54 protein-coding genes and 1 tRNA gene (1 of these 55 cut by a window edge) are annotated in these 55,678 nt (G+C 64.3%); 31 read left to right on the top strand and 24 right to left on the bottom strand.

Features of this window, described 5'->3' with window-relative positions; all coding sequences use genetic code 11:
* A protein-coding gene (locus tag ACTHNZ_RS23355; RefSeq protein WP_440544960.1) for a lytic transglycosylase domain-containing protein crosses the window boundary here: on the bottom strand, positions 1–155 show its start. 535 nt of this gene lie to the left of the window's left edge; only the first 155 of its 690 coding nucleotides appear in the window; it begins with the start codon at positions 153–155; its stop codon lies beyond the left edge, outside the window.
* A 234-nt stretch (positions 156–389) separates the two neighbouring features.
* Between ACTHNZ_RS23355 and ACTHNZ_RS23350 the strand changes: the two genes are divergently transcribed.
* From ACTHNZ_RS23350 to ACTHNZ_RS23335, 4 genes are all read left to right on the top strand, one after another.
* A complete protein-coding gene (locus ACTHNZ_RS23350; protein WP_440544959.1) occupies positions 390–998 on the top strand; it encodes a phosphatase PAP2 family protein in 609 nt (202 codons plus the stop codon).
* A gap of 395 nt (positions 999–1,393) precedes the next feature.
* On the top strand, positions 1,394–2,467 hold the full coding sequence (locus ACTHNZ_RS23345; protein ID WP_440544958.1) for an ATP-grasp fold amidoligase family protein: 1,074 nt from the start codon (positions 1,394–1,396) through the stop codon (positions 2,465–2,467).
* Positions 2,468–2,492: 25 nt separating this feature from the next.
* Positions 2,493–3,263: a DUF6875 domain-containing protein gene (locus ACTHNZ_RS23340; RefSeq protein WP_440544957.1), complete on the top strand. Its 771-nt coding sequence runs from the start codon at positions 2,493–2,495 to the stop codon at positions 3,261–3,263.
* Positions 3,264–3,364: 101 nt separating this feature from the next.
* Positions 3,365–4,390 carry a methyltransferase gene (locus ACTHNZ_RS23335; RefSeq protein WP_440544956.1) on the top strand — a complete coding sequence of 342 codons (1,026 nt, stop codon included), beginning with the start codon at positions 3,365–3,367 and terminating at the stop codon, positions 4,388–4,390.
* An 82-nt stretch (positions 4,391–4,472) separates the two neighbouring features.
* Here ACTHNZ_RS23335 and ACTHNZ_RS23330 read toward each other — a convergent pair whose 3' ends face one another.
* The 5 genes from ACTHNZ_RS23330 to ACTHNZ_RS23310 form a co-directional block, all read right to left on the bottom strand.
* A complete protein-coding gene (locus ACTHNZ_RS23330; protein ID WP_440544955.1) occupies positions 4,473–5,744 on the bottom strand; it encodes a DUF3734 domain-containing protein in 1,272 nt (423 codons plus the stop codon).
* Positions 5,745–5,792: 48 nt separating this feature from the next.
* A complete protein-coding gene (locus ACTHNZ_RS23325) occupies positions 5,793–6,575 on the bottom strand; it encodes a 3-hydroxybutyrate dehydrogenase (protein ID WP_440544954.1) in 783 nt (260 codons plus the stop codon).
* A 50-nt stretch (positions 6,576–6,625) separates the two neighbouring features.
* Positions 6,626–7,405: an acetoacetate decarboxylase gene (locus tag ACTHNZ_RS23320; protein ID WP_440544953.1), complete on the bottom strand. Its 780-nt coding sequence runs from the start codon at positions 7,403–7,405 to the stop codon at positions 6,626–6,628.
* Between the two features lie 416 nt (positions 7,406–7,821).
* Positions 7,822–8,748: a DMT family transporter gene (locus ACTHNZ_RS23315; RefSeq protein ID WP_440544952.1), complete on the bottom strand. Its 927-nt coding sequence runs from the start codon at positions 8,746–8,748 to the stop codon at positions 7,822–7,824.
* Complete coding sequence (locus ACTHNZ_RS23310; protein ID WP_440544951.1) at positions 8,745–9,209, bottom strand: GNAT family N-acetyltransferase; 465 nt, start codon at positions 9,207–9,209, stop codon at positions 8,745–8,747. Before ACTHNZ_RS23310 ends, ACTHNZ_RS23315 begins: the two co-directional genes overlap by 4 nt.
* 143 nt (positions 9,210–9,352) lie before the next feature.
* On the opposite strand from ACTHNZ_RS23310, the gene ACTHNZ_RS23305 reads away from it, so the two are divergent.
* From ACTHNZ_RS23305 to ACTHNZ_RS23295, 3 genes are all read left to right on the top strand, one after another.
* Positions 9,353–9,910, top strand: a complete 558-nt coding sequence (locus ACTHNZ_RS23305) for a cysteine hydrolase family protein (RefSeq protein ID WP_440544950.1) — start codon at positions 9,353–9,355, stop codon at positions 9,908–9,910.
* A 127-nt stretch (positions 9,911–10,037) separates the two neighbouring features.
* Positions 10,038–10,559, top strand: a complete 522-nt coding sequence (locus ACTHNZ_RS23300) for a helix-turn-helix domain-containing protein (RefSeq protein ID WP_440544949.1) — start codon at positions 10,038–10,040, stop codon at positions 10,557–10,559.
* A complete protein-coding gene (locus tag ACTHNZ_RS23295) occupies positions 10,534–11,271 on the top strand; it encodes a nucleotidyl transferase AbiEii/AbiGii toxin family protein (RefSeq protein WP_440544948.1) in 738 nt (245 codons plus the stop codon). Before ACTHNZ_RS23300 ends, ACTHNZ_RS23295 begins: the two co-directional genes overlap by 26 nt.
* A gap of 102 nt (positions 11,272–11,373) precedes the next feature.
* Here ACTHNZ_RS23295 and ACTHNZ_RS23290 read toward each other — a convergent pair whose 3' ends face one another.
* Together ACTHNZ_RS23290 and ACTHNZ_RS23285 are read right to left on the bottom strand one after the other, a co-directional pair.
* On the bottom strand, positions 11,374–11,913 hold the full coding sequence (locus tag ACTHNZ_RS23290) for a single-stranded DNA-binding protein (RefSeq protein WP_440545058.1): 540 nt from the start codon (positions 11,911–11,913) through the stop codon (positions 11,374–11,376).
* A gap of 77 nt (positions 11,914–11,990) precedes the next feature.
* On the bottom strand, positions 11,991–13,145 hold the full coding sequence (locus ACTHNZ_RS23285; protein ID WP_440545057.1) for an MFS transporter: 1,155 nt from the start codon (positions 13,143–13,145) through the stop codon (positions 11,991–11,993).
* 226 nt (positions 13,146–13,371) lie between these two features.
* Here ACTHNZ_RS23285 and uvrA point away from each other — a divergent pair, with 226 nt between their 5' ends.
* Positions 13,372–16,233 carry an excinuclease ABC subunit UvrA gene (gene uvrA, locus ACTHNZ_RS23280; RefSeq protein ID WP_440544947.1) on the top strand — a complete coding sequence of 954 codons (2,862 nt, stop codon included), beginning with the start codon at positions 13,372–13,374 and terminating at the stop codon, positions 16,231–16,233.
* An 81-nt stretch (positions 16,234–16,314) separates the two neighbouring features.
* Complete coding sequence (locus tag ACTHNZ_RS23275) at positions 16,315–17,400, top strand: AI-2E family transporter (protein WP_440544946.1); 1,086 nt, start codon at positions 16,315–16,317, stop codon at positions 17,398–17,400.
* 27 nt (positions 17,401–17,427) lie between these two features.
* Here ACTHNZ_RS23275 and purU read toward each other — a convergent pair whose 3' ends face one another.
* The 5 genes from purU to ACTHNZ_RS23250 all read right to left on the bottom strand — a co-directional run bounded on the left by purU (position 17,428) and on the right by ACTHNZ_RS23250 (position 22,578).
* Entirely contained in the window at positions 17,428–18,297 is an 870-nt protein-coding gene (purU, locus tag ACTHNZ_RS23270; protein WP_440544945.1) for a formyltetrahydrofolate deformylase, read from the bottom strand.
* Positions 18,298–18,363: 66 nt separating this feature from the next.
* A complete protein-coding gene (locus ACTHNZ_RS23265; protein WP_440544944.1) occupies positions 18,364–19,218 on the bottom strand; it encodes a DUF4743 domain-containing protein in 855 nt (284 codons plus the stop codon).
* 70 nt (positions 19,219–19,288) lie between these two features.
* Positions 19,289–19,903 (bottom strand): LysE family translocator, encoded by a 615-nt coding sequence (locus tag ACTHNZ_RS23260; protein ID WP_440544943.1) that lies wholly within the window; start codon positions 19,901–19,903, stop codon positions 19,289–19,291.
* An 18-nt stretch (positions 19,904–19,921) separates the two neighbouring features.
* Positions 19,922–20,488, bottom strand: coding sequence for an adenine phosphoribosyltransferase (locus tag ACTHNZ_RS23255; protein WP_440544942.1), 567 nt, complete (start codon positions 20,486–20,488; stop codon positions 19,922–19,924).
* Positions 20,489–20,574: 86 nt separating this feature from the next.
* A complete protein-coding gene (locus ACTHNZ_RS23250; RefSeq protein ID WP_440544941.1) occupies positions 20,575–22,578 on the bottom strand; it encodes a cation:proton antiporter domain-containing protein in 2,004 nt (667 codons plus the stop codon).
* A gap of 139 nt (positions 22,579–22,717) precedes the next feature.
* Here ACTHNZ_RS23250 and kdsD point away from each other — a divergent pair, with 139 nt between their 5' ends.
* The 11 genes from kdsD (at position 22,718) to ACTHNZ_RS23195 (ending at position 32,012) form a co-directional block, all read left to right on the top strand.
* On the top strand, positions 22,718–23,701 hold the full coding sequence (gene kdsD, locus ACTHNZ_RS23245) for an arabinose 5-phosphate isomerase KdsD (protein ID WP_440544940.1): 984 nt from the start codon (positions 22,718–22,720) through the stop codon (positions 23,699–23,701).
* Positions 23,701–24,249 carry a KdsC family phosphatase gene (locus ACTHNZ_RS23240; RefSeq protein ID WP_440544939.1) on the top strand — a complete coding sequence of 183 codons (549 nt, stop codon included), beginning with the start codon at positions 23,701–23,703 and terminating at the stop codon, positions 24,247–24,249. Before kdsD ends, ACTHNZ_RS23240 begins: the two co-directional genes overlap by 1 nt.
* Complete coding sequence (lptC, locus tag ACTHNZ_RS23235; protein ID WP_440544938.1) at positions 24,246–24,860, top strand: LPS export ABC transporter periplasmic protein LptC; 615 nt, start codon at positions 24,246–24,248, stop codon at positions 24,858–24,860. Before ACTHNZ_RS23240 ends, lptC begins: the two co-directional genes overlap by 4 nt.
* Positions 24,861–24,938: 78 nt before the next feature.
* Positions 24,939–25,556, top strand: a complete 618-nt coding sequence (gene lptA / locus ACTHNZ_RS23230) for a lipopolysaccharide transport periplasmic protein LptA (RefSeq protein WP_440545056.1) — start codon at positions 24,939–24,941, stop codon at positions 25,554–25,556.
* Between the two features lie 2 nt (positions 25,557–25,558).
* Positions 25,559–26,359 (top strand): LPS export ABC transporter ATP-binding protein, encoded by an 801-nt coding sequence (gene lptB / locus ACTHNZ_RS23225; RefSeq protein WP_440544937.1) that lies wholly within the window; start codon positions 25,559–25,561, stop codon positions 26,357–26,359.
* A 141-nt stretch (positions 26,360–26,500) separates the two neighbouring features.
* On the top strand, positions 26,501–28,000 hold the full coding sequence (locus ACTHNZ_RS23220) for an RNA polymerase factor sigma-54 (protein WP_440544936.1): 1,500 nt from the start codon (positions 26,501–26,503) through the stop codon (positions 27,998–28,000).
* Positions 28,001–28,172: 172 nt separating this feature from the next.
* The gene (gene hpf / locus ACTHNZ_RS23215) at positions 28,173–28,526 is read left to right on the top strand and encodes a ribosome hibernation-promoting factor, HPF/YfiA family (protein ID WP_440544935.1); all 354 of its coding nucleotides are present in this window, start codon (positions 28,173–28,175) and stop codon (positions 28,524–28,526) included.
* Between the two features lie 293 nt (positions 28,527–28,819).
* Entirely contained in the window at positions 28,820–29,275 is a 456-nt protein-coding gene (locus ACTHNZ_RS23210; protein WP_440544934.1) for a PTS sugar transporter subunit IIA, read from the top strand.
* A gap of 132 nt (positions 29,276–29,407) precedes the next feature.
* A complete protein-coding gene (gene hprK / locus ACTHNZ_RS23205) occupies positions 29,408–30,376 on the top strand; it encodes an HPr(Ser) kinase/phosphatase (protein ID WP_440544933.1) in 969 nt (322 codons plus the stop codon).
* A gap of 63 nt (positions 30,377–30,439) precedes the next feature.
* The gene (gene rapZ / locus ACTHNZ_RS23200) at positions 30,440–31,339 is read left to right on the top strand and encodes an RNase adapter RapZ (protein ID WP_440544932.1); all 900 of its coding nucleotides are present in this window, start codon (positions 30,440–30,442) and stop codon (positions 31,337–31,339) included.
* A 37-nt stretch (positions 31,340–31,376) separates the two neighbouring features.
* Positions 31,377–32,012 (top strand): LON peptidase substrate-binding domain-containing protein, encoded by a 636-nt coding sequence (locus tag ACTHNZ_RS23195; RefSeq protein WP_440544931.1) that lies wholly within the window; start codon positions 31,377–31,379, stop codon positions 32,010–32,012.
* Positions 32,013–32,053: 41 nt separating this feature from the next.
* Here the strand turns inward: ACTHNZ_RS23195 and mutY are convergent, their stop codons facing one another.
* Together mutY and mutM are read right to left on the bottom strand one after the other, a co-directional pair.
* On the bottom strand, positions 32,054–33,175 hold the full coding sequence (gene mutY, locus ACTHNZ_RS23190; RefSeq protein ID WP_440544930.1) for an A/G-specific adenine glycosylase: 1,122 nt from the start codon (positions 33,173–33,175) through the stop codon (positions 32,054–32,056).
* A gap of 13 nt (positions 33,176–33,188) precedes the next feature.
* Positions 33,189–34,016 (bottom strand): bifunctional DNA-formamidopyrimidine glycosylase/DNA-(apurinic or apyrimidinic site) lyase, encoded by an 828-nt coding sequence (mutM, locus tag ACTHNZ_RS23185; RefSeq protein ID WP_440544929.1) that lies wholly within the window; start codon positions 34,014–34,016, stop codon positions 33,189–33,191.
* 92 nt (positions 34,017–34,108) lie between these two features.
* On the opposite strand from mutM, the gene ACTHNZ_RS23180 reads away from it, so the two are divergent.
* The 7 genes from ACTHNZ_RS23180 (at position 34,109) to pth (ending at position 40,244) form a co-directional block, all read left to right on the top strand.
* Positions 34,109–35,947, top strand: a complete 1,839-nt coding sequence (locus tag ACTHNZ_RS23180; protein WP_440544928.1) for a tetratricopeptide repeat protein — start codon at positions 34,109–34,111, stop codon at positions 35,945–35,947.
* Positions 35,947–36,582 carry a lipoprotein insertase outer membrane protein LolB gene (lolB, locus tag ACTHNZ_RS23175; RefSeq protein WP_440544927.1) on the top strand — a complete coding sequence of 212 codons (636 nt, stop codon included), beginning with the start codon at positions 35,947–35,949 and terminating at the stop codon, positions 36,580–36,582. Before ACTHNZ_RS23180 ends, lolB begins: the two co-directional genes overlap by 1 nt.
* Before the next feature lie 46 nt (positions 36,583–36,628).
* Positions 36,629–37,510: a 4-(cytidine 5'-diphospho)-2-C-methyl-D-erythritol kinase gene (gene ispE / locus ACTHNZ_RS23170; protein ID WP_440544926.1), complete on the top strand. Its 882-nt coding sequence runs from the start codon at positions 36,629–36,631 to the stop codon at positions 37,508–37,510.
* A 53-nt stretch (positions 37,511–37,563) separates the two neighbouring features.
* Positions 37,564–37,640 (top strand) — tRNA-Gln (locus ACTHNZ_RS23165).
* Positions 37,641–37,681: 41 nt separating this feature from the next.
* Positions 37,682–38,638: a ribose-phosphate pyrophosphokinase gene (locus tag ACTHNZ_RS23160; RefSeq protein ID WP_440544925.1), complete on the top strand. Its 957-nt coding sequence runs from the start codon at positions 37,682–37,684 to the stop codon at positions 38,636–38,638.
* A gap of 266 nt (positions 38,639–38,904) precedes the next feature.
* Positions 38,905–39,513: a 50S ribosomal protein L25/general stress protein Ctc gene (locus ACTHNZ_RS23155; RefSeq protein WP_440544924.1), complete on the top strand. Its 609-nt coding sequence runs from the start codon at positions 38,905–38,907 to the stop codon at positions 39,511–39,513.
* A gap of 131 nt (positions 39,514–39,644) precedes the next feature.
* Positions 39,645–40,244, top strand: a complete 600-nt coding sequence (pth, locus tag ACTHNZ_RS23150) for an aminoacyl-tRNA hydrolase (RefSeq protein ID WP_440544923.1) — start codon at positions 39,645–39,647, stop codon at positions 40,242–40,244.
* 65 nt (positions 40,245–40,309) lie between these two features.
* On the opposite strand, the gene ACTHNZ_RS23145 is transcribed toward pth, so the two are convergent.
* The 3 genes from ACTHNZ_RS23145 to rsmD all read right to left on the bottom strand — a co-directional run bounded on the left by ACTHNZ_RS23145 (position 40,310) and on the right by rsmD (position 41,960).
* Positions 40,310–40,597 carry a YfhL family 4Fe-4S dicluster ferredoxin gene (locus ACTHNZ_RS23145; RefSeq protein WP_440544922.1) on the bottom strand — a complete coding sequence of 96 codons (288 nt, stop codon included), beginning with the start codon at positions 40,595–40,597 and terminating at the stop codon, positions 40,310–40,312.
* 124 nt (positions 40,598–40,721) lie between these two features.
* Positions 40,722–41,228, bottom strand: coding sequence for a pantetheine-phosphate adenylyltransferase (coaD, locus tag ACTHNZ_RS23140; protein WP_440544921.1), 507 nt, complete (start codon positions 41,226–41,228; stop codon positions 40,722–40,724).
* A gap of 111 nt (positions 41,229–41,339) precedes the next feature.
* Positions 41,340–41,960 carry a 16S rRNA (guanine(966)-N(2))-methyltransferase RsmD gene (rsmD, locus tag ACTHNZ_RS23135; protein WP_440544920.1) on the bottom strand — a complete coding sequence of 207 codons (621 nt, stop codon included), beginning with the start codon at positions 41,958–41,960 and terminating at the stop codon, positions 41,340–41,342.
* A 262-nt stretch (positions 41,961–42,222) separates the two neighbouring features.
* On the opposite strand from rsmD, the gene ftsY reads away from it, so the two are divergent.
* A complete protein-coding gene (ftsY, locus tag ACTHNZ_RS23130; RefSeq protein WP_440544919.1) occupies positions 42,223–43,599 on the top strand; it encodes a signal recognition particle-docking protein FtsY in 1,377 nt (458 codons plus the stop codon).
* A gap of 81 nt (positions 43,600–43,680) precedes the next feature.
* On the opposite strand, the gene maiA is transcribed toward ftsY, so the two are convergent.
* Together maiA and ACTHNZ_RS23120 are read right to left on the bottom strand one after the other, a co-directional pair.
* Positions 43,681–44,325: a maleylacetoacetate isomerase gene (gene maiA, locus ACTHNZ_RS23125; RefSeq protein ID WP_440544918.1), complete on the bottom strand. Its 645-nt coding sequence runs from the start codon at positions 44,323–44,325 to the stop codon at positions 43,681–43,683.
* Positions 44,326–44,365: 40 nt separating this feature from the next.
* Positions 44,366–45,082: a fumarylacetoacetate hydrolase family protein gene (locus ACTHNZ_RS23120; protein WP_440544917.1), complete on the bottom strand. Its 717-nt coding sequence runs from the start codon at positions 45,080–45,082 to the stop codon at positions 44,366–44,368.
* A 259-nt stretch (positions 45,083–45,341) separates the two neighbouring features.
* On the opposite strand from ACTHNZ_RS23120, the gene ybiB reads away from it, so the two are divergent.
* Complete coding sequence (ybiB, locus tag ACTHNZ_RS23115) at positions 45,342–46,304, top strand: DNA-binding protein YbiB (protein ID WP_440544916.1); 963 nt, start codon at positions 45,342–45,344, stop codon at positions 46,302–46,304.
* Between the two features lie 460 nt (positions 46,305–46,764).
* Entirely contained in the window at positions 46,765–48,441 is a 1,677-nt protein-coding gene (leuA, locus tag ACTHNZ_RS23110) for a 2-isopropylmalate synthase (RefSeq protein WP_440544915.1), read from the top strand.
* Positions 48,442–48,575: 134 nt separating this feature from the next.
* On the opposite strand, the gene ACTHNZ_RS23105 is transcribed toward leuA, so the two are convergent.
* Together ACTHNZ_RS23105 and ACTHNZ_RS23100 are read right to left on the bottom strand one after the other, a co-directional pair.
* Positions 48,576–48,959, bottom strand: coding sequence for a nuclear transport factor 2 family protein (locus ACTHNZ_RS23105; protein WP_440544914.1), 384 nt, complete (start codon positions 48,957–48,959; stop codon positions 48,576–48,578).
* Positions 48,960–48,995: 36 nt separating this feature from the next.
* Entirely contained in the window at positions 48,996–49,592 is a 597-nt protein-coding gene (locus ACTHNZ_RS23100; protein ID WP_440544913.1) for an acyloxyacyl hydrolase, read from the bottom strand.
* A gap of 381 nt (positions 49,593–49,973) precedes the next feature.
* On the opposite strand from ACTHNZ_RS23100, the gene rpoH reads away from it, so the two are divergent.
* Positions 49,974–50,906 carry an RNA polymerase sigma factor RpoH gene (gene rpoH, locus ACTHNZ_RS23095; RefSeq protein ID WP_440544912.1) on the top strand — a complete coding sequence of 311 codons (933 nt, stop codon included), beginning with the start codon at positions 49,974–49,976 and terminating at the stop codon, positions 50,904–50,906.
* Between the two features lie 133 nt (positions 50,907–51,039).
* Here the strand turns inward: rpoH and nagE are convergent, their stop codons facing one another.
* Both nagE and ptsP read right to left on the bottom strand, forming a co-directional pair.
* Positions 51,040–52,788, bottom strand: coding sequence for an N-acetylglucosamine-specific PTS transporter subunit IIBC (gene nagE, locus ACTHNZ_RS23090; protein WP_440544911.1), 1,749 nt, complete (start codon positions 52,786–52,788; stop codon positions 51,040–51,042).
* 126 nt (positions 52,789–52,914) lie between these two features.
* Positions 52,915–55,503, bottom strand: coding sequence for a phosphoenolpyruvate--protein phosphotransferase (gene ptsP, locus ACTHNZ_RS23085; protein ID WP_440544910.1), 2,589 nt, complete (start codon positions 55,501–55,503; stop codon positions 52,915–52,917).
* Positions 55,504–55,678 lie beyond the last annotated feature (175 nt).

Below are 55,678 nucleotides of genomic sequence, written 5' to 3'. Positions count from 1 at the left end.
AGCGCGACCGTCGCACCTTCGGGCGCGGAGGGGGAAGCATGCGATGCGCCCCCAGCCGGCGCCCCTGCGAGCGCGCGCGACGCTTCGGCCTCCTGCGCCACTGCGGGCGCGGCCAGACCGAGCGAGAGCAACAGCGCGCAGAAAAGTCGACTCATCGGGGGAAAGGAAGTGACGGTGCGCCGCATTATAGCGGCTGCTCCAGAGCCGCTTCGGAGACAGAATGGATTCGTCAGTCGATTGGAGCCCGGACGTTCGGCCATCCGAAAAGGAAAACGAGCGCCTCCGTCGCGATCGGCCATCCATGCGATGTTTTTCGCCAACCCCATTTAAGCCCGTCTTAAGCCTGCGCGGCGGACAATCGCTCCCTTCCGCGATCAAGACGACGAACCATGGCCTTACAAGAACTCGAAACGCTGAACCGCGCGCTTTTTCTGACGATCAACGCCACGCCCGCGACGCCGGCTTGGCTGCTTGCGGCGGCGCGGGCCATCGCGAACGATCTGATCATGTCGATCCCGCTCATCCTAGTCGGGCTTTGGCTGTCAGGCGACGCGCACCGGCGCGAGACGGCGCTCAAGGCGTGCGCCGTCGCCTTCATCGCCCTCGGCGCCAATCAATTGATCGGTTTGGTCTGGCAACATCCGAGGCCGTTCGTGATAGGCCTCGGTCATACGTATCTCGCGCACGCCCCTGATTCGTCTTTTCCGAGCGATCACGCGACGATCTTTACCGCCGTCTTCCTCTCGCTGTTCGCGCGCGGCAGGAAACGCCTCGCCGCGTTCGTGCTGGCGAGCGGCGCCGCGGTCATGTGGGCCCGAGTCTTTCTCGGCGTTCATTTCCCGCTCGACATGATCGGTGCCGTCTGCGTCGCCTCAGCGACGTACGCGCTCGTCGCGCCGCTTTGGCGCCACGCCGGTTCGCCATTGACCCGAGTGGCCGTGACCGTTCACCGCCGCGTGCTCGCGGCACCGATTCGGCTCGGCTGGCTGCGCCCCTAGCTCGTTGTCTCTTTACCCGTGGCCGAACTTGCCCGAAGCGCTCGGCTAGGCGACCGACGGCCGACAGCGCCACCGGCACCGGGAGCGCCTGTCCTTTCACGCCAACCTTCAATGAAAACTTGCTTTCAACGCAAACATTACTTAGCTTCGCATGTATTCTTCCGATTTAATTCTTTAAAGCCGTTCGCGCCGGCTTATGAGTAACAACACTAAACAAATATCGTAATTCTGTAAGAAAAGATTGCGAAACAACAGCGCACGGAATAATCACGTCATAAAACGCCAAAGATTCTCGACTTCCGGCTCGGTTTATTGCCCGCCCCAGGGCGGAATGGTTCTATCACGGGTACAGCTCACCGACCTCGAACCGCGCGCTCAGACCGCGCGGATGGACCATGCCGAAATTCGCCGAATCCGATCATCAAAAGGCCAATGCGATCGAGCCGAACGGCTGCGAAGGCGCCGCGCTTTTGCTGCCGCAAGCCGCGTTGCCGGGGCCTTCTTTGCGCGTAGGAACGCCGCGGACAGTTGGCGTCGACGCGAGCGCAGGCCATGCGAGCGCAGATCCGTCTTGGCTGACGGCGGGGGCGCGGGCGGGATGGCACTGCGCTAAGCGTTTGCTGTCCGACGAGCTCTTTCTGAAGCTTTCGCATCGGCGTCACGTGGGGCGTTTTCCCAATCTCGCCGCGCCGGCGACGTTCAACGAATACATCCTTCATCGGTGCCTGCATCCCGACCCGCGCTGGAGCGAGTTGGCCGATAAGCTCGCCGTTCGCGAGTTCGTGAAAGCGCGTATCGGGGAAGAGCATTTGATTCCGCTCGTCGCCGTACCCGACGTTTTTACCGAAGACGTCTTCGATTCATTGCCGGACGCTTTCGTCATGAAAGCGAACCATGGCTGCGGTTACGTCGAAATCGTCGAGGACAAGCGCCGCACTTCATTCGCGCACTTGAGCGGACTCGCGCAAAAGTGGCTCGCCGAAGATTTTTATCGCGCTTCGCGCGAACGACACTATCGGCCGATCGAGCCGAAGCTGTACTTCGAGCAATTGCTCGTGGACCAAGCCGGCAATGTACCGCCCGACCTCAAGATGAACATGTTCGGCCGCGACGAGAACGGTCCGATCATCTACGCCGGCGTCGTCTCGGACCGGTTCGGCACGCCGCACGGCGACGTATTCGACGTGCACTGGAACCGGTTGGACCTCTCCGTCGGCCACTACGCCCGCAGCCAGGTGCCGCCGCCGCCTCCACCCCATTGGGACGAAATCGTACGTCTCGCCATGCGCCTCGCCGACGGGCTCGGCTACGTGCGCGTCGACCTCTACGTTCCGGACGGCAAGGTGTATTTCGGCGAGTTGACCTTCACGCCAGGTGCTGGCGTCTTCCCTTTCCATCCCGACCGCTACGACTACGAGTGGGGGCAGCTCTTCAAGAACATGATCGAAGACGATCGGAAAACCGCTTGATACTTATTCCAATAGGGCTACAAGAATGAATAACGTGCAAACGATCACGGCGTTCGACGCCGATCCCATCGTTCGAGCGCTCGCGCAAATCGAGCGAACGCTGAGCCCCTCGACCGATATCGCCATAGAGCCCGATCCGCGGTTGCGCGATATTTATGCGGCCGGTCTCGCCTGGATGCAGCGCTTCATCATGCGCCCGCATGCCGAGCTCGGACGCAAGGGCGCCGTCTGCCCTTTCGCGAAACCGTCGCACGACGAAGGTGCGTTGCTGTTCAGCGCCTTCGATGCGGCGGACATGGCGTTCGATACGTACATCGCCACGTTGATGCGCTTGCCCTATCTGTTCGATCGGGTTGCTCAAACGCGGCCCGAGCCGTCCGAACTGCTTTCGCTCGCGGTGTTCCCGGTCGGCTTGCAGCGCGAGGCCTACTACAAGTTCATCGACTGCGCGCATCTCGTGTTGAAGCCGTTCTACATGGAGTGCGGCCTCATGCTGGGCGAATTCCACCCCGACAGCACCGTGCGCGGCGCGCACTCGGCGTCGTTTCGGCCGATGCGTGCCGATATGCCGCTGTTCGTCATTCGGGCGATGGCGCTGCACGACATGCTCTTCATCGACGGCGAGTCGACCCCGGTAGGAATGCGCGTGCACGAGCTGGAATGCTTCTTGCGCTGGAATGCCGAGCGTTTGTCCGACCCTGAAAAGGAGCGTCTGCTCGCGCGTCTTGTGCAGCGCAAGGCGCAGTTGGCGGCGGACGACACCGTGGCCGCGGCAGCACACGCGGACAGCGTTTGACGCGACGCCAAACAAACGAAAAGCAGTCCAGCGAGGTGCTGGAAGACGGCCGCACCGGCGGCGAGAAACAATTGCAAGTCGATCGACGAGGGGGAGAGGGTATGGACGAGTTGTCGTGGGAAGAGTGGCAAGCGCTTTGCGAAATGATGAACGGATACATCAAGACCCAGGTACTGTCGACCGCATGCGACCTTGGGGTATTCGACGTGATCGAGCGCGGTGCGACCGCAGCGTCTCTGGCCAAGCAGTTGGAAATCGACGAGCACGGCTGCCGGGTGCTGCTGCTGGGCCTCAAGCAGTTGAAACTCGTGAAAGTCGACGAGACCGGCGCCCTCGCCAATGCGCCGCTCACGCGCCGCTGTTTGCTGCGCACCGCCGAGCAGTCGATGGTGCCGTTCGTGCGCCTGAACGATCAGATCCAGCATCGCGCCTGTTTGCATTTCACGCAGGCTTTGCGCGAAGGCCGCAACGCCGGGCTGGACGAATTTCCCGGCGATGCGCCGACGCTCTATGGGCGCATGGCGGCGGATCACGCGCTCGAGCGGCTCTTTCACGAAGGCATGGGCGCATATACGCGGCTCTCGCCGCGCATGATGGCGGTCAAGGAGTTCAGCGAAGTATCGATGCTGCTCGACGTCGGCGGCGGCGACGGCACGAACGCCATTCGACTCTGCGAGCGCTATCCGTCGTTGAAGGTGACGCTCATCGATCTGCCTTCCGTCATCGAGAAAGCGCGTGCGAACATCGAAGCGCATGGCCTTGCGGACCGAGTGACCTGCGAAGCGGTCGACATGTTCACGGAGAACTGGCCGAGCGGCTGCGATGGCGTGATCTTCTCGCACGTCCTAGAAATCTTTTCACCTGAGAAAATCCAACTCCTCTATCGCAAGGCGCGCGCGTACCTGGAACGCGGCCAGCTTTTCGTTTGGTCGCTCATGTGCGATGCGGACGAAGCAGGCAGCCTGCAGTCGGTCAAGTCGTCGCTGTATTTCGTGACCGTCGCGAGCGGCGAGGGCATGGCCTATCCGGTTCACGATCACGTGCAATGGTTGAGCGATGCCGGCTTTGGCGTGACGGCGATCTACGACGCGCGGGCGATCGATCACTGCGCGCTCGTGGCGCGTTGATCGCCGGCAGGGCGCGTGCGATCGGCAGATCGTTGGCACCCCGCTCCTCGATGCAACGCCTGCGACGGCATCCGATGAAGCATTACTGCTCGTCCGACAGCGCTTCCTTCCGTAGCATGCCGGCCTTCGACAATGCCCGCTCTATCGGCGCGCTCGCCTCGTGCGCCTCGGGCCGATTGCGATGCACATCCCGCGTCACGAAGCCGATTTCATGGCTGGGAACGTCGAACCACTCGGGATGGCCGAACGAGCGGCGAATATCGTCGAGACCGCTCGCCCAATGCTCGAGCATCGTGCCGTTGCTGAACTCGTAGTCCTTGTAGTGCCCCTCGAACGACTTGTTCTTGTAGATCAAGTGCACGACGTTCACCGCCCCGCCGTTCGCCGCCTGCTGCGCCTCGAGCAGCAGCGGATGAGTGCGCCGCACTTCCTCCGGGACATGCTCGAGCAGCGCCTTGATCATCCGCGCATGCTTTTGACTCTGCGACATGAACGCCGTGATCGCTCTCGTCCTGCTCGAATACTGAATGTCCTTGGTGCGCTCGCTGACATCGAGCAGATTGCCCGGGAGCGTCCCACGCGCGCTCCATAGATCGACTTGAAACACGAGCGTATCTCGATGCTGACACTCTCTGACGATCTCGGTCAGCGGCGTATTCGATACGAGCCCGCCGTCCCAGTAGAATTCGCCGTCGATCTCGACCGCCGGGAAACCGGGCGGCAACGCGCCGGACGCCATGAAGTGCTCGGGTGCCAGGCGCATCAGCAAATTGTCGAAATAGACCAGATTGCCGGTCCGCACGTTCACGGCTCCCACGGAAACGCGGATGTTACCGTTGTTGATGCGATCGAAGTTCGCATAGCGCAGGAGCGTTTCGCGCAAGGCCGTGGTGTCGTAATAGCTGACCTGGTCGGGACGTTTCCGGGCGAAACCCGCGAAAGCTGCGTCCACGCGCGGCGAGAAAAACCCTCGCTGCCCTTCGAACAGCGTACGCGTCGCGGCCCACGCGCCCGTCCACGTGCGCCGCGCGTCTTCGAACCCAGGCCATGCCGACAGGTGAGACCCCAAGTGCGAGAAGTAATCGGCGCTTTGGCTGATCGTGCTCCAAAATCCGCGCAGCGCATCGACGCGATCCGCCGGCGCGTTGCCGGCGATGATCGCCGTGTTCAGTGCGCCGATGGAGATGCCCGATATACGAGTCGGCTCGACGCCGACTTCGGCGAGCCCCTCATAGACGCCCGCCTGATAGGCCCCCAACGCCCCGCCGCCCTGCAGCACCAGCGCGATCTCATCGTAGGGTGGCAGCGTCACCGGGTTCGGTCGTTCGAGCTTGTTGCGCCGACTCGCTTGCATGATCATCTCCTCATCGCGGGGATTGCACGGATTGCACTGCGCTACAGCTTATTGCATGAACCAACCATGGCTGACCACGATGGACTGCCCGGTCAGCGCGCTCGATTCGAAGCCCGCGAGGAACGCGACGGTATCGGCGACATCGGCGAGCGACGTGAATGCGCCATCCACGGTGTCCTTCAACATGACGTTCTTCACGACCTCCTGCGGCGAGATTCCAAGCGCCTGTGCCTGCTCGGGGATCTGCTTGTCGACGAGCGGCGTTCGAACGAAGCCCGGGCACACGACGTTGGCTCGCACGCCGCGCGGCCCGCCTTCCTTCGCGACGACTCGCGCGAGCCCGAGCAACCCGTGCTTCGCGGTCACATAGGCCGATTTGAGCGGCGATGCCTCATGCGAGTGGACCGAGCCCATGTAGATGATCGCGCCGCCTTTGCCGGACGCGTACATGTGCCTGATCGCGGCTTTGGTCGTGAGGAACGCGCCGTCGAGATGAATCGCCAACATTTTTTTCCAATCGGCGAATGCATAGTCTTCGATCCGATTGACGATCTGAATGCCCGCATTCGACACGAGCACGTCGAGACCGCCCAACCGGCTCAGCGTCTCGGTAACGCCCGCTTCGACGGCCTCCTCGCTCGTTACGTCCATCGCGACTGCGATAGCTTTTCCGTCGCCGCGCACGATGTCTTCGGCAACGCGCTGCGCGTTGGCGAGATTCAAGTCGGCAATGACGACCGTTGCGCCGTCTGCCGCGAGCTTGCGCGCGCACTGTTCGCCGATCCCGCTTGCCGCGCCCGTTACGAGTGCGACCTTGTTTTTCAGTGACATGTTGATGCTCCTTCGTCAGCTACTACGTTCGATGGCGGCTTGTCAGCTACTTACTGATTGACCACGAGCTTCACGGGCTCATCCGGTGCGAGATAGTCAAAGGCCACTTCACCGACGTCGAGCGTCAAATTGGCAATGACGTGGCGTGCGCCGACGATCTTGCGCACGGGCAGATCAGCGACGGATGCGAGCGCGTGCGGATGCAGTTCGAGGGCCGCGGGGCCCTCCCATGCGCCCGTCACTTCGACGTCGCGCAAGAAGAAGCGCACGAGTTCGCACACGCGCGTGGACCCGTCGACGTGCGGAATCACCTTGAGCAGATAGTTGGGTGTTTCCGCGAGCTTGCGGCGTTCGGCTTCGGTGTCGATCTCGCGATACTTGTAGCCCATCGTGCCCGTTGCGATGCGCTGCGTCCCGTAGTCGAGCGTGCCGAGCAGCGTGTCCTTGCCGTCGATGGAAAGCCGAGGCGACGCGAGCTTTTTCGGAAAGCCCCAGATTTCGCGGCCGCCCGCGATGGGGCCTTCATCGTCCAGATACATGGCATGTGTGTAGTTCCCACGGTTGCCCTCCTCGTCGATGACCGAGATCACTTGACCGCTTTCGGTGTAGTCGCCGAACCCCGACGAGTCCGGCATCCGGATGAATTCGTAATGAACGACGGGCTTATCGACCGTCAAGGGAGCCGGAACGACGGCCGCGAGCGCGTCCAGGTCCGTTTCGTAAGAAATGATGAAGTATTCGCGATTGATGAAGCGAAAAGGCGGGCGCGGATATGCCGGATTCAGCACAGGCATCGCAAACGCGTTGTTGCGGATATCGTCCTCTGTCACGGGTCGTCCCTCGGTGGGTGAATGCTGCATATCGCGGATCGCAACGGCGTTGCGGCCGCGGCCGATGAAATGCGCGGGCGTCGCGCAATGAACCTCTCCACGCGCGTTCGTTCGAACGCGGCGTTTTGGTATTGCCTCAACGGATGCTTCCGATGGCTGGCTTCCGATGGCTTACCGAACCATTGTCAGAGCGGATCGTACGCGCGGCGATCGGACGGCGGTAGCCTCATGAACGCGCTCAATATGTTGCATCCGCGACAACAATCGGCGGCGCCGTCACAGTGTGGGATTGCATTGCGGTTGCCTATGGCGCGTTTTCACACCGTTGTCACGGGCACTTCAGTTTGGCGGAGAAGGATGACCGGATGTTGACGTTGGACAGCGGAGCGGGGAGCGACGGCGCATGTTGGGTTTCGCTATTTTTCGCCACCACGGCCGCATACGATACCGGCAAATGTCGCCGAGAGAATCAGTGCGCCCCCGGCCAGCACGCTGGCGTGCAGCGTCGCACCGCCCCACCAGACGGCCGTGAGCGATGCAAAGAGCACCTCGCAGGGCATCACCACGGCGGTAACCGTGGCAGGCAGCCGTGCGGCGCCATACTGCAAGCACAGGTTCGATAGAAGGAATGCCACGGCCAACCCGGCTGCCAAGAGAGGCCATCCCATCGTCAATGCAGGCCACGTCACCGCCGAGCCGGACGACGACAGCAACGCCGCGAGCGTGCCCGCCACCGTCGCACCGCCCATAAACATCGCAAGCGCTCGGCCTTCCTCGGGCTGTGCGGCGGCACGCTTGAGCATGACGTTGTTGAGCGCGAAAGCGAAGCCGCCGATCAACGCTAGCGCATCGGGCAGCGAAAAACCGCTCGGCGCAAAGATACCGACGGTGTTCGCCGGCGCGGCGGGATGGGAAAGCACGAGCACCGCGCCCGCCATCGCGAGCAGGACTCGCAGTACCGCCACGCGCGTCATGCGCTCTTTGAGCACGACCCGCGCGAGAAGCAATGCCCATAGCGGCATCAAGTAAAACAGCAGCACCACACGCACGACGTCGCCGATGCTGACAGCCCAGTTGAAAGCCGCGTTCGTCGTGCCCGAGGCCAGGAAGATCAGCCAGAGCGCCGGCGTCGTGATCACCTGGCGCCAGGCGCTCCGGCGCCATAGCCCGATTGCGACGACCGACAGCAAGTAGACGACGGCCGTCGCCCATAGCGGGTGCAGCCCCATCGCTTGCAAACGGCGAAACGGCCACCACGAAACGCCCCAGACGAAGGCGTTGACGAGCAGCGCGAGAACGGGCGTCACCGTGCGGGCCTGAGATGCATGGACAGCGGAACTCATCGGGGTTGGGCGTTGACGAGCTTTTCCATGAAGACGCTGTTCGGATCGCCCATGTACGACCCGAACGGCCCCCGGCGTCGATACCCGGATCGCTCGTAAAAGGTGATGGCGTCGGGCTGCCTGCACCCGGTTTCCAGCACGAAGCGAGTGCAGCCGCGCTGGCCGGCCGACTGTTCGAGAAGCGAGAGAATCGCCTTCGCCACCCCCTTGCCTCGGCACTCAGGAAGCGTATATACCCGCTTCAATTCACCGTACTCGGCATCAAGAACGATGGCACCGCAGCCTATCGCCTTTCCGGCATCGTCGCGCGCGACGGCGAACAACACGTTCGGCTGGCTGAGCGCATCGATGTCTATGCCGTGGTGGCTCTCAGGCGGATAGAGGGGCCATTGGTAGGCATCGAGCTGGTCGATGAGAGCCTGGACTTCCGGCTGCTTTGCGGGTTCTAGTGCGACATTCATTCGAGGAGGTTCGTGTTTCGATTTATGCGCCGCGGGGGGAGTGCGCCTTGCGGTGAATAGCACCGGCCTCCCCAGCGACGGGAGAGGCGTATTATGCCCCGCATGTCCAACCGCAACATCGGCTAGCTCATTGCGAGGGTGTTATGTCTGGTATCGCAGTCATCGTCATCGACGTACAGCAAATGTTCTTTGGCGGCCCCGAGGCTGCTTACCGCGCCAGCGAGGTGATCGAGGGCATCAATTTGGTCACGAAGGCAGCGCGCCGGGCGAATGCGCCTGTCTTTTTCGTGCAGCACGAAAGCGACGCGAACGGACCGCTTGTGCGCGGCAGCGACGCTTGGCAATTGCCCGCCGCGCTGGCCCGCGAGCCCAATGACGGCTCCGTCTACAAACGCGTCGGCGATTCGTTCCATGAGACGTCGCTTGCCGAGCAGCTCGAGCAAAATGGTGTCGACAGCGTGCTGCTGTGCGGCTACGCAACGGAGTTCTGCGTCAACGCGACCGCACGCCGGGCCGAGCTGCTGGGGCTGAAGACCACCGTCGTGTCCGATCTGCATACGACCCATGGCAAGCCGCATCTGGCCGCCGACAAGATCGTCGAACATCAGAACTTCGTTTGGGCGAACTCGTCGATGTCCGGCAAACGCGTGAAGGTCCGGCCCCTGGCCGACGTGCTGCAAACGGAGTTTGCGTCAGCGTAGAGAAGCATCGCGGTGGACGGCTGGCATCCGCTGCGGCCGCTCACAACTGCCCACCCTCTGATCGAAAATTGATCAAACGATCAATTGGTGTAGACTGGCGCCAGCGTATTCGCGGGAGTGCCGCCTCATGACCCCACATGCTCATGACTCGCTGATCGACGAGATTTTGCGCAGAGCCGCCCAAAAAAAGCTGTCGCAGAAAGACTTGGCGAGCCGCGCCCAACTTTCTGAAGAAGCGCTATCTCGCATGAAAAAACGCGGATCCGCGCGTTTGTCTGCGGTGGAACGCCTCGCCGAAGCTGCCGGCCTGCGGTTAGCCCTCGTTCCGACACCACCGAGTGGTCTCACGAACGACGCCCCGCCCGACCAATCGGCCCCGACCGGCGAGCCCAAGCGGTTTCGGGATCGTCATCCGGAACTAGTGTGGTCAAATCGTGACGCGGACGACGCAATTTACATCCGACGTGCGCTAGTCGATCCTCGGTTCACCACCTTACTCGATGCGGCGCGGGAATTCGGCGTCGATACGCTCGAACATGAGTGGGAAGTACTGATGGCCACACCAAGCCCGGAAACCCGCCGCGCGCATCAGGCGACGACCCGCATATTGAGGAACATCCGCCGTGGATACGAGCAAGCTACGCGCTGATACTCGAACCGTCTGGGAGAACCTGGACGGTCATCCTCTTTTGAAGGGATTCGTGCTGATCGGCGGGACTGCGCTCACGCTGCGCATCGGTCATCGCGTGAGCGAGGATTTGGACTTTGCCTATGCGAGCGGCGGCCATTTGCCTCGCACGCGCCTCGATTTACTCGTCCGATCACTACGGAACAGCGGCGTCGATCTGCAGCCGAATCAAAGCCCATTGGCGGAAGAAGAATTCCTTGATGCAGGGCTCGATCTGGCTGATTACCAACAAGACTTCCTCGCAAACGGCACCGTAAAGGTATCGTTCGTCGCACCGGATTCACCCGCTCGCGACGTGATCGCCGGCGATGCCGCGTTGCCAATGCGTGTCGCGACGCTGGACGATATCTTTTCGTTAAAGAGCCTTGTGTGCGCTGAACGGTCAAAGACGCGCGATTGGTTCGATCTCTATGTGCTGATGACACAGCATGGCTATTCCATAGTGGATTTTTACGACGTCTTCGCGCACCTAAGTGCGATTCCGAAGTTCGAGAATGCACGGATACGATTGCTCGCTTGTAAAGCTGATCTCGCGGACGAAGGGTATGAGCAGTTGCTAACCGACGCACCGAGCCTTGACTGCATGCGTGCGTTCTTCCAAGCGCAATTCGACGAACTGGAGGTTCGTCTAGCAAGACAAGCGTTTGGAGACCTCGCGACCCGCGAACACTAGGAAATCGACGCAGCAAAAACAAAGGCCCCGAGAAACGCGTTCAAATGCTCGATTTGAACGCGAACCCAAGGGCCTTTTACTGCAACGAACGATAATCCTTTCTTAGAACGGAATATCGTCATCCATATCATCGAGCCCACCGCCACCGGCAGGCTGGCTCGGCCGGCTAGCACCGCCGCCGCCGCCACCGCTACGCGCGCCACCGCCCATCGCGCGACCACCACCCCCACCACCGCCACGCGACTCAGACGGCTCGCGGCTATAACCACCCTCGTCCCCGCCGCCCATGCCGCCGCCGCCCGAACCGCCGCGGCCGCCGAGCATCTGCATCTGATCGGCGACGATTTCCGTCGAATACCGATCCTGCCCGTCCTGGCCTTGCCACTTGCGCGTGCGCAGACGCCCTTCGATATAAACCGACGAGCCCTTCTTCAGATACTCGCCGACGATCTCGGCCAGGCGGCCGAAGAACGCGACGCGGTGCCACTCCGTCGCTTCCTTGAATTCGCCCGATGCCTTGTCCTTGTAGCGATCCGTCGTGGCGAGCCGGATGTTGGCGATGGCGTCCCCGCTCGGCAGGTAACGAATTTCGGGATCGGCGCCAAGATTGCCGACGAGAATGACCTTGTTTACGGATGCCATGACTATCTCCAGTTGATCCATTTGCGCTACCCCGCTGCGCTGGCGCACAGCCGAGCCCGCGCGACGCCGCGCTCGCCTCAAGCCTTACGAGGCGCCTTCATATTGGCGGCGATTATAAGCCACGCGAAAACGAGCCCGGAGCATGCGAAAAACACCGCATCTTGGCTGACGGACTTCATCAGCCAACCGCCCACCACGCCGCCCAGCGCGAGACCGATCGACTGCGTCGTGTTGTACACGCCCGCGGCCGCGCCCTTGCGCGTGCCCGGCGCCAGCTTCGATACGAGCGACGGCTGCGACGCCTCGAGGATGTTGAAGCCGAGAAAGTAGACGAACAAAATCGCGGCCACGGACAAGATCGTATGCGGCGCCATCGCGAGTAGCAATTGGCCGATCAGGATAAGCCCGATCGCACCGCACAAGACGGGCTTCATCTTGCCCCGTTTCTCTGCCGCAATGATGGCCGGCACCATCATGACGAACGACAAGCCCATGACGGGCAGATAAATTTTCCAGTGCGAGGCGACGGGCAGCCCGCCCTCCACGAGCACGCGCGGCACGACGAGAAACAGCGCCGTTTGCGTCGCGTGCAGCACGAGCACGCCGAAATTCAAGCGCAGCAGTTCGACGTTGTGCAGCACCTCGGCGAACGGCGCGCGAACGTGCACGGGCTTCGGAGCGTCGGGCACGATCCACAGCACCACGCCCACGGCGATCAGCGACAGCACGCCGACGAGCGCGAAAAGACCGTTCATCCCCACCCACTGATAAACGATCGGCGCGCCGACGATCGCCACGGCGAACGAGATCCCGATGCTGCCGCCGACCATCGCCATGGCCTTGGTGCGATGCGCCTCCGCCGTCAGGTCGGCAATGAAGGCAATGATGGCCGACGATATGGCCCCCATCCCCTGAATGACGCGGCCGACGATGATCCACGTCATATCGTGCGCCATTGCCGCAACGAAACTGCCGAGCGCGAAGATGACGAGGCCCGTGGCGATGACGGGCTTGCGCCCGAGCTTGTCCGAGGCCCAGCCGTAGAAGATGTAGAGCAGCGACTGCGTCACGCCGTAGGCGCCGAGCGCAATGCCGACGAGCAGCACGTTGTCGCCGCCCGGAATCGTCTTCGCGTAGACCGTGAAGACCGGCATGATCATGAAAAGGCCGAGCATGCGCAGCGCGAAGATGCCGGCGAGCGACACGGTGGCGCGCATTTCGGGCGCGCTCATACGCGAAGAAGTGACGGACGGATTGGACATCGGGCGGGCAAGGAGGAACCGTGGCGGCGCCGTTCATGCTGCCTTTCGCTCCCGAGCGGATTCGAGACGCCTCGCTCGGGTGCAGCGAACGCAACGAGGTGGGCTCGTTCGTTCCCGCGCGCTGTAAGGTCGCCGTAACGGCGGTCTGGAAAAGTCGTTATAGTAGCAGGTTTGGCCTCTTCCCCTTTGTCAAGGCATGGAACAGATTCGCATCCGTGGGGCGCGTACCCACAACCTGAAGAACGTCAATCTCGACCTGCCTCGCCATCAACTGATCGTGGTTACCGGTTTGTCCGGATCGGGGAAGTCGTCGCTCGCGTTCGACACCCTTTACGCCGAGGGGCAGCGCCGATATGTGGAAAGCCTTTCGGCTTACGCGCGCCAGTTCCTGCAATTGATGGAGAAACCCGACGTCGACTTGATCGAGGGGCTGTCGCCCGCCATTTCGATCGAGCAGAAGGCGACCTCGCACAATCCGCGCTCGACGGTCGGCACCGTCACCGAAATTCACGATTATCTGCGTTTGCTCTACGCACGCGTCGGCACGCCGTATTGCCCCGAGCACGAGATCGCGCTCGAAGCGCAAAGCGTCTCGCAAATGGTGGATGCCGCGCTCGCGCTGCCCGAGGAAACGAAGCTCATGATCCTCGCGCCCGTGGTGACCAATCGCAAGGGCGAACACGCCGAGTTGTTCGAGCAGATGCAGGCCCAAGGCTTCATCCGCTTTCGCATCCGCTCGGGAGGCGGCACGGCCAACGAAGGCACGGCGCAGATCTACGACGTCGATTCGCTGCCGAAGCTGAAAAAGAACGACAAGCATTCGATCGACGTCGTCGTCGATCGCTTAAAGGTGCGCGCCGACATGAAGCAGCGCTTGGCCGAATCGTTCGAGACGGCCCTGCGTCTGGCCGACGGGCGCGCAATCGCCCTCGAGATGGATACGGGCAACGAGCATCTGTTCAGCTCGAAGTTCGCTTGCCCGATCTGCTCGTACTCGCTGCCCGAGCTCGAGCCGCGCTTGTTCTCGTTCAACAATCCGATGGGCGCCTGCCCCGATTGCGACGGGCTCGGCCAAATCACGTTCTTCGATCCGAAGCGCGTCGTCGCGCACCCCACGCTCTCGCTCGCGGCCGGCGCCGTCAAAGGCTGGGACCGCCGCAATCAGTTCTATTTCCAGATGCTGCAAAGCCTGGCGGCATATTACGAGTTCGACATCGACACGCCGTTCGAGGAACTGCCAGAGAAGATCCGCAAGCTGATCCTGTTCGGCTCGGGCAAAGAGCAGATTCCCTTCTCGTACATCAACGAGCGCGGCCGCGCGACGGTCAGGGAACATGTGTTCGAAGGCATCATTCCAAACCTCGAGCGCCGCTATCGCGAGACCGATTCGGCCGCCGTCAGGGAAGAGTTGGCGAAATATCAGAACAATCAGGCATGCCCTTCGTGCGACGGCACGCGTCTGCGCAAGGAAGCCAGGTTCGTGCGCCTAGGCGCCGACGGCGACGCGCGCGCGATCTACGAAGTGAGCGGCTGGCCCCTGCGCGATACGCTCGGCTACTTCCAAACGCTCAGGCTCGAAGGCGCCAAACGCGAGATCGGCGAAAAGGTCGTCAAGGAAATCGTCGCGCGGCTCATGTTCCTGAACAACGTGGGGCTCGATTACCTATCGCTCGAGCGCAGCGCCGATACGCTCTCGGGCGGCGAGGCGCAGCGCATCCGGCTCGCTTCGCAGATCGGCTCCGGGCTCACGGGCGTCATGTACGTGCTCGACGAGCCCTCGATCGGCCTGCATCAGCGCGACAACGACCGACTGATCGCCACGCTCAAGCACCTGCGCGATCTCGGCAACTCGGTCATCGTCGTCGAGCACGACGAGGACATGATCCGCATGGCCGATTATGTCGTCGACATGGGCCCCGGCGCCGGCGAGCACGGCGGCATGGTCATCGCAGAAGGCACGCCGAAGCAAGTGCAAGCCGATCCCGCCTCGCTGACGGGCCAATACCTGAACGGCGAGCGCCGCATCGAGTTTCCCGACGAGCGCAAGGAGCCCGACGAGCGGCAACTGCGCATCGTCGAAGCACACGGCAACAACTTGAAGCGCGTCACGCTCGATCTGCCCGTCGGGCTGCTCACCTGCGTGACGGGCGTGTCGGGCTCAGGCAAGTCCACGCTGATCAACGACACGCTCTATCATGCCGTCGCCCAGCACCTGTACGGCTCGTCGGCGGAGCCCGCGCCCTACGAGCAGATCGAGGGGCTCGAGCATTTCGATAAGGTCATCAACGTCGACCAATCGCCGATCGGCCGCACGCCGCGCTCGAATCCCGCCACCTACACGGGCGTGTTCACGCCGATCCGCGAGCTCTTCGCCGGCGTGCCGTCCTCGAAGGAACGCGGCTACGATCCGGGCCGCTTCTCGTTCAACGTCAAGGGCGGGCGCTGCGAGGCTTGCCAAGGCGACGGCGTGCTCAAAGTCGAAATGCACTTCCTGCCCGACGTCTACGTGCCGTGCGACGTCTGCCACGGCAAGCGCTACAACCGCGAGACGCTCGACGTTCAATACAAAGGCAAGAACATCAGCGAAGTGCTCGACATGACGGTGGAGCATGCATACGAATTCTTCGGTGCGGTGCCCGTCATTGCGCGCAAGCTCAAAACGCTGCTCGACGTCGGCCTCGGCTATATTCGCCTAGGCCAATCGGCCACGACGCTCTCGGGCGGGGAGGCGCAGCGCGTCAAGCTCTCGCTCGAGCTGTCCAAGCGCGATACGGGGCGCACGCTCTACATCCTCGACGAGCCCACGACGGGCCTGCACTTCCACGACATCGCGCTGTTGCTGGAAGTGATCCATCGGTTGCGCGATCATGGCAATACCGTGGTGATCATCGAGCATAATCTCGATGTGATAAAAACGGCGGACTGGGTGATCGACCTCGGCCCGGAAGGCGGCGCGGGCGGCGGGCAGATCATCGCCCAAGGCACGCCCGAGCAGATCGCGAAAGCGAAGGCGAGCTTCACCGGGCGATATCTCGCTCCGCTGCTCGAGCGCCGTTGATCGCGAAGAAGGGATGCACGGCGGTGCGGCATGTCTCGGCAGCCGCGCCACCCGGGATTGGCTGGAGACGAAGAGAACATCATGGCTAAGCGCAACGAGGCCCCCGAAGACACCCGCATCAAGGAGGTCGCGGCACGTCCCGTGCGGCTCACGAGCGACATGAGCTTGCCGAAACTGTCCGCCGTCGAGATCGGCAGCTACGCGCTCGCCGTCTTCGGCATGTGGGCCGTCCTGCATTTCAAGCTGCTCGGCGCGCTGCTCGGCGGCATGCTCGTCTATCAACTGGTCCACACGATCGCGCCTACGATCGAGCGCCACATGCCGAGCTATCGCGCGCGCTGGGTAGCCGTCGTCGTCATCGCGTCGGTCGTGGTGGGCGGCCTGGCGGGGCTCACCATCGGCATCACCGAGCACTTCCAGCATACGGTGCCGAACATTCAAAGCCTGCTCGATCAAGTCATGCAGATCGTCGATCAGGCTCGCACGCGCGCGCCGGGCTGGCTCTCGGCCATGCTGCCCGGCGACGTCTCCGAGATGAAGCAAAAGGCCGGCATGCTCGTGCATTCGCACATGAGCCAGTTGCAGCAAGGCGGCAAGAACGTCGCGCGCGGCTTCGGGCACGTGCTGTTCGGGATGATCATCGGCGCGATGATCGCGATCACGAGCGAGCGCCAGATGCAACGCCTGCCGCTGTCGACAGCGCTGGCCTCGCGCGCCGCGCGCTTCGCCGATGCGTTCCGGCGCATCGTCTTCGCCCAGGTCAAGATTTCGACGATCAACGCCGTGTTCACGGCGCTCTATCTGCTCGTTGCATTGCCGGTCTTTCATGAGCGGCTGCCGCTGTCGAAGACGCTCGTGCTCATCACGTTCATCGCGGGGCTCTTGCCCGTCATCGGCAATCTGATCTCGAACTCGCTGATCCTCGCCGTCTCGCTCTCGGTGAGCCTACCGACGGCGATCTCCTCGCTCGTCTTCCTCGTGCTGATTCACAAGTTCGAATATTTCTTGAACGCGAGGATCGTCGGCGGGCAGATCGAGGCGCGCGCGTGGGAGTTGCTGCTCGCCATGCTCGTCATGGAAGCGGCCGCGGGTGTGCCTGGGCTCATCGCGGCGCCGATTTTCTACGCGTACATCAAGCGCGAGCTCATCTACCTGCGGCTGATTTAGCGGGGCGCCCCTCGAGGGGTGGCTCGTTCAACGGAAAACGACCGTCTTCGTTCCGTTCAAAACGATCCGATGCTCGACGTGCCACTTCACGGCGCGCGCGAGCGTCACGCATTCGACATCGCGGCCGATCGCCGTCAGTTGATCGGGCGTCATGCTGTGATCGACGCGCTCGACTTCCTGCTCGATGATCGGGCCTTCGTCGAGATCCGTCGTGACGTAATGGGCCGTCGCACCGATCAGCTTCACACCGCGATCGAACGCTTGGTAGTAAGGCTTCGCGCCCTTGAAGCTCGGCAGGAACGAATGATGGATGTTGATCGCGCGACCGGAAAGGTGCTCGCACAGGTTCGGCGACAAGATCTGCATATAGCGCGCAAGCACGACGAGATCGGCGCCATACTGATCGATGACCTCGAGCACGCGCGCCTCCTGCGCGGCCTTCGCCGCGCCCGTCGACTCCGTCAGCGGAAAATGATGGAACGGAATGTCGTAGCTCGCCGCCAGTTGATAGAAGTCCTTGTGGTTCGAGATGATCGCCGGGATCTCGATCGACAGTTGCCCCGTGCGATAGCGGAACAGCAAATCGTTCAAGCAATGGCCGATCTTCGACACCATGATGACGACCTTCGGCTTGAGCGCCGCGTCATGGATCTCCCAGCGCATTTCGAACTGGCCGGCCAGCGGTGAGAACGCTTCGCGCAAGGTCGGCAGGCCTGGATCGCCGCCCACTTGCTGAAAGTGCACGCGCATGAAGAACTCGCCCGTATGGCTGTCGCCGAATTGGGCCGAATCGAGAATGTTCGCGCCGCGATCGAACAGGAACCCGGATACCGCATGGACGATGCCGGGCCGATCGGGGCACGACAATTTCAAAATGAAGCTGTGTTGGGTCGACATATGAATGACCTGTGAATTCGTGTGAGCGTGTGAGCGTGTGAGCGCGTGCGTGACTCGCGCGACGATTCAGCCCGCGACGAACGGCGCGGCGAACAGCGCTTCGATGCCAGCACAGGCGTCGTCGTCGATCCAGCGGTGGCGCAGCATGCAATCGAGCGTCGCCAAGCTCGCATCGACCGTCATCTCGCCGTCTTCGATCCAGCGCGCGACCTCGTCGATGCGCGCGAGCCGATGCTCGCCCACTTCGCCGTCCTGATTGCGTGGCGCGAAATCCTCGGGCAGCGGCAAGTCGTAAATGAATACCTGCTCGGCCTGCGTGCCTTCGGGCAGCGACTGCAGCACGTGAACCGTGCGCCCCGGGACGGCCTGCCGGGCCAGCGCGGCCTCGACGCCCGCCTCTTCCCAGCACTCCTTTTCGATCGTTGCTTCGATCGAAAAGCCCCAGCCGATGCCGCCGGCGACGACATTGTCGAGCATGCCCGGGTCGGTCGCCTTCGTCTGGCTGCGGCGCGCGATCCAGAGTTGCGGCGCGCGATCGGCGTATTTTACGATGCCGTTCAAATGCACCGCGTAGGTCATCGTGCCGAAGAAACGAGCTGCGGCGCGCTCGATGAACGCGAGCGGCGCACTATCGAACGTATTGCGGATCGCGTAGGTCTCGTCGCGCCAGCCCACGATGCGCCGTTGCCCGGCCAGCGCCCCGATGACCGTCGCGAGCGCGGCGGAGCGGCTGTTGGCATCGACGTCGAAGCGCGCCGCGAGCGCGACACCGGCCGGATCGATCTCGAATACGTCGGGCCACTGTGCAAGCAGCGGCAAGTCGCTTTCACGTATCCAGCCGACCTGCTCGGCCGACATGAAGAACGGCCGGTGTGCGCTCGGCTCGAAGCGGCGCGCACTCGCGATGCAAGGCAAATTCATGGGCGTTCCTCGTTCAATGGGTCAATCGTTCAATGCGATGGTTCGTTCGCTCGTTCGCTCGATCGTCCGCTCAATCGCGCAACGCAACGCGCAGCCCGAGCGCGATGAAGGTCGCGCCGGCCACTCGATCGAGCCATACGCCCACGCGCGGACGACGCTTGAGCCAAGCGCCGAGCGTCCCGGCGAACAAGCCGAATGCCGAAAAGAGCGCGAGCGTTTGCAGCATGAAGATCACGCCGAGCTCGATCATCTGAACGCCGATGCGCTGCGTGCTGCTCGGATCGACGAACTGCGGCAGGAAAACGACGAAGAACAGCGTCACCTTCGGATTCATCATGTTGCCGACGACGCTTTGACGAAAGACCGTCGAAAGCGGCTGCGGCGGCCGTTCGTGAGCACTTGCGAGGCCCGCGCTCGTCAACGCCTTGACACCGATCCAAACGAGATACAAGCCCCCGGCGATCTTGACGATATGGAACGCGACCGGGGATGAGCGCAGGAGCGCCGCCACGCCGAGTGCCGCGAGTGTCGTGTGGAACGTCAAGCCGGCGGCAAAGCCGAGCGCGGCCACGAGGCCCGCCGCGCGGCCTTGCGAGATGCCGCGCGCGAGCACCTGCAGGTTGTCGGGGCCGGGCGCGGCCGTGATGGCGATCGACGCGGCAAGGAAAAGCGGAAGGTTCGGCATGATGCGATCGCTCCCGATTCAATGGCCCGCGAACTCGGTGACCGTATAGAGCGGCAAGCCGCTCTCGCGCAGCAGCTTCGAGCCACCGAGATCGGGCAGATCGACGATCGCCGCGCCTTCGACGACCACGGCGCCGAGCCGCTCGAGCAGCTTCTTGCCGGCCATCATCGTGCCGCCCGTGGCGATCAGATCGTCGACGATGACGACGCGTTCGCCGGCCCGGCAGGCGTCCTCATGGATCTCGACGGTGGCCGTGCCGTATTCGAGCGCATACGATTCGGAAACGGTCTTGTACGGCAGCTTGCCGATCTTGCGGATCGGAATGAAGCCGATGTTGAGCTCGTAGGCGACGATCGGCGCGATGATGAAGCCGCGCGCGTCGAGTCCCGCGACGTAGTCGAGCTTTGCTTCGACGTAGCGTTCGATGAACAGGTCGATGAGCACGCGCAGCGTCTTGGGCCGCTGCAAGAGCGGCGTGATGTCGCGAAACTGCACGCCGGGCAGCGGCCAGTCGGGAACGGTGCGAATTTGGCTCTTGATGAACGCGGCGGCGTCGATGGGCGCATCCGCGGGCGCATGGGACATGAAATTCTCCGCTGACAGTGGACAGTGGTTCGCTCGCGCGCGGCGAGCAAATCGTGTTGCATGAATCGATGGAAGGGCGCGCTCGGTCAGGCGGCCGTCACGCCGGCGCGGCGGTTGCGCAGCAACCGCTCCTCGGCCAGCGCGAGCGCTTCCGGCAATCCCCGCAAAACGAGGATATCGGCCTCTCGCAGCTTCGTTTCAGGGCCGGGCTCGACGCCGCGGATACCGTGGCGCCGTATTGCCGTGACTTCGACACCCATCGAGGCGAGCCCGAGTTCGTCGAGCGTGCGTCCGACGGCGTCGGCATTGCCGTCGACCGCCACCGATTGTAGCCGCACCTGGTCATGCCCTTCCTCGTCGCCCAGATCGTCGGCCCCGTGAAAATAGCCGCGCAGCAGGCTGTAGCGCGCGTCGCGCATCTCTTCCACGCGCCGCACGACGCGCCGCATCGGCACGCCCATCAGCACGAGCGTATGCGACGCGAGCATCAGGCTGCCCTCGACGATCTCGGGGATGACTTCGGTGGCACCGGCGGCGAGCAGCTTTTCCAGATCGGCATCGTCGACGGTGCGCACGATCACGGGCAGCGCCGGCTCGAGCTCGTGCACGTTGTGCAGCACGCGCAATGCCGAGGGTGTGTTCGCGTAGGTGATGGCCACGGCCGACGCGCGATGGATGCCGGCCGAAACGAGCGATTCGCGCCGCGCCGCATCGCCGAACACGACCGATTCGCCGGCCGCGGCGGCCGCGGCGACGCGATCGGGGTCGAGGTCCAGCGCGACATAGGAAAGCCCTTCGTGCTCGAGCATCCGCGCGAGGTTTTGCCCGGCGCGGCCGTATCCGCAAATGATGACGTGGGCATTTTGCCGCAGGCTTTGCGTCGCGATCCGCGTCATCTGCAGCGACTGCTGCATCCATTCCGTCGACGAGAGCCGCAGGACGATGCGGTCGGCGTTTTGAATCATGAACGGCGCGGCGAGCATCGAGAGCAGCATCGCCGCGAGGATCGCCTGCAGCATCGCCGCGTCGACGAGATGCTTGTCGAGGATCAGATTGAGCAGCACGAAACCGAACTCGCCCGCTTGCGCAAGCCCGATGCCGGTGCGCATCGCGACGCCCGGCGTCGCACCGAACAGACGCGCGAGCCCCGTGATCATGACGATCTTGAGCAGCACCGGCGCGATGAGAAACGCCAGCACGAGCAGCGGATGCGCGATCAGCACGCGCGGGTCGAGCAGCATGCCCGTCGTCACGAAGAACAGGCCGAGCAGCACGTCGCGAAACGGCTTGATGTCCTCTTCCACCTGGTGGCGGTACGGCGTTTCGGCGATCAGCATGCCGGCGATGAACGCGCCGAGCGCGAGCGACAGGCCGAATTTGTCCGTGATGAACGCCGCGCCGAGCGTGACGAGCAGCAGGTTCAGGACGAACAACTCCTGCGAGCGCCGCCGCGCGACGACGTTGAACCAGCGCGTCATGAACTTTTGCCCGACGAACAGCAGCAGCGACAGCGCGACGACGATCTTGAACGCCGCGATGCCGAGCGTCATCGGCAGATCCTGCGAATCACCGCCGAGCGCAGCGATCACGATGAGCAGCGGCACGACGGCCAGATCCTGGAACAGCAGCACGCCGAAGATGTTGCGGCCGTGCTCCGTCTCGATCTCGAGGCGCTCCGCGAGCATTTTGCTGACGATCGCCGTCGACGACATCGCGAGCGCGCCGCCGAGCGCGATGCTGCCTTGCCAGGACACGTGCACCCAGCGCTCGAGCAAAAGGCCGACGAGCACCGACACGCCGACTGTGCCGATCACCTGCAGCAGCCCGAGCCCGAAGACGAGCGTGCGCATCGCCCGGAGCTTGGCGAGCGAGAACTCGAGCCCGATCGAAAACATCAGAAAGACGACGCCGAACTCCGCGAGGTTCTGCGCGCGCGAGGAATCGGGCGCAATGCCTAGCGCGTGCGGCCCGACGACGATGCCGACCGTCAGGTAGCCGAGCATCGGCGGCAGATTCAACGAGCGGAACAATACGACGCCCACCACTGACGCGAGCAGCAGGAAAAGCGTCATCTCGAGCGGAGAAATCACGTGTTGAGCGTCCTCGTTCGTCAGCGGAACGCGCGGCCACGCGCCAAGCGCCGCGCATTCGATAGGGGAAGCCTGAGAGCGGCTCTGGCCATGGGTGGGGCCCGGCGCGGCGAACAACGCCTTTGCTATACTCCGGCGAATGATAGCGAAAATCAATGGTGACCGGGCGTTGGCGCTCGCCCGGGAAGTCCTCGACATCGAAGCCGACGCCGTGCGCGCGCTTCGCGATCAGGTCGACGAGCGCTTCGTCGCAGCCGTCGACTTTCTTCTGAGTTGCCGCGGCCGCGTCGTCGTCTCCGGCATCGGCAAGTCCGGCCACATCGCCCGCAAGCTCGCCGCCACGCTCGCCAGCACGGGCACGCCGGCCTTCTTCGTGCACCCGGCCGAAGCGAGCCACGGTGATCTCGGCATGGTCACCGAGGACGATGTCTTCATTGCGCTCTCGAATTCCGGCGAATCGGAAGAGCTCGTTGCGATCCTGCCGCTCGTCAAGCGTATCGGCGCGAAGCTGATCGCGATCACCGGCCGGCCGCAATCCACGCTCGCCACGCTCTCCGACGTCCACCTGAATGCCGGCGTGCAGAAGGAAGCCTGCCCGCTGGAGCTCGCCCCGACGGCGAGCACGACGGCGGCGCTCGCGCTCGGCGACGCGCTGGCCATGGCCGTGCTCGACGCCCGCGGCTTCGGCGCCGACGATTTCGCACGCTCGCATCCGGGCGGCGCGCTCGGGCGGCGGCTGTTGACATACGTTCGCGACGTCATGCGCACGGGCGATCAGTTGCCGCAGGTCCCGGCCGGCGCGACGGTGCGAGATGCGCTGTTCCAATTGACGGCCAAGCGCATGGGCATGACGGCGATCGTCGACGATCAGGGCCGTGTCGAAGGCATCTTCACCGATGGCGATTTGCGCCGCGTCCTCGAACGGACGGGCGATTTTCGCGATTTGCCGATCATCGACGTCATGACGCGCGCACCGCGCACGATCGGTGCCGATCACCTCGCCGTCGAAGCCGTCGAATCGATGGAGCGCCACCGGATCAACCAAATCCTCGTGGTCGATACCGAGGGCAAGCTGATCGGCGCGCTCAACATGCACGACCTGTTCTCGAAGAAGGTGATCTAATGGCCGCTGCGCCTCTCACGGCAAGCGAACGCGCGAGCCGCGTCAAGCTGATGATTTTCGACGTCGACGGCGTGCTGACCGACGGCGGCCTGATGTTCACGGCGCAAGGCGACACGATGAAGTCGTTCAACTCGATGGACGGCCACGGCCTGAAGCTGCTCGGCGAAGCCGGCATCCGCACGGCGATCATCACGGGCCGCCGCTCCGAGATCGTGGCCGCGCGCGCGCACGAGTTGCGCGTTTCGCATCTTTACCAGGGCGTCGCCGACAAGATCGACGCATTCGAGGAACTCATCCGCGAGGCGAACGTGACGGCCGAGCAATGCGGCTACATGGGCGACGACTGGCCCGATCTCGGGGTGCTCACGCGCTGCGGGTTTGCGGCGGCGCCGGCCAATGCGCACCCCGAAGTGATCGCTCGCGCGCATTGGGTGTCCGAAGCACGCGGCGGGCAAGGCGCGGCCCGGGAAGTCTGCGATGCCATCCTGCGCGCGCAGCACCGCTATGAAGCGCTGCTCGCGCAAGCGTGCGGAGCGCACCGCGCATGAACGCCTCGCGCCTGACGTCGCAGCTGTCTCTGGTCGCCCTCGCGGCGCTCGCCGGCGGCACCTATTGGCTGCTGCAAGCGACGCGGCCGCCGGCCGCGCGCGAGACGGCCGGCGCGAAAACCCATACACCCGATTATTTCGCCGATCAGTTCTCGGTCTCCGAGCTCGATCAGTCGGGCACGACGCAATATCGGCTGACGGCGGCCAAGCTCGTGCATTACGAGGACGACGAGGACAGCGACCTCACGCACCCGGCGATCCGTGCGTTCCAGCCGGGCAAGCCGATCGTGACGGCCACGGGCGAGCGCGGCACGGTCAACGGCGATGCATCGATCGTCGACTTGTACGACAACGCGCGCATCGTGCGGGCGGCCGGCGCAGGCGATCCCGAAATGCAAGCCGACTCCTCCCACTTTCGCGTCTTCGTGAACGACGATGTGATCGTGTCGAAAAACCCGGTTAAACTTCGGCGCGGCCTGTCGGTCGCGACGGCAGATGCCATGAACTACAACAATGTCACCCGCGTGATGCAGCTTTTCGGCACGGTCCGGGGCTACATCGCAGCTTCGGATATCTCGGGCGGTGGCACATCCGGCGCCGGTTCGAAGTGACCGCGCCCCATCCTTTCGTAGCGTGACCGCATGAACGAATCGTTCTTTCTCCGCGAGCGCCGGCCAGCGCGCATCGGCATGGCAACGGCGCTTGCGCTTCTGCTGGCTTGTTTCGCCCTCGGGCCCATCGCCGCCCATGCCGAGCAAGCCGACAAGAACAAGCCGATGAACATCGACGCCGACAACATGACCTACGACGACCTGAAGCAGGTCACGGTGTTCACGGGCCATGTCGTCGCCACGAAGGGCACGATCCTGATCAAGGCCGATCGAGTCGAAGTGCATCAGGACCCCGACGGGTATCAGTACGCGACCGGCACGATGGCGCCGGGCAGCAAGGATCTCGCCTATTTCCATCAGAAGCGGGAAGGCGTCGACGAATACGTCGAAGGCACGGCCGAGCGAATCGACTACGATGGCAAGAAGGATTTGACGACGCTGACGACGAACGCCACCGTCCGGCGCCTGCAAGGGCTCACGACCGTGATGGATCAGGTGCACGGCAGCGTCGTGACCTACGACGGCCAGAACGATTTCTATACCGCGCGCGCCGGCAAGGACGTGGCCGGACCCGGCAATCCGACCGGCCGCGTGCGCGCCATGCTGTCGCCGCGCAACGGCGGCCCGGCTCCGCTCAATGGCGGACCGGCCAAGCTTGCGCCGGCGCCGGCGATTCAAGGAAACGGAACGCAGTGAACATGCTATCCACCCCGGCCGCGGCGGCGAGCCCCGCGCCCTCGATCGAGCCGCGGCGCGCGAACAGTTCGCTCGCCGTGCGCAATTTGAAGAAGCGGTACGGCTCGCGCACCGTCGTCAAGGACGTCTCGCTCGACGTCAAGAGCGGCGAGGTCGTGGGGCTGCTCGGGCCCAACGGTGCGGGCAAGACGACGTCCTTCTACATGATCGTCGGCCTCGTGCCGCTCGACGCGGGCGAGATCGTGCTCGACGGCAAGTCGATCAGCCTGCTGCCGATCCACAAGCGCGCGTCGCTCGGCTTGTCGTACCTGCCGCAGGAAGCATCGGTGTTTCGCAAGCTGACGGTCGAGGAAAACATCCGCGCCGTGCTCGAGCTGCAGCGCGACGGGCAGGGTAAGCGGCTGACGAAATCCGCGATCGAAGCGCGCACCGATGCGCTGCTCGACGAGCTGCAGGTTGCGCATCTGCGGGAAAACCCGGCTCTCTCGCTCTCGGGCGGGGAGCGCCGCCGCGTCGAAATCGCGCGCGCGCTCGCGACGAATCCGAGCTTCATTCTGCTCGACGAACCGTTCGCGGGCGTCGATCCGATCGCGGTGCTCGAGATCCAAAAAATCGTCAAATTCCTCAAGCAGCGCAACATCGGCGTCTTGATCACCGATCACAACGTGCGCGAGACGCTCGGCATCTGCGATCACGCCTACATCATCAGCGACGGCTCCGTCCTTGCAGCCGGGGCGCCGCACGAAATCGTCGAAAACGAAAGCGTGCGGCGCGTCTACCTCGGCGAGCACTTCCGCATGTAAGGTCCGGATCGTCCGGGCGCGGCGTTTTTTTGTGCGATCGGTGCGGGCGGCGATCGTGCTTGCGCGCACCGCTGCGCACCGACAAGGCGCCGCGAGGTTCCCGGCGCGTGGCAAAGTCTCTACAATGAAAGACACATTGCCATGAAAGCCAGCCTCCAACTCCGCCTATCGCAGCATCTTGCGCTGACCCCGCAACTGCAGCAGTCGATCCGATTGCTGCAGTTGTCCACGCTCGAACTGCAGCAGGAAGTCGCGATGGCCGTCGCGCAAAACCCGCTGCTCGAATCCGAAGACGAATGGATTGCCAGCCCGCTGCGCGTCGCCGCGGACGGCACCGTCATCGCACAAGCGCCAACGCCCTCGGCGCCGGAGCCGATGAGCGGCACCGGCTCGTCGTCCGAAAGCACGGAACGCAGCGACGGCGCGAGTTCGGAAGAGTTCGGCCCGCTCGGTGGCAGCGACGGCGCCGATTCGTCGCAGTGGAACCTCGACGACTACGGCCGCTCGTCGGGTGCCTCCGACGACGACGACCTGCCCCCTTTGCAGATTCACGAATCGACCACGACGCTGCGCGATCACCTGATGGCGCAGTTGCGCGTCACGCAAGCGAGCCCGCGCGACCGCGCGCTGATCACGTTCCTGATCGAATCGCTCGACGACGACGGCTATCTGACGGCCTCGCTCGACGAGATATTGGCCGATTTGCCCGACGAGCTCGAGGTCGACCTCGACGAACTCGGCGCGGCGCTCGCACTGCTGCACAGCTTCGACCCGGCAGGGGTCGGCGCGCGCTCGGCGTCGGAGTGCTTGCGGCTGCAACTGCTGCGCCTGCCCCCGTCGCCCACGCGCAAGCTCGCGCACGAAATTGCCGCCAACCATCTCGAACTGCTCGCCGCACGCGATTTCACGCGCTTGCGCAAGCAACTGAAGGCCAACGACGACGAACTGCGCGACGCGCATGCGATGATCCGTTCGCTCGAACCGTTTCCGGGGGCGGCCTACGGCAAGGCGGAAGCCGATTACGTGGTGCCCGACATCATCGTGCGCAAAACGTCGGCCGGCTGGCAGGCGGAACTCAATCCCGAGGTCGTCCCGCGCCTGCGCATCAACCACCTGTACGCGAACATCTTGCGCAACAACCGCGGCGATCCGGGCAGCGGTTCACTGCGCCAGCAGCTGCAGGAAGCGCGCTGGCTCATCAAGAATATCCAGCAGCGCTTCGAGACGATCCTGCGCGTCGCGCAGGCCATCGTCGAGCGCCAAAAGAACTACTTCGTGCACGGCGAAATCGCGATGCGCCCCTTGGTTTTGCGGGAAATAGCTGATACGCTGGGCTTGCACGAATCGACGGTTTCGCGTGTGACGACCGGCAAGTACATGCTCACGCCCTTCGGGACGCTCGAGTTCAAGTTCTTCTTCGGCTCGCACGTGTCGACCGATACGGGGGGCGCGGCCTCGTCGACGGCCATTCGCGCGCTCATCAAGCAACTGATAGGAGCAGAAGACTCGAAAACGCCTCTTTCGGACAGCCGCATAGCCGAACTGCTGGCGGAACAAGGATTCGTGGTCGCACGCCGGACGGTTGCCAAGTACCGCGAAGCACTCAAGATCCCGGCAGTCAACTTGCGTAAGTCTCTATAGGCTTTCCGCGTTCCGCGGAGAGCATTTACCGGCCCTGACGCCCTTGGCGGTACCGGCCGGCCGATACGACCCGCCGCTCGTCAGTCTTCGCGGGGTGATGACTCGAGCGGGCCGCTCCCGACCGGCGATGCCGCACCATCGGTGCCTGGCAGCCATTTGTTTGGAGAGCACTATGAATCTGAAGATCAGTGGACACCATCTCGAAGTCACGCCGGCGTTGCGAGAATACTTGATCACCAAGCTCGATAAGGTGCTAAGACATTTCGATCAGGTGATCGATGGCAATGTGGTCCTCTCGGTCGACAACCATAAGGAAAAGGATAAGCGGCAGAAGGTTGAAATCAGCCTTCACTTAAAGGGCAAGGACATCTTCATCGAAAGTGCCAACGGCGACTTGTACGCGGCGATCGATCTCATGGTCGACCGGCTCGATCGACAGGTCGTGCGCCACAAAGGGCGCATCCAAGAACACCAGCACGACGCGATCAAGCATCAAGACGTGCCGCCGATAGGCGAACAAGCCTAGCCGGCAACGCGGCGGCCGGCGCCGAGGCCGCCCCACCCCGCGAAAAGCCGCCCCAAGCAGGGCGGCTTTTTCATGGACGCGCTCGTTGGCGTTCATCGGCGGCGCGCCGACATCTAGCGTGGCGCGGCGCACCATCTGCTTCGGCCCTGTTCTATAATGTGGCGGTTATTGACGGGGCAGCCGGCCGTAGCAGTGCCCGCGGCGCCGGTCCACCGAGCCGACGCATGCGGCCGAAAATCGACAACCAGCCAGTTGCCGCGAGGAGCGCCCGGGCGACGCGTTAGCCTGCCAACATGAATCGTTTAGCCAAATTTCTTCCGCTCGAAAACGTCGTCATCGGCCTTTCGGTTACCAGCAAGAAGCGTGTATTCGAGCAAGCCGGCTTGATTTTCGAAAACCAAAACGGAATCGGCCGCAGCGCAGTCACCGACAACCTTTTCGCCCGCGAGCGCCTCGGCTCGACGGCCCTCGGCGAAGGCGTGGCGATCCCGCACGGGCGCATCAAAGGCTTGAAGCAGCCGCTGGCCGCGTTCGTGCGGCTGGACCAGCCGATTCCGTTCGAAGCGCCGGACGGGCAACCCGTGTCGCTGCTGATTTTCCTGCTCGTGCCTGAACAAGCCACGCAGCAGCATTTGGAGATTCTCTCGGAAATCGCGCAGTTGCTGTCCGACCGCGAAGCGCGCGAACGCCTGCACACCGAACCGGATCGCGAAGAGTTGCATCGCCTGCTCACCCAATGGCACCCTTGAGCTTGTCGTAGCGTCGCCCCCGAGGTTAGGCGCGGCGGCACGGCACCTTCGGGCGCCGTTCATCGGCCTTGGCGGGCAGGTCTGCGCACGTCGTCGCCACGCGTGTCGCGCTCAACCAGGAGCTACGGATTCATGGATACGTCCAGCATCAACGCCCAAAGCATTTTCGACGACAACGCTTCCATGCTCAAACTGAGCTGGTTGACGGGGCACGAAGGCTGGGAGCGCGGTTTTTCCGCCGAGACGGTCGCCAATGCGACGTCGAGCGCCGATCTCGTCGGCCACTTGAACCTGATCCACCCGAACCGGATCCAGGTGCTCGGCGAGGCCGAAGTCAACTATTACCAGCGGCAGTCGGACGACGACCGCTCGCGGCACATGGCCGAGCTGATCGCGCTCGAGCCGCCGTTTCTCGTCGTCGCCGGCGGCGTCGCCGCGCCGCCCGAGCTCGTGCTGCGCTGTACGCGCTCGTCCACGCCGCTGTTCACGACCACGATGTCGCCGGCCGCCGTCATCGATAGTCTGCGCCTTTACATGTCGCGCATTCTCGCGCCGCGCGCGACCTTGCATGGTGTGTTTCTCGACATTCTCGGCATGGGCGTGCTGCTGACGGGCGATTCGGGCCTCGGCAAGAGCGAGCTCGGCCTCGAGCTGATCAGTCGCGGACATGGGCTCGTGGCCGACGACGCGGTCGACTTCGTACGGCTCGGACCCGATTTCGTCGAAGGCCGCTGCCCGCCGCTGCTGCAAAACCTGCTCGAGGTGCGCGGGTTGGGCCTGCTCGACATCAAGACGATCTTCGGGGAAACGGCCGTGCGCCGCAAAATGAAGCTGAAACTGATCGTCCAGCTCGTGCGCCGCCCTGACGGCGAATTCCAGCGCCTGCCGCTCGAGAGCCAGACCGTCGACGTGCTCGGGCTGCCCATCAGCAAGGTGACGATCCAGGTGGCAGCCGGCCGCAACCTCGCCGTGCTCGTCGAAGCTGCGGTGCGCAATACGATCTTGCAGCTGCGCGGCATCGATACTTTGCGCGATTTCATGGATCGGCAACGGATTGCGATGCAAGATCCCGATAATCAACTACCCGGCAAGCTCATGTAGCGTGCATGCGCGCGGGCCGGGCTCTGATGCAAGTGCTATGATGAAACGAACTGGTTCCTCCCCATGCGTATCGTTCTGATCACCGGCATTTCCGGCTCCGGCAAATCCGTCGCGTTGAATGCATTGGCCGACGCGGGTTATTACTGCGTCGACAACCTGCCGCCGCGCTTCCTGCCCGCGCTCGCTCAATATCTCGCGAACGACGAGGAGGGGCACGAGCGGCTGGCGGTGGCGATCGACGCACGCTCGAGCGCCTCGCTCGACGATATGCCCGGCATCATCCGCGATTTGGCGAGCGAGCATGACGTGCGCGTGCTGTTCCTCAATGCCAGCACGCAGTCGCTGATTCAGCGTTTTTCGGAAACGCGCCGGCGGCACCCGCTTTCGGGCTCGCCCGCGCACGACGCCGACGTCGGGCTGCTGGCCTCGCTGGAAGAAGCGATCGAGCGCGAGCGCGAGCTCGTTGCGCCGCTCGCGGAATTCGGCCATCAGATCGATACGAGCAATCTGCGCGCAAACGTCTTGCGCGCGTGGGTCACGCGCTTCATCGAGGAGCAGCGCGAAGGCCTGATGCTGATGTTCGAATCGTTCGGGTTCAAGCGCGGCCTGCCGCTCGATGCGGATTTCGTCTTCGACGTGCGCGCCCTGCCGAACCCGTACTATGACCATAGTCTGCGCCCGCTGACCGGGCGCGACCAGCCGGTCATCGATTACCTCGACGCGTTGCCGATCGTTCATGACATGATCGACGACATCCATGCATTCGTCTTGAAGTGGCTGCCGCGTTTTCGCGAAGACAACCGCAGCTATCTGACCGTCGCCATCGGCTGCACGGGCGGGCAGCACCGCTCCGTCTTCATCGCCGAAACACTCGCCGCGCGCCTCTCGCGCGAGGCGACCGTGATCGTTCGGCATCGCGATGCACCGGTTTCGATCGACGAATCGTCACGTTTGGTGGCTTAACCCGCCGCGGCCTACGCGGCAATTCGAAGCGTGCGCCATGTCCTCCACTCCTGCCGTCTACGCTGACCTGCCGCTCTTTCCGCTGCACACCGTGCTGTTTCCGGATGGGCTGTTGCCGTTGAAGATCTTCGAAGCGCGCTACCTCGACATGGCGCGCGCCTGCCTGCGCGATGACGCTCCGTTCGGCGTCTGCCTGCTCAAGAGCGGCGGCGAAGTCGCTCAGGAAAACGTACCGTGCGTGCCCGAGACGGTCGGCACGCTCGCTCGAATCGAACAGTGCGACGTCGATGAGTACGGCATGCTGCTCGTGCGGGCGCGCGGCACACGCCGATTCCGCTTGCTGTCGCATCGCAAGGAGCCGAGCGGGTTGCTCGTCGGCATGGCGGAGCCGCTGCCCGAAGACGTCCCGCTCGAAGGCGCCGACGCCGTGGCGAAGTTCGGCGCGTGCGCCGAGGTGCTCGAACGGATCATCGACACGATCCGCGAGCGCGATGCGGACAGCGTGCCGTTCGCTCAGCCGTTCCGGTTCGACGATCCGAGCTGGGTCTCGAATCGCCTGTCGGAAGTCCTGCAGATCCCGCTGCGCGCACGCCAAAAGCTCATGGAGCTCACCGACGCCGGCGAGCGCATCGATGCCGTTCATCACTACATGCAGCAACACCAACTGCTGTAGCGCGTGCTCGCTCGATACCGGCATCGGGCAAGCGTCGAACGTCAGATCAGCGAGCCTTTGAGCGCGTCGAGCAATTTGCGCACGGGCGCGGGCACGCCGTAATCGTCGATTCGCGCGAGCGGCACCCAGGCGGTTTCGTCGTCGCACGCCTGCAGTCCGTTCAATGGCGGCGCGCCGGTAAGATCCGCGCACCGAGGCTCGATGTCGAGCTTGAAATGCGTGAACGTGTGCGTGATCGGCGCCAGGCGCTGCAGCGCTTGCGCCCCGTGCCCCGCGCCCAACGCATGGGCCCGCGCCGAGAGCGCCGCTTCGTCGGCCGCTTCGGGCAAACTCCACAAGCCGCCCCAAATGCCCGACGGCGGCCGACGCTCGAGCAGCACACTCGCGCCGTCGCGCAGCACGAGCATCCAGGTGCGGCGCGTCGGCACCGTCTTCTTCGGCCGAGCCGCAGGCAGTTCGCGCTGCCGGCCCGTCGCGCGCGCGACGCAATCGGAGGCGAACGGGCAGCGCGCGCAGTCGGGCTTGCCGCGCACGCACAGGGTCGCACCGAGATCCATCAGCCCTTGAGTGTAGGCGCTCACATCGTCGCCCGACGCATCCCCGCCCGGCATCAGATCTTCGGCCAGCAACCACATCGCGTTTTCGACGCGCTTTTCGCCCGGGAAGCCTTCGATGCCGAACACGCGCGCGAGCACCCGCTTGACGTTGCCGTCGAGAATCGTTGCTCGGGCACCGAAGGCAAACGAGGCAATGGCCGCCGCCGTCGAGCGGCCGATGCCGGGCAATTGCGCCAATTGCTCCGGTGAATCGGGGAATGCTCCCCCGTGCCGCTCCATGACGGCCTGCGCGCACCGGTGCAAGTTGCGCGCGCGCGAGTAGTAGCCGAGACCGGCCCATAGCGCCATGACCTCGTCGATCGGCGCGCGCGCCAGCGCCGCGACGTCGGGAAAGCGCGCCAGAAATTTCCCGTAATAAGGAATGACGGTCGAAACCTGCGTTTGCTGGAGCATGATTTCGGACAGCCAGATCCGGTACGGATCGCGCGTGTTCTGCCACGGCAAGTCGTGACGCCCGTGCGTGCGCTGCCACGCGATCAGCCGTGTGGCGAAAGCCGCTTGCAGCGGCGCGGCGGGGGATCCCGCGAGAATCGGAGAAGCGGACATGGATTGAGCGGAATCAGCGCTGGCAGTGCGCGCAGTAATAGGTGGAGCGTTGCCCTTGGACGATTTGCCGAATCGGTGCGCCGCAGACGCGGCAGGGCTCGCCGGCGCGATCATAGACGAAGCACTCGAGCTGGAAGTAGCCGCTCGCCCCGTCGCTGCCGACGAAATCGCGCAGCGTGCTGCCGCCACGCTCGATGGCCGCGGCGAGCGTCGTGCGCACCGCCTCGGCCAGGCGCTCGCAACGCGCGCGCGAGACGCGGCCCGCGGGCGTGGCCGGCCGAATGCCGGCGCGAAACAGGCTCTCCGACGCATAGATGTTGCCGACGCCGACGACGATCTCGCCCGCGAGCAGCACTTGCTTGATCGACGCCGTGCGCCCGCGCGTGCGGCGAAAAATGAGCTCGCCGCTGAATTCGTCGCTGAACGGCTCGACGCCGAGGCTCGCGAGCAACGGGTGCGTGCGCACGTCGCCGTCGGCGCGCGCATGCCAGAGCACGGCTCCGAACCGGCGCGGATCGCGGTAGCGCAGCACGAATTCGTCGAAGATCCAATCGATGTGGTCGTGCTTGGCCGGCTCGCTCGCCTGCTCGTGCGGCAGCACGCGCAACGTGCCCGTCATGCCGAGATGGACGATGAACCAGCCCGCGTCGATTTCGAACAGCAAGTATTTGCCGCGCCGCTCCACCTTGCGCACGGCTTGCGAGGCGAGCGTGGCCGCGAGATCGGCCGGCACGGGCCAGCGCAGCGCGCGCGTGCGCACGTCGACGCGCTCGACGCGGCGACCGGTGACGTGCGGCTCGATGCCGCGCCGGGTGACTTCCACTTCAGGCAACTCGGGCATGGGGCGGGGATAGGTGTGTAACTTGCATGGTCCAATTCTGCGTGTATTGTAGCGAGCGCGTTACAATCGACCGAAACCTCGAACGGATCTCCATGATTTTGTCCATCAAGCAGCTTTTCTCGCGCCCCGTCGGCGCCCGCCCCGCAAGGCGCCCGGCGCCGGCGGGCCGCATCGTCGGTGCGGTTCTGTGCGCTTGGACGTTGGCCGCGCTGCCCGCGCATGCTCAGGGCGGAGGGCCCTCGGACGATAGCGCTCCGGCCGCCACGGACCTCTTCGGGCCTTCGCTGCCGGAAGAAAAGAAAGACCTGCCGGACGTTCCGCTGACGAGCCAAATCGTGTTTCAGGTGCTGGCGGCGGAAATTGCCTTGCAGCGTAATCAGCCGGCGCCCGCGTATCAAACCTATCTCGCGCTCGCGCGCGATACGCACGATCCGCGCATGGCGCAGCGAGCGGCCGAAATCGCGCTCAGCGCGCAAAGCCCGTCCGACGCGCTGGCGGCCGCGCAGCTCTGGCACGAGTACGCGCCCGATTCCGAGGAAGCGGTGCAATTGGATGCCTCGCTGCTGGTTTTGTCGGGCAAGCCGGACCAGGCGGAACCGATGCTCGCGGGCGAACTGGCAAAGGTGTCGCCCGAGAACCGCGGTAGCGCCTTGATCGCGCTGCAGACACTGATTTCGCGTGGCCCGAACCGCGTAGGCGGCCTGCAGGTGCTGAAGGACCTGCTGAAAAACGACATGGACCGCCCCGAGGCACAGCTCGCACTCGGCCGGCAGCAACTGCTCGCCGACGATCGGCCCGCGGCGCGCGCCTCGTTCGAGCAAGCCTTGAAGCTCAAGCCTGACTTTCTGCCGGCGGCGCTTGCGCTCGGCCAGATGGGCCCCGATGAGCGCAAGGAAGCCATTGCGTCGTTTGAATCGTACGTCAAGCAAAATCCGAAGGAACGCGATGCGCGGCTCGCGCTCGCCCAGCTGTATCTGTCGGGCGATCGGCTCGACGATGCGCAAAAGCAATTCGAAGCATTGCGCACGATGGACCCGCAAGATCCGATGCCGCTGCTCGCGCTCGGGCTCATCAAGGTCCAACAGAAGCAATACGACGCGGCGCAAAAGTATCTGACGCAATACGCCGGCTTGACCGAAAAGACGCCGGGCGCCGATCCGGGCCAGGCCTATCTGTATCTGGCGCAGCTCGCGCTCGAGCAAAAGCACGAAGACGAAGCCGCGAAATGGCTCGACAAGGTCCCGCAGTCGAGCCAGCAATACGTCACTGCGCGCGTGACGCGCGCGCAGTTGCTGGCGAAGAACGGCAAAATCGACGATGCGCGCCGGATGCTTGCCGGCATTCAAACGGACGATCCGCACGAGCAAGCGGCCGTCGCGCGCACGGATGCCGCGATTCTGTTCGATGCGAAGCGCTATCGCGAAGCGGAGTCCCGTCTGCAAGAGGCGAACGCGGCCTTCCCGAACGATCCCGAGATTCAGTACGACTACGCGATGGCGGCCGAGAAGAATGGCCACTACGATCTGATGGAAAGCGTGCTGCGCAAGGTCATGCAAGAGCGGCCCGACAACCCGCAGGCCTACAACGCCTTGGGCTATTCGCTTGCCGATCGCAATCAGCGCCTCGATGAAGCGAACAAGCTGATCGAGAAGGCATCGGCGCTCGCCCCGAACGATGCCTTCATCATGGACAGCCTCGGCTGGGTCAAGTATCGCCAGGGCGATACGACCGACGCCGCGAAGCTGCTCAAGCGCGCCTATGACCTCCAGCCGAATGCCGAAATCGGCGCGCACCTCGGCGAGGTGCTGTGGAAGAGCGGCGAGCAAAGGCAGGCGCTCGAAGCCTGGCGCCGCGCGCGGAGGCTCGAGCCCGACAACGGCACGCTCGTCAAGACGCTCGAACGCTTTCAAGTGAACGCCAACGATCTCTGATGCAGTTTTCACCCATTCTAGCCACCGCCACAGCCTCCTATCGCCGCGCGGCGCTGTCCGTCGCAGCCGTATTCGCCGTCGCGCTCGCGGGCTGCGCCGTCACGCCGACGCACGGCCCCTCGACGTCGAATGCCACGCCGGAGCTCTCGACGCAGACGATGCATGCCTACCATGGCCGCTTCTCGGTTCGCTACGTCGATCAGAACGGGCAGACGCGCAACGCCTATGGCAACTTCGATTGGCAGCAGCAAGGCGATACCGTCACGCTGCAGCTTCTGAATCCGTTCGGGCAGACGCTTGCGATCGTCACGTCGTCCCCGGCATCGGCCACGTTGGAAGTGCCGAACCGGCAGCCGGTGACGGCCGAGAACGTGAGCGAGCTCATGCAGCGCACGCTGGGCTTTTCGCTGCCGATCGAAGGGCTGCGGTACTGGCTCGAATCCTCGCCCGCGCCCACGTCGCGCGCGAAGACGATCACCGATCCGCGGGAAAGCTCGCGCCTGAAGGAGATCGACCAGGAAGGCTGGACGATCGAGTACCTGGCCTATGCCGATGCGCCCGCCACCGGGGTCAAGCGCCTCGATCTGACGCGCGAGGCCCCGCCGCTCGACATCAAGCTCGTCCTCGACCGCTGATCGCCGACCGCGAGCCGCTTTTCTCTGGCCTGACACCGCTTTTCACATGATCGAAACGCCCGATTCGCTGCGCGGCTGCGCGGCTCCCGCCAAGCTCAACTTGTTCCTGCACATCACGGGCCGCCGGCCCGACGGCTATCACGCGCTGCAGACGGTGTTCCAACTCCTCGATTGGGGCGACGCGCTCCATTTCACGCTGCGCGAGGACGGACTCGTGCATCGCAAAACCGACGTGCCCGGCGTGCCGGAGGCGAGCGATCTCGTCGTGCGCGCGGCCATGCTGCTCAAGGCCCACACAGGTACGCGGCTCGGCGTCGACATCGAGCTCGACAAGCGCCTGCCGATGGGCGCGGGCCTCGGTGGCGGCAGCTCCGATGCCGCCACCACGCTGCTGGCGCTCAATCGGCTCTGGAAGCTGAATCTGGCCCGCGGCGTGCTGCAGGAACTGGCATTGCAGCTCGGCGCCGACGTGCCGTTTTTCGTCTTCGGGAAAAACGCGTTCGCGCAGGGTGTCGGAGAAGCGCTCGAGGCAGTACAATTGCCGCCGCGCTACTTCCTCGTGGTCACGCCGAGGGTGCACGTTCCGACGGCAGCGATTTTTTCCGATAAGTCGTTGACAAGAGATTCGGAAGCCGTCACAATTACGGACTTTCTTGCACAGCAAAACTGCAACGCAGGATGGCCTGAAAGCTACGGCCGGAATGACATGCAGCCCGTTGTCGTGGGAAAATACGCGGAAGTCGCGCAGGTGCTCGAATGGTTCAAATCCATTGCACCGGCACGGATGACCGGATCGGGCTCGAGTGTATTTGCAGCCTTCCGGAGCATCGCCGAAGCGGAAGCGGCGCAAGCTAAGCTGCCTGCAGGTTGGGTGAGCGCCGTGGCATCGAGTTTGGATACGCATCCACTCTCCGCGTTCGCGTCATAGGTTTTGCCTCGTCGGGGCTGTCTCGCAGGCCCGACGAAGCTCAGAGTCAGTGTAGGGGAGTCGCCAAGTTGGTCAAGGCACCGGATTTTGATTCCGGCATGCGAGGGTTCGAGTCCTTCCTCCCCTGCCAAACATTCCCGCAGTTCCCGCCTCTCCAGCAGCAGGTGCACGATGAGCAGCCATGACGGCCTGATGGTTTTTACTGGCAACGCAAATCCGGCGCTTGCTCAGGAAGTCGTCAAAATCCTCGGTATTCCTCTCGGCAAAGCGATGGTCAGCCGTTTTTCGGACGGTGAGATCCAGGTCGAGATTCAGGAAAACGTGCGCGGCAAGGACGTCTTCGTCCTTCAGTCCACGTGCGCGCCGACGAACGACAACCTGATGGAGCTGATGATCATGGTCGATGCGCTCAAGCGCGCGTCGGCAGGTCGGATCACCGCAGCCATCCCCTACTTCGGCTATGCCCGTCAAGATCGTCGCCCGCGTTCGGCGCGCGTTGCGATCTCGGCGAAGGTCATCGCCAACATGCTGGAAATCGCGGGCGTCGAGCGGATCATCACGATGGATCTGCATGCCGACCAGATTCAGGGCTTCTTCGATATCCCCGTCGACAACATCTACGCGACTCCCGTGCTGCTCGGCGATCTGCGCAAGCAGAACTACGAGAATCTGCTCGTCGTGTCGCCGGACGTCGGCGGCGTCGTGCGCGCCCGTGCGCTCGCGAAGCAACTCAATTGCGATCTGGCCATCATCGACAAGCGCCGTCCGAAGGCCAACGTCGCCGAGGTGATGAACATCATCGGCGAAGTCGAAGGCCGCACCTGCGTGATCATGGACGACATGGTCGATACCGCGGGCACGCTGTGCAAGGCCGCGCAAGTGCTCAAGGAGCGCGGCGCGAAGCAAGTCGTCGCCTATGCGACGCATCCGGTGCTGTCGGGCGGTGCGAGCGAGCGCCTCACGAACTCGTCGCTCGACGAATTGGTCGTCACCGATACGATCCCGCTCAGCGACGAAGCGCGCGTATGCGCGAAGATTCGCTCGCTGTCGTGCGCGGGGCTGCTCGCCGAGACTTTCTCGCGCATCCGGCGCGGCGATTCGGTCATGTCGCTGTTCGCCGAGAGCTGAGCATCACGAATCGGTTGTCGGTCTGTCGGTCCATTGGTCTAGCCGCATGTCGAACGCGGATGGGCTAGGCCTCGAGACCTTGGCATTACGTCGAAGGCGCCGCATTCCAGGGCGGCTTCGGCAACTGGGCGCGATTCGGTCACCGATTCGGTCACCGAAAGGCGCCGTTTTCGTCTGGAGCCCGAGCCCGCCGTCGGCATTGCGCCGCCGGCAGCAAAATGGCTCCGTTTCACTGCCTGGTCGCGGGCAGCTATTGGAGATAGAACATGAAAGTCGTCGCTTTCGAGCGTAACCTGCAAGGTACGGGTGCGAGCCGCCGCCTGCGTAACTCCGGCAAGACGCCGGGGATTATCTATGGCGCAGCTGCGGAACCCCAACTGATCGAGCTCGATCACAACGCGCTGTGGCACGCGCTGAAGAAGGAAGCCTTCCACTCGTCGATCCTCGACATCGAACTGGCCGGCAAGTCGCAACGCGTGCTGCTGCGTGACGTGCAATACCACCCGTTCCGCCAGCTCGTGCTGCACGTCGACTTCCAACGCGTCGACCCGAACAAGAAGCTGCACACGAAGGTGCCCGTGCACTTCATGAATCAGGAAACGAATCCGGCCGTGAAGCTCGGCGGCGCGATCATCTCGCACGTCGTCACGGAAATCGAAATCGAGTGCCTGCCGGGCGACCTGCCCGAATTCGTCGAGCTCGATCTCGCGAAGATCGAAGCCGGTCAATCGCTGCACGCGAAGGACATCACGCTGCCGAAGGGCGTTTCGCTCGTGGCGCACGTCGAAAGCGAAAACCCGGTCGTCGCAGCAGCGGCGGTGCCGGCTGGTGCCGCGGCTGAAGCCGCTGCGGAAGGCGAAACGCCCGCCGCATAAGGCGTTTCTCGCGCCTATCCTCTCGATCCGTTTCATTGAAACGGACGACGTGACCCGCCGCGGCTTGCCCGGCGGGTTTTTTTTCGTCCTGCCGGCCTCGCATTGTCGAGCCGGCTTTCCGGCAACCAAGCATGATCAAGCTCATCGTCGGGCTCGGTAATCCGGGCGCGGAATATACGGCCACCCGGCACAACGCCGGCTTTTGGCTCATCGATCAACTCGCGCGCGACGCGGGTACCACGCTTCGCGACGAACGGCGCTTCCACGGGTTCTATGCGAAGGCGCGTCTGCATGGGGAAGAAGTGCACCTGCTGGAGCCGCAGACGTATATGAATCGATCGGGGCAGTCCGTCGTCGCTTGCGCCCATTTCTTCAAAATTCTGCCCGATGAAATCCTCGTCGCGCACGACGAGCTCGACCTGCCGCCCGGCGCCGTCAAGCTCAAGCTCGGCGGCGGCAGCGGTGGGCATAACGGGCTCAAGGACATCTCCGCGCATCTGTCCTCGCAGCAGTATTGGCGGCTGCGGATCGGCATCGGCCATCCGCGCGATTCGATTCCGGAAAGTGCGCGAGCAGGCGCGAAGCCCGACGTGGCTAACTTCGTGCTGAAGCCGCCGCGCAAGGAAGAACAGGATGTCATCGATGCGGCGATCGAGCGCGCGCTCGCGGTGATGCCGCACGTGCTGAAAGGTGGGCCCGAGCGCGCGATGATGCAGCTGCATAGCGGCTAGTCACGCAGGTTCCGAGACCGCCGCCGGCATCCCGCTCAGGCGCATCGTCGCGCCGTCAGGGCCGATCAGGATTGGCTGGCGCCCTTCTGCTCATCGGCCTTCGCCTTTGCGGCCTGAAGGGCGTGATACTTCGCCAGTAGTTCGTCGGGGGTCTCGGCGTGCTGCGGGTCGTTGGGAATGCATTCGACGGGGCAGACCTGGCGGCACTGCGGTTCGTTGAAGTGGCCGACGCATTCGGTACACTTCGATGGGTCGATCACGTAGATGTCGGGCCCCATCGAGATCGCGTCGTTCGGGCACTCGGGCTCGCAAACGTCGCAGTTGATGCACTCGTCGGTAATGAATAAAGCCATGCTGTCACCGGAAAAACGATATCGAGCGGTTCGCGGCGCGCGAAACGCTTGCTGCAAGCTCGATATTTTACGCCCGGGCTTGCTTCGGCGCAGGCAGCGTTCCTGCGCTAGCGGCTTTCGACGCTCAGTTACGCGGCTGCGCCTTTTGAGTCATCTCGGCAACCTTGTCCTTGAGCCACTTCTCGACTGAAGGAAACACGAATTTGCTGACGTCGCCGCCAAGCTGGGCGATCTCTCGCACGATCGTGCCCGAAATGAACTGATACTGATCCGACGGCGTCATGAACATCGTTTCGACGTCGGGCAGCAAGTAGCGGTTCATGCCCGCCATCTGAAATTCGTATTCGAAATCGGACACGGCACGCAGGCCGCGGACGATCACGCGCGCGTTGTTCGCGCGCACGAAGTCCTTGAGCAAGCCCTTGAAGCTCGCCACCTGCACGTTCGGATAGTGACCGAGCACTTCCTGTGCGATATCGAGCCGTTCCTGGAGACTGAAGAACGGCTTCTTGCTGCGGCTGTCGGCAACGCCGACGATCAGCGTGTCGAAAATGCTCGACGCGCGCCGAACGAGGTCTTCATGACCGCGCGTAAGCGGATCGAACGTACCCGGGTACACGGCGACTACCATCGACCATCTCCTGTCATTCCTGTTTGGGACGCGGGCATGCGTTCGCGAGAACGGCCGCCAGCCTTGACGCGGCTTACCGTGGCCGGCGTCTATTGCTGTTCGAAACGCGCATTATTCATCATTTTCGCGCTGCAGCAAATGATAGTGTACGGCGCCTGCCTTGCCTTGTCGCGCGATGCCCCAGCCGGCCAGCGCGTCTACTTCCGCAAGCGCCAAGGGCGCTCCCGATTCAACATACAAAAGCCCGCCTTCGGCGACGAGCGGCACGGCCGCTTCGAGCGAGCGCGTCAGCATGAGCGGCTCGCCGAACGGCGGATCGAGGAAGACGACGTCGAACGAGCGCGGCGGCAAGCCGGCCGCCAGCCTCAACCCGTCCGCCTCGACCACTTCGACGGCCTGCGCCGAGAGGCGCGCGCGGATCTCGTGCAGTTGGCGCGCCGCCTTCGCGTTGCGCTCGACCATCAGCACGCGCGCAGCCCCGCGTGAGGCCGCCTCGAAGCCGAGCGCACCGGTGCCCGCGAACAGATCGAGGCAGCGCGTGCCATCGAGCCGCTGGCCGAGCCAATTGAAGAGCGTTTCGCGCACACGATCGGGCGTCGGCCGCAAGCCGTCGAGATCGAGCACTTGCAGCGGCGTGCGCTTCCAGTCTCCGCCGATGATGCGGACGGTGTGCGGCTTGCCGCGGGCGGGCGCTGCGTGGGATGCGCGAGGAGCGGACGAGGAACGAGGCATGCGGGCGAAAACGAACGAAAAGCCAGGGGACCCGACGGAGCAATCCGTGCGGACGCGACCGCCAACGTTACCATAGCCGCCGTCCTTCCCGGGAGAAGCATGGCGGGCCGATCGAGCAGGCCCGCCTTCCTCGGCGCGCCTGGTAAAATGACGCGCTTATCAAGCGCATTGCCGCATCGTCGGTCCGCCGCGGCGCATGCGCGGCCACGCGCCATCCATTGCCGCCGCCGGCGTCTCGCCGCGGCACCCATCACGGCACACCATGTTCAGCTTCTTCAAACGATTCAAGGGCGGGAAGACGTCCGACACCGCGCAGGAAACGCCGGCGGCGCAAGAACCGCCAGCGGCGCCCGAAGCGCGTTCCACGCCGGCGGCCCCCGCCCCCGCGCCGAGCGTTGCGCCAGGCAACAGGCCAATCTCGGCGCCCACTCAGGTCGCTGCGCAACCTGTGGCGAACGTGCAGCCCGCACCTGGCGCCGCGGCCCGGTCCACGGTATCGGCTCCGGCTCCGGCTCCGGCTCCGGCTCCGGCTCCGGCACCGGCACCGGCACCGGCACCATCAACGGTACCTGCCCCATCCACCGCGCAAGTTCAGTCGAGCGCCCCCATCGCGCCGGCACGGCCAGCCGCTCCGTCTGCGTTGCACCCGAGCGCCGCGGAATCGTCCGTCGCCACCGCGCCCACACCCGACGAGCTCGAAACCGAGGAAATCGTCCCGCCGCCGGCGCCCGAGCCCGCACAAAAGCAATCGTGGATGGCGCGGCTGCGTTCGGGGCTTTCCAAAACCAGCGCCGGCCTCACGGGCATCTTCGTGCGCACGAAGATCGACGACGATCTCTACGAAGAACTCGAAACGGCGCTCTTGATGTCCGATGCGGGCGTCGAAGCCACGGAGTTCCTGCTCGGAGCCTTGCGCGAAAAAGTTCGCACGCAGCGGCTCACCGATCCGCAGCAAGTGAAGATCGCACTGCGCGCGCTCATAGTCGAACTGCTGCGGCCGCTGGAGAAATCGCTGATGCTGGGCCGCGCGCAGCCGCTCGTCATGATGATCGCGGGCGTCAACGGGGCCGGCAAAACGACGAGCATCGGCAAGCTCGCCAAGCATCTGCAGCGATTCGAGCAATCGGTTCTGCTGGCGGCCGGCGATACGTTTCGCGCCGCGGCGCGCGAGCAGCTCGCGATTTGGGGCGAGCGGAACAACGTGACCGTCGTGGCGCAGGAAAGCGGCGATCCGGCCGCGGTCATCTTCGACGCGGTCAGCGCCGCACGTGCGCGCAAGATCGACGTCGTCATGGCCGATACGGCCGGCCGCCTACCGACACAATTGCACTTGATGGAAGAGCTGCGCAAGGTCAAACGCGTGATCGGCAAGGCCTACGACGGCGCACCGCATGAAGTCCTGCTCGTCATCGACGCGAACACGGGCCAAAATGCCCTCGCGCAAGTGAAGGCGTTCGACGACGCGCTGTCGCTGACCGGCCTCATCGTCACGAAGCTGGACGGCACGGCCAAGGGCGGCATCTTGGCCGCGATCGCGCGTCAGCGTCCGGTGCCCGTCTATTTCATCGGCGTCGGCGAGAAGGTCGAGGATCTGCAGCCGTTCAATGCCGAGGAATTCGCCGACGCCCTGCTCGGCTGACGTCCCGCCACGAAAAGCGCGGGCCGCTCGAAGCGGCGCGCGCTTTTCGCTCGAACTTGGCGCGGGATCGCTATCCCGGGGCTACTCCGCGTCGGGCTGCTCGGCGGGCGACGCGCGCACGAAAGCGTCGTGCCGCATCGCCTCGTCATAGATCCGTCGAATCGTGGGATACGGCTGCATGTCGACGTTGAACCGCTGCGCATTGAACACCTGGGGGATCAGCGCGAGGTCGGCCATCGTGGGCGTATCGCCGTAGACGAAACTGCCCGTGCGCGAATCGCCGGCAAGCGTCGATTCGAGCGTATCGAAGCCGTTCTTCACCCAATGCTTGTACCACGCGTCCTTCGCATCGTCCGCCACCTGCAACTCGTGCTTCAGGTACTTCAGCACGCGCAAGTTGTTCAGCGGATGGATCTCGCAGGCAACTTGCAGCGCAATGGCGCGAACATATGCGCGATCGAGCGGCGCGCTCGGCAGCAGCGGCGGATTGGGGTGCGTTTCCTCGAGGTACTCGATGATGGCAAGCGATTGCTGCAGCACGGCGCCGTCGTCGACTAGCGAGGGGACGATGCCGTCGGCGCAGATGCGCCGATACTCGGGCGTGAGCTGCTCGCCGCCGCTGCGCAGCAGGTGGACGGCGGCGTATTCATACGGCAGCCCCTTCAGATTGAGCGCGATGCGCACGCGATAGGATGCGGAGCTGCGGAAATAGCTGTAGAGCTTCATCGATCGTCTCCTTTGCGTTCCTTTGCGTTCGAGCTCGAACTCAGACGACTCGCACGCTCAATCGGCCCAAGCCGTCCACCCCGCCCTCGATCAGATCGCCGCGCTCGACGGCCGCGACGCCCTCGGGCGTACCCGTGAAAATGAGATCGCCTGGCGCGAGCGCGAACAACGTCGACAAATAAGCGATCGTCTCCGCCGTCGACCAGATGAGCTGCGAGACGTCCGAGCGCTGCCGCTCGATACCGCCCACCTTCAGCCAAATCGCGCCGTGCTCGATGTGCCCGACGCGCGATACCGGATGGATGGGACCGAGCGGGGCCGAATGGTCGAACCCCTTGGCGAGGTCCCACGGACGCCCCATCTTCTTCGCCTCGGCTTGCAGATCGCGCCGCGTCATGTCGAGACCGATCGCATAGCCGTAGACGTGCTCGAGCGCCTGCTCGGCGGCGATGTCGTGGCCGCCCCGGCCGATCGCGACGACGAGCTCCATTTCATGGTGGACGTCGCTCGAGCGCGACGGATAAGGAAACTCGCCGGTCGTGCCGGGCGCAACGTAGACGACGGCGTCGGCCGGCTTCGAGAAAAAGAACGGTGGTTCACGGTCCGGGTCATGGCCCATCTCCCGCGCATGCGCCGCGTAGTTGCGGCCGACGCAATAGACGCGGCGCACGGGAAAACATTCGCGCGTGCTGGCCGAATCGACATCGTCGGCAATCGGTACGGCAACTGCCGGCGCAGGCGCAAAGACATACTCCATCGCATTCTCCTTCCCACACATTGAGCGCCGCCAGCCGATGCACGCACCGACGGTCGGCGAAAGCGTCGAGTGTAGCGCGACCTCGCGCCCGCCGCCCGCACGTCACCGCACGCCAGCGTGCGGCCCTCGGGCCACCGACGCACCTGTCCGCGAATCGCCCCCGCCCACGCCGGCGTGCTTGCCAGATTCCTGCGAATGCGGTACTCGTTGAGCTTTCCTCCTTTCTTTCTGCGAGCCGTTGCCGCTCGCCCCGCGCCACATGACCGAACCCGTCGTCGAACCCTTCCCGTGTGCACGTTTCATCAAGGAAATCGGGCGTGGCCCGCACGGCGCTCGCGCGCTCTCGCCTGAAGATACTTACGCGCTTTACGACGCAATGCTGCACGGCCGCGTCTCGGACCTCGAGCTCGGCGCCGTCTTGCTCGCCTACCGTCTCAAGGGCGAAACGGCCGACGAGCTCGCCGCCATGCTGGCCGCCGCTCAGGCCTCGAGCGCGCCGCTGCGCGTGAGCGGCGCCATATCGATTCCGAGCTACAACGGCGCGCGCAAGCAACCGAACCTCGTGCCGCTGCTCGCCTTGCTGCTCGCACGCGAGGGCGTACCGACGCTCGTGCACGGCGTGACGGAAGATCCGGGCCGCGTGACGAGCGCCGAGATCTTCGCCTGCTTGGGGATCGCGGCCTGCGCCTCCCACGCTCAGATCGAAACGGCGCTCACGCAACGCCGGCTGGCGTTCGCCTCCGTCGAGGTGCTGGCGCCGAAGCTGGCGCGGTTGCTCGCGCTGCGGCGCGTGATGGGCGTGCGAAATTCCACGCACACGCTCGTCAAGATCTTTCAGCCGTTCGCGCCCGCCGGCCTGCGGCTCGTCAACTACACGCACCCGTCGTACCGCGACAGCCTCGCCGAGCTTTTTCTCGGCCACCCCGAAGCGGCCGCGGGTGGCGCGCTGCTCGCGCGCGGCACCGAAGGCGAAGCCGTGGCGGACACGCGCAGGCAAGTACAGATCGACTGGCTGCACGATGGCGTCGCCGACACATTGGTCGCACCCGAACGGGCATCGCCCGACGAAGCTGCCCCCGAACTGCCTGCCGCGCGCGACGCGGAAACGACGGCGCGCTGGATCGAATCGGTGCTGGCAGGAAATGCCCCAATCCCGCCGACGCTTGCACGCCAAGTCGAGCAGATCGTGCGCATCGTCCGCACGCCAGCGCGCGTCAGCTGAGCCGATTGCCGGCGCCGAGCCCGCGCGCCGCGTACGGTGCGTCGCGGGCCGCCTCAGGCTTCTACGCCGGCCGGCGCGGAGTGCGGCATTCGCCCTGCGCCGGCACACGTCCCTGTTGACAGCCTACCGCGGGCTGTCATAGAGTGCGTCTCATGTGTTCGAATCAGTTCTCCCTCCGAATTACCTTCGGTCGCCTAGCGCGGCCCCTATCGCTACGACTAGCGTAAGCCAAGCGTAGCGCCGCGCATCCATCCGCGCGGTCCTCCAGCAGCACCCCGAGCCGTTTCCGTTTCACCCCAAAACCGTAGTTCCTTCTACAACCCGTAGTCGTCAGCATTCGGCCGAGTACCGCTCGGACGGATCGCGAAACCGCCGACGTGGCAGCATCGCGTCCCGGCAGCATCGGCCAGCCGCTCGATTCGCCACGTTTCGCAGACGACCCGAAGACCCGAGGTCCGTCATGCTTCGCAACCCCGCCGCCAAGTACCGCCCCTTCCCGCCCGTCCAACTGACCGGGCGAAAATGGCCCACCCGCACGATCGAGCGCGCCCCGATTTGGATGAGCACCGATCTGCGCGACGGCAATCAGGCCCTGATCGAGCCGATGAGCATCGCGCAAAAGCTCGAGTTCTTCGACATGCTCGTCGCGATCGGCTTCAAGGAGATCGAAGTCGGCTTCCCGTCGGCTTCGCAAACCGATTTCGACTTCGTGCGCAAGCTCATCGACGAAAGGCGGATCCCCGAAGACGTGACGATCGAAGTCCTCGTCCAATCGCGCGCCGATTTGATCGCCCGCACGTTCGAAGCGCTGGCCGGCGCGCCGCGCGCGATCGTCCATCAATACAACGCCATCGCGCCGTCGTTTCGCCGAATCGTCTTCAACGCATCGAAGGAAGAGGTCAAAGCGCTGGCTGTGGAAGGCGCGCGGCTGATCAAGGAAGAAACCGAGCGGCGGCCTGAAACGCAGTGGACCTACGAGTATTCGCCCGAGACGTTCAGCATGACCGAGCTCGCGTTTGCGCGCGAAGTCTGCGATGCCGTGAGCGGCGTCTGGCGTCCGACACCCTCGCGCAAGATGATCGTCAACCTGCCGGCAACGGTCGAAGCGGCGACGCCCAACGTCTTTGCCGATCAAATCGAGTGGATGGACCGCAACCTCGCCTATCGCGACAGCATCGTGCTCTCGGTGCATCCGCACAACGATCGCGGCACGGCGGTGGCTGCAGCCGAACTCGCGCTGCTCGCGGGCGCCGATCGCATCGAGGGATGCCTCTTCGGCAATGGGGAGCGCACGGGCAACGTCGATCTCGTCACGCTCGCGCTGAACCTTTATACGCAAGGGATCGATCCGCAGTTGGACTTCTCCGACATCGACGGCGTGCGCCGCGTGGTCGAGCGTTGCAACGCGATCGCCGTTCATCCTCGCCACCCCTACGCCGGTGAGCTCGTCTTCACCGCGTTCTCGGGCTCGCATCAGGATGCCATCCGCAAAGGCTTCGCCCAGCAATCCAGCGACGGCCTCTGGGAAGTGCCATATCTGCCCATCGATCCGGCCGACGTCGGGCGCGGATACGAGGCCGTCATCCGCGTCAACAGCCAATCCGGCAAAGGCGGCGCCACCTACCTGCTCGAGCGCGGGCTCGGCTTCGCCCCGCCGCGGCGCGTGCAGATCGAATTCAGTCACGCCGTCCAGCGCATCGCCGACGATTCGGGCGCGGAAGTCACGAGCGAAGCCGTCTGCGCGCTGTTCTCGCGAGAATATTTCGACGCGAGCGGGCCCGCGGAGCGCGTCGATGCCATCGTGCGCTGGCGTCGGCGCGAAGTCGCCCGCATCGACGCGGCACGCGACTATGACAGCGGCGAGGCCTGGGTGCGCGCCGTTGCCGACGCGATTTCGGCGGCTTCGCGCCAGTGCGTGCAGATCTGCGATTACGAAACGGTGCTCACGAGCGACGGACGCACGGCGGTGTTCGTTGCGTGCCGTCTGCAGGAGCAAGGAGAGTCGAGCGCGCAGTCGGTGCGCTACGGCGCTGGGGTCCACCTGAATCCCGCGACGGCGGCAGGCGATGCGCTCGTCTCGGCCATCAACCGCCTTCAATGGAATCTCGAACGCGAGGACGAACCCGCCGCGGCTTGAGAACGAAACGGCCGGGCCTTCTTCGCCGCGGCCGCAACGATGCGTGTTCACACGGATCCCCTGCTGGCGAACCCGGCTAGCAGGGAGCGGCCGCCCGTCACGAGCGGGCGGCTTCCGCAGTGCGCTGCGCGGCTCTATTCGAGCGCGCAGCGCGTCGCGTGCCACGCGACAAGGCGCCAATGCCCGTCTTCCTGCGCTTGAATGGCCGTATAGGCAACGGGAAAGAGCAATGCGCCGTTGTTCGCTTCCATTTCGAGCAGCGCGCGCCCCGTCACGACACAGGTTTCCCGGCCGACGGGCACGACGTCTTGAGACTGCACTTCGATCTGCCGGTAGCGGCGATGGCCGCTCGAGATGGCATCGATGAACTGCTGCTTCGTCTCGCGTTTGCCGCTCGTATGGGTGAAGCTCACGCTCTCCGAGAGCAACTGGTCGAGCAGCGGAATGTCGCCGTCCACCATCGCGCGAAACCGATCTCGCTCGAGCGCCCGAATCGCCTCGATCACCTTTGCCGCCATCGCTCCGCTCCCATGCGCCCGGCGTCGACGCCGGCGTCAGAAGTTGTATTGCACGTATAGCTGGGTGAAATTTATACCAGGATTCGGCTCTTTGATACCGCCATTGGAAATGTGCTGGAAGCGAAATCCGGCTTGATACTGCTGGTGCCCCCCAAACTGTGCGCCGACGCCGACGACCTCGGTGAATTGAAAGGCCGTCGACAGCGTATAGGTGCCGGTGATCGTCGGATGCGAGAGCAGGCGCAAGCCGGCGCCGGCCTCGATGTACGGGCGAATGGCCCCGGTGTCCTTGATGAACCGCACCATCGGCTGAATGCCGAGCGCGTAGACGTCATTGCGGAACGTGCCTTCGCTCGTATGCCAGTAGGCCAAATGCGCCTCGCCCGTCAGCGAGAAGTGCCAGCCGCCGATCTCCCACCAGTTCAAGCCCGGATCCCAAACGAAGCCGAGATCGACTTTGTCCACCTTGTGTTGGGCAATCCCGTAGGCGAGCTGGGCACCGAAGGCATGCCCCTCGGACGGAGCGGTCGACGCCTGGGCGTGGGCCGCCCCCGCGCCGCCGAGCCACATCGCCGCGGCCGCGCATCGCAGTGCAGCGGCCTTGACCCTGATCAAATCGTTCTTTTTCTTCATCTCGATACTCCAACGAGCGGGGTTGGGCTGTCGAATGATCCGGGGAAGCGGGCCCGGGGCCGAATGATCTTACTTCTCAGGAATATTTCGTAACGGTACCCCTTCTCGCAAAACAGTGTTTCTCAACTCGCACCGGTCCGGGCGGCCTTCGTGCCGCACATGCCCCGCGAAGGCCCAGCCACCGTCGCAGGCACCGCCGGGCATGCATTCGGCAAAAGCAGTAAAATAATCTATCGGTTCCCACATTTTGATAGGAGACGAGGAACTTCGCTTCGACGCCCGACTCCAAGGGTTAGCACTCGATGAAACGGAGTGCTAATATTGCCCGTGGAGTTTGTCTTCGTGACTGAGCAGTTACCTGTTTCACAAGGAGTTTTTTACGTGAGCAACGCTATGGCCCTCCCGAACGTGCTGCGCCCGGCATCCGCCAAGGCCGCGCAAGCAGGTGCGCTGGCGCTCGCGCCGTCGATGCTGCCGGGGCAGCTCGGCAACATCGACGCCTACATTCAGGCCGTCAACCGGATTCCCATGCTGAGCGCGGAGGAAGAGCGCGAGCTCGCCACCGATTACCGGCAGCACAGCAACCTCGATTCGGCGCGCCGTCTCGTGCTGTCGCACCTGCGCCTCGTCGTCTCCATCGCACGCAATTACCTCGGTTATGGCCTGCCGCACGCCGATCTGATCCAAGAAGGCAACATCGGTCTGATGAAAGCCGTGAAGCGCTTCGATCCCGAGCAAAACGTGCGCCTAGTGTCGTATGCGATCCATTGGATCAAAGCGGAGATCCACGAGTACATCTTGCGCAATTGGCGCATGGTGAAGGTTGCCACGACGAAGGCGCAGCGCAAGCTGTTCTTCAACCTGCGCAGCCATAAGCAAGGGCTGCACGCGTTTACGCCCGATGAGATCGACGGCCTGGCGAAGGAGTTGAACGTCAAGCGCGAGGAAGTCTCGGAGATGGAAACGCGTCTGTCGGGCGGCGACGTCGCGCTCGAGGGCCAGGTGGAGGACGGCGAGGAGTCGTTCGCGCCCATCGCTTATCTGGCCGATTCGCACAACGAGCCGACGGCCGTGCTGGCTGCGCGCCAGAGCGACCGGCTGCAAACGGACGGCATCGCGCAGGCGCTCGATTCGCTCGACGCGCGCAGCCGCCGCATCATCGAAGCACGCTGGCTCGAGGTCGCGGACGACGGCTCGGGCGGCTCGACACTGCATGAGCTTGCCGACGAATTCGGCGTGTCGGCCGAGCGCATTCGGCAGATCGAAGCAAGCGCGATGAAGAAGATGCGCACGGCGCTGGCGGAATACGCGTGAGCGGATCGCCACGCGGATAAGTAAAACGGCAAAACGCGCACCCCACGGAAAACGGCGCTTCGAACCACGAAGCGCCGTTTTTTTATTGCCGCAACGCCCCTCACGAGGCGTTCAAATCAGCAATGATGCGCCCTCAAACCGGTTGCGGCGCAGCCCCACCCGCGGGAGGCAGGCGCGTCGCCAGTTGCTGCGCGTAGCGCTCGGCCGCAGGTCCGCAGACGATGTGGAACGTATCGGCCGACACCCACGCCACGTCGAGCACGGCGAGCCGCTGGCGATCGACGGCCGCCGGATCGCGCACGACGACGCGCAGCCGCGTGGCCGCCACCGGATCGAGTGCGACGACGTTCGTGGCGCCGCCGAACACAGCGAGCCAACGCATCGGATCCGGGTCCAGCGGACCCGCTTGGCCGTCCGGCACGCTCGCAGCCGCCGAAGCGGATGCCGCACTCGAGCCGGCACCACCCGCCACCACGGCCCGCATTTCATCGGCGATCATGTCCGCCTCGGGTCCGATCACGACTTGCACGTTGCGCGCGTCTTTCTTGAGGACGCCACGGGCACCGGCCGCCTTCAACGCAGGCTCCGAAATCTTCTCGGCATCGATGACGGACAAACGCAGGCGCGTCGTGCAGGCATCGATGAGCGTCAGGTTCTGTGCACCACCCAGGGCAGCGATGTAGCGATCGGCGCGCGAAGCGGCCGCGCCGGCGATCGGCGCCACGTAGCCGCCGGCAGCGAACGACTCGACCTGTGCTTCGGTCGTCGCGGGTTCGCGGCCCGGCGTGGCCATGTTGAACCGGCGAATGAAGAAGCGGAACAACCCGTAGTAGACGACGCCATATGCGAGACCGATCGGGATCGCGAGCCAGCCTTTCGTCGACAGGCCGTAGTTGAGCACGTAGTCGATCGCGCCGGCCGAGAACGTAAAGCCCAAGTGAATGCCCAGCGCTTGGCAGATCGCGAGCGAAAGCCCTGTCAGCACGGCGTGGATCACGTAGAGCACGGGCGCGAGGAACATGAACGTGTACTCGACGGGCTCCGTCACGCCCGTCAGGAACGACGTCAGGGCCATCGAGAGCAGCAGGCCGCCCACGAGCGCGCGGCGCTCCTTCGGCGCTTCATGGAACATCGCCAGGCATGCCGCCGGCAAGCCGAACATCATGATCGGGAAAAAGCCCGTCATGAAGCCGCCCGCGGTGGGATCGCCAGCGAAGAAGCGATGCAGATCGCCCGTGACTGCGGCGCCGCCGCCCGGCGGCGTGAACGTGCCGAAGACGAACCACGCGAGGGAGTTGATGATGTGATGCAGGCCCGTGACGAGCAGCAGCCGGTTCAGCGTGCCGTAAACGAACACGCCGATCGCGCCGGCCGTCGTCAGCCAGTGGCCCGTTGCGTCGATCGCCTGTTGCACGGGCTGCCAGACGTACCCGAACACGACGCCCAGCACCACGCACGCGAGCCCAGTGACGATCGGCACGAATCGCTTGCCGCCGAAGAAGGCCAGGTACTCGGGCAGCTTGATGTCCTTGTACCGGTTATAGAGCAGCCCGCCGACGATACCGGCAATGATGCCCGAGAGCACCCCCATGTCGAGCTTGGCATTGATGTCCTTCATCACGGCGATCTCGACGAGATAGCCGATTGCCCCCGCCAGCGCCGCCACGCCGTTGTTTTCCTTCGCGAAACCCACGGCGACGCCGATCGCGAACAGCAGCGGCAAATTGTCGAAGATCGTGCCGCCCGCATCCGCGATCATCTTGATGTTCAGAACGTCGGCCTGCCCGAGCCTGAGCAAGATGCCCGCGACGGGCAAGACGGCAATCGGCAGCATCAGCGCCCGCCCTAGGCGCTGTACCTTTAGAAACGGGTTCGCATCCATTGAATCCTCCAGTTGGTCTTTCTCGTCGTTGCTACATCGTGTCGTGGATCAACTAATCAACTATCGTCTAAGTGCGATTTTGGCGCCCGAATTAGTTAGTTATCCTAATAATTAGGATTTTTCACGCTATTCCAGCGGCCAGATTTCGCGGCTTGCTGCTCTTACCGCCTGTGCCGAATCGAGCGCGAGCATGTCGCTCGCACGCTGCCGGCACAGTTGATAATCGAGATTGCGCACGCGCGCCTTGATGCCGGGCACGGCCACGGGATCCACCGACAGCTCCGTGACGCCCAGGCCCACGAGCAGCGGCACGGCCACGGGATCGCCCGCGAGCGCGCCGCATACGCCTACCCACTTGCCGTGCTTGGCAGCGCCCTTGGTCGTCTGGTCGATCAGGCGCAGCACGCCCGGATGCAGCCCGTCGGCCTGCGCCGCGAGATCGGCCTGGCACCGGTCCATTGCCAGCGTGTATTGCGTCAAGTCGTTCGTGCCGATCGACAGAAAATCGGCATGACGCGCGAGTTGATCGGCCAACAGCGCGGCCGAAGGCACTTCGATCATCACGCCCACCTCGATCGGATCGGTGCGGCCCATGCCGCGTGCGAGATCGTCGATGCGCTTGCGCACGCGCTGAAGCTCGCCGGCATCGGTCACCATCGGCAGCAAGATGCGAACGCTGCCGGCACTCTGCACCGCGATCAGCCCGCGCAATTGATCGTCGAGCAGGTCCGGGCGCACTTGGGCGAGCCGGATACCGCGCAAGCCGAGCGCGGGGTTCGTCTCCGGCGGCAGCGTCAAGTAAGGCACTTCCTTGTCGGCCCCGACATCGAGCGTGCGGATGATGGCCGTACGGCCCTCGAGCGCATCGACGATCGCTTGATAGCTTTGCCGATGCTCGTCGACATTCGGTGCCGACTCGCGATGGATGAACAACAGCTCGGTTCGCAGCAGCCCCACCGAATCGGCGCCGTTCTCGACCGCGGTGCGCGCATCGTCGATCGTCGCGATGTTCGCCGCGACTTCGATCGCGCGGCCGTCGCGCGTGGCGGCCGCTTGCTGCGACGTCCGGCGATTCGCCTCGCGCACGCCGGCCAACCGGTCGCGCTCGAGGCGCGCTCGCTCGACGTCGAGCGCGGTCGGCGCGTATTCGAGCCGTCCCGCACTGGCGTCGACGACGACTTGGGTGCCTTCCGGAATCGCATGCAGCGCATCGCCGACGGCCACGAGCGCGGGAATGCCGAGCTGGCGCGCGATGATGGCCGCATGCGACGTCGCACCGCCGGCCGCCATCACGAGCGCGCTCACCCGCGACCGATCGAGCGAGGAGAGATCCGACGGCGTGAATTCGGTCGCGGCCAAGACGGCTTCGTCGGGCAACGCCCGGGCGGCCGGGTTGACGTAGCCGAGCGCACGCAGCACGCGTTTTTCGATGTCGCGCAAGTCCGCGGCGCGCTCTGCGAGCAACATGTCCTCCACGTTCGTGAGGACGGCGATCTGCGCGCGGATCGCTTCGCGCCAGCCGAAGCCCGCGCTCTTGCCGAGACTGATGAGATCGCGGGCAGCATCGACGAGCGTCGGGTCTTCGAGCAGCACGCGATGCACGGCGAAAATACCCGCTTCGCCGACGGCGCCGCGTTGCGACGCATCGCGCACGGTGGTATTGAGCTCTGCATCGACCGTGGCGAGCGCGCGGTCCAGCAGACGGCTCTCGGCCGCCGGCGTGCCGCTCGCCAGTTCAGGCGGAGCGAATTGCGCGTCGTCCCACCGCACCAGCTTGCCAACCGCAATGCCCGGCGCCGCGCAAACGCCCGCCAGCGTGTTCGGATCGAGCGGAACACCCGCAGGGCGCACGGCAAGACCCGGCGCAGGCGATTTCATGCGTGCCGGCGTTTCCTCGAACTCGCCGTGCACCTCGCGCAACAGCTCGCGTGCGACGGCATCGACTGCCTGCGCGGCGTCGCGGCCGGTGCCGATCACCTCGACCGTCGCGCCCTCACCCGCACCGAGGCCTAGCAAGCCCACGACGCTCTCGACGTTCGCTTGCCGGCCGTCGTGATGCACGTCCACGCGTGCCTGCAACCCGCGCGCAGCCTCTCTCGCGCGCGCCGCGGGGCGCGCATGAAGTCCGCCCGCCTGCGTCAGCTTGATCGTTCGGCTCGCTTGGACCTTCACTTCGCTAGCAGGCTCGCTTGCCGCGTCCGCGCTCGCAGTTGCGCCTTTCGCGCGCAGCGACAGCAGCGGGCTCGCGCCGGCCGTCACGCGCCCGGAGGCGCGCTCGATCACGTCGAATGCCTCCGAATTCGCGATCGCGACGACGGAAACGAGGCTCCTCGCCTTCGTGCCGACGGCATCTTGATCGAATTCGATGAGCAGATCGCCCGCGTGCACGCGATCGCCTTGGGCCACTTTCGCAGTGAACCCTTCGCCGCCCAATTCCACGGTATCGATGCCGATGTGCAGCAAGATTTCGGCGCCTTCGGGCGTTTGCAGCGTAACGGCATGGCCGGTGCGCGCGAGATGCGTGACGACGCCGTCGCACGGCGCGACGAGGCGGCCGTCGAGCGGATCGATCCCGATGCCGTCGCCGAACATCCCGCCTGCGAAGACGGGGTCGGGCACGTCGGCGAGCGGCACGACGGGCCCAGTCAGCGGTGCGAGCAGCATCACCTTGCCCGGGGACTGATTCATGAGTCTGGACTCCTCAGCACGTTCCATCTGCATCTCTCGTTCAATAAGTTTCGGTGATCTTGTTCAAGTGGCGCGGCGCATCGGGGTCGCGGGCGCCCGGCGCCCCGCCGGCCCCCCCCCCCCACGACAATGGTTTGTTTTGCGCGGTCGGATAGTGCGACACAATAGCGGCCGCCCCCCGCCGGCAAACCGCCGCGGGGCC

The organism is Trinickia sp., from assembly GCF_051953955.1.
Taxonomy (GTDB): Bacteria; Pseudomonadota; Gammaproteobacteria; order Burkholderiales; family Burkholderiaceae; genus Trinickia.
This window is presented reverse-complemented; position numbering and strand designations above follow the sequence as displayed.

Excerpts from the sequence above, each read along its gene's own strand:
- ACTHNZ_RS23350 (WP_440544959.1), top strand. The coding sequence starts at position 390 with ATGGCCTTACAAGAACTCGAAACGCTGAACCGCGCGCTTTTTCTGACG.
- ACTHNZ_RS23345 (WP_440544958.1), top strand. The coding sequence starts at position 1,394 with ATGCCGAAATTCGCCGAATCCGATCATCAAAAGGCCAATGCGATCGAG.
- ACTHNZ_RS23340 (WP_440544957.1), top strand. The coding sequence starts at position 2,493 with ATGAATAACGTGCAAACGATCACGGCGTTCGACGCCGATCCCATCGTT.
- ACTHNZ_RS23335 (WP_440544956.1), top strand. The coding sequence starts at position 3,365 with ATGGACGAGTTGTCGTGGGAAGAGTGGCAAGCGCTTTGCGAAATGATG.
- ACTHNZ_RS23330 (WP_440544955.1), bottom strand. The coding sequence starts at position 5,744 with ATGCAAGCGAGTCGGCGCAACAAGCTCGAACGACCGAACCCGGTGACG.
- ACTHNZ_RS23325 (WP_440544954.1), bottom strand. The coding sequence starts at position 6,575 with ATGTCACTGAAAAACAAGGTCGCACTCGTAACGGGCGCGGCAAGCGGG.
- ACTHNZ_RS23315 (WP_440544952.1), bottom strand. The coding sequence starts at position 8,748 with ATGAGTTCCGCTGTCCATGCATCTCAGGCCCGCACGGTGACGCCCGTT.
- ACTHNZ_RS23310 (WP_440544951.1), bottom strand. The coding sequence starts at position 9,209 with ATGAATGTCGCACTAGAACCCGCAAAGCAGCCGGAAGTCCAGGCTCTC.
- ACTHNZ_RS23305 (WP_440544950.1), top strand. The coding sequence starts at position 9,353 with ATGTCTGGTATCGCAGTCATCGTCATCGACGTACAGCAAATGTTCTTT.
- ACTHNZ_RS23300 (WP_440544949.1), top strand. The coding sequence starts at position 10,038 with ATGACCCCACATGCTCATGACTCGCTGATCGACGAGATTTTGCGCAGA.
- ACTHNZ_RS23290 (WP_440545058.1), bottom strand. The coding sequence starts at position 11,913 with ATGGCATCCGTAAACAAGGTCATTCTCGTCGGCAATCTTGGCGCCGAT.
- ACTHNZ_RS23285 (WP_440545057.1), bottom strand. The coding sequence starts at position 13,145 with ATGAGCGCGCCCGAAATGCGCGCCACCGTGTCGCTCGCCGGCATCTTC.
- uvrA (WP_440544947.1), top strand. The coding sequence starts at position 13,372 with ATGGAACAGATTCGCATCCGTGGGGCGCGTACCCACAACCTGAAGAAC.
- ACTHNZ_RS23275 (WP_440544946.1), top strand. The coding sequence starts at position 16,315 with ATGGCTAAGCGCAACGAGGCCCCCGAAGACACCCGCATCAAGGAGGTC.
- purU (WP_440544945.1), bottom strand. The coding sequence starts at position 18,297 with ATGTCGACCCAACACAGCTTCATTTTGAAATTGTCGTGCCCCGATCGG.
- ACTHNZ_RS23265 (WP_440544944.1), bottom strand. The coding sequence starts at position 19,218 with ATGAATTTGCCTTGCATCGCGAGTGCGCGCCGCTTCGAGCCGAGCGCA.
- ACTHNZ_RS23260 (WP_440544943.1), bottom strand. The coding sequence starts at position 19,903 with ATGCCGAACCTTCCGCTTTTCCTTGCCGCGTCGATCGCCATCACGGCC.
- ACTHNZ_RS23255 (WP_440544942.1), bottom strand. The coding sequence starts at position 20,488 with ATGTCCCATGCGCCCGCGGATGCGCCCATCGACGCCGCCGCGTTCATC.
- kdsD (WP_440544940.1), top strand. The coding sequence starts at position 22,718 with ATGATAGCGAAAATCAATGGTGACCGGGCGTTGGCGCTCGCCCGGGAA.
- ACTHNZ_RS23240 (WP_440544939.1), top strand. The coding sequence starts at position 23,701 with ATGGCCGCTGCGCCTCTCACGGCAAGCGAACGCGCGAGCCGCGTCAAG.
- lptC (WP_440544938.1), top strand. The coding sequence starts at position 24,246 with ATGAACGCCTCGCGCCTGACGTCGCAGCTGTCTCTGGTCGCCCTCGCG.
- lptA (WP_440545056.1), top strand. The coding sequence starts at position 24,939 with ATGGCAACGGCGCTTGCGCTTCTGCTGGCTTGTTTCGCCCTCGGGCCC.
- lptB (WP_440544937.1), top strand. The coding sequence starts at position 25,559 with ATGCTATCCACCCCGGCCGCGGCGGCGAGCCCCGCGCCCTCGATCGAG.
- ACTHNZ_RS23220 (WP_440544936.1), top strand. The coding sequence starts at position 26,501 with ATGAAAGCCAGCCTCCAACTCCGCCTATCGCAGCATCTTGCGCTGACC.
- hpf (WP_440544935.1), top strand. The coding sequence starts at position 28,173 with ATGAATCTGAAGATCAGTGGACACCATCTCGAAGTCACGCCGGCGTTG.
- ACTHNZ_RS23210 (WP_440544934.1), top strand. The coding sequence starts at position 28,820 with ATGAATCGTTTAGCCAAATTTCTTCCGCTCGAAAACGTCGTCATCGGC.
- hprK (WP_440544933.1), top strand. The coding sequence starts at position 29,408 with ATGGATACGTCCAGCATCAACGCCCAAAGCATTTTCGACGACAACGCT.
- rapZ (WP_440544932.1), top strand. The coding sequence starts at position 30,440 with ATGCGTATCGTTCTGATCACCGGCATTTCCGGCTCCGGCAAATCCGTC.
- ACTHNZ_RS23195 (WP_440544931.1), top strand. The coding sequence starts at position 31,377 with ATGTCCTCCACTCCTGCCGTCTACGCTGACCTGCCGCTCTTTCCGCTG.
- mutY (WP_440544930.1), bottom strand. The coding sequence starts at position 33,175 with ATGTCCGCTTCTCCGATTCTCGCGGGATCCCCCGCCGCGCCGCTGCAA.
- mutM (WP_440544929.1), bottom strand. The coding sequence starts at position 34,016 with ATGCCCGAGTTGCCTGAAGTGGAAGTCACCCGGCGCGGCATCGAGCCG.
- ACTHNZ_RS23180 (WP_440544928.1), top strand. The coding sequence starts at position 34,109 with ATGATTTTGTCCATCAAGCAGCTTTTCTCGCGCCCCGTCGGCGCCCGC.
- lolB (WP_440544927.1), top strand. The coding sequence starts at position 35,947 with ATGCAGTTTTCACCCATTCTAGCCACCGCCACAGCCTCCTATCGCCGC.
- ispE (WP_440544926.1), top strand. The coding sequence starts at position 36,629 with ATGATCGAAACGCCCGATTCGCTGCGCGGCTGCGCGGCTCCCGCCAAG.
- ACTHNZ_RS23160 (WP_440544925.1), top strand. The coding sequence starts at position 37,682 with ATGAGCAGCCATGACGGCCTGATGGTTTTTACTGGCAACGCAAATCCG.
- ACTHNZ_RS23155 (WP_440544924.1), top strand. The coding sequence starts at position 38,905 with ATGAAAGTCGTCGCTTTCGAGCGTAACCTGCAAGGTACGGGTGCGAGC.
- pth (WP_440544923.1), top strand. The coding sequence starts at position 39,645 with ATGATCAAGCTCATCGTCGGGCTCGGTAATCCGGGCGCGGAATATACG.
- ACTHNZ_RS23145 (WP_440544922.1), bottom strand. The coding sequence starts at position 40,597 with ATGGCTTTATTCATTACCGACGAGTGCATCAACTGCGACGTTTGCGAG.
- coaD (WP_440544921.1), bottom strand. The coding sequence starts at position 41,228 with ATGGTAGTCGCCGTGTACCCGGGTACGTTCGATCCGCTTACGCGCGGT.
- rsmD (WP_440544920.1), bottom strand. The coding sequence starts at position 41,960 with ATGCCTCGTTCCTCGTCCGCTCCTCGCGCATCCCACGCAGCGCCCGCC.
- ftsY (WP_440544919.1), top strand. The coding sequence starts at position 42,223 with ATGTTCAGCTTCTTCAAACGATTCAAGGGCGGGAAGACGTCCGACACC.
- maiA (WP_440544918.1), bottom strand. The coding sequence starts at position 44,325 with ATGAAGCTCTACAGCTATTTCCGCAGCTCCGCATCCTATCGCGTGCGC.
- ACTHNZ_RS23120 (WP_440544917.1), bottom strand. The coding sequence starts at position 45,082 with ATGGAGTATGTCTTTGCGCCTGCGCCGGCAGTTGCCGTACCGATTGCC.
- ybiB (WP_440544916.1), top strand. The coding sequence starts at position 45,342 with ATGACCGAACCCGTCGTCGAACCCTTCCCGTGTGCACGTTTCATCAAG.
- leuA (WP_440544915.1), top strand. The coding sequence starts at position 46,765 with ATGCTTCGCAACCCCGCCGCCAAGTACCGCCCCTTCCCGCCCGTCCAA.
- ACTHNZ_RS23105 (WP_440544914.1), bottom strand. The coding sequence starts at position 48,959 with ATGGCGGCAAAGGTGATCGAGGCGATTCGGGCGCTCGAGCGAGATCGG.
- ACTHNZ_RS23100 (WP_440544913.1), bottom strand. The coding sequence starts at position 49,592 with ATGAAGAAAAAGAACGATTTGATCAGGGTCAAGGCCGCTGCACTGCGA.
- nagE (WP_440544911.1), bottom strand. The coding sequence starts at position 52,788 with ATGGATGCGAACCCGTTTCTAAAGGTACAGCGCCTAGGGCGGGCGCTG.
- ptsP (WP_440544910.1), bottom strand. The coding sequence starts at position 55,503 with ATGGAACGTGCTGAGGAGTCCAGACTCATGAATCAGTCCCCGGGCAAG.